Origin of the sequence: Paraburkholderia sp. (assembly GCF_035656215.1) — a bacterium.
In the GTDB taxonomy this organism is placed as follows: Bacteria; Pseudomonadota; Gammaproteobacteria; order Burkholderiales; family Burkholderiaceae; genus Paraburkholderia.
Genome location: NZ_DASRSY010000327.1, coordinates 1 through 42077 on the forward strand (window position 1 = coordinate 1; position 42077 = coordinate 42077).

35 protein-coding genes, 2 tRNA genes and 3 pseudogenes are annotated in these 42077 nt (G+C 60.7%); 18 read left to right on the top strand and 22 right to left on the bottom strand.

The window, feature by feature from the left end; genetic code table 11:
• From VFE81_RS18700 to VFE81_RS18710, 3 genes are all read right to left on the bottom strand, one after another.
• On the bottom strand, positions 1-965 hold a 965-nt coding region (locus VFE81_RS18700; protein WP_325046016.1), incomplete at its 3' end, for an acyl-CoA dehydrogenase family protein.
• 138 nt (positions 966-1103) lie between these two features.
• Positions 1104-2381: an MFS transporter gene (locus VFE81_RS18705; RefSeq protein WP_325046017.1), complete on the bottom strand. Its 1278-nt coding sequence runs from the start codon at positions 2379-2381 to the stop codon at positions 1104-1106.
• An 878-nt stretch (positions 2382-3259) separates the two neighbouring features.
• Positions 3260-4504: a LysR family transcriptional regulator gene (locus VFE81_RS18710; RefSeq protein ID WP_325046018.1), complete on the bottom strand. Its 1245-nt coding sequence runs from the start codon at positions 4502-4504 to the stop codon at positions 3260-3262.
• A gap of 590 nt (positions 4505-5094) precedes the next feature.
• On the opposite strand from VFE81_RS18710, the gene VFE81_RS18715 reads away from it, so the two are divergent.
• The 6 genes and pseudogenes from VFE81_RS18715 to VFE81_RS18740 form a co-directional block, all read left to right on the top strand.
• Entirely contained in the window at positions 5095-5316 is a 222-nt protein-coding gene (locus tag VFE81_RS18715) for a hypothetical protein (RefSeq protein WP_325046019.1), read from the top strand.
• 168 nt (positions 5317-5484) lie between these two features.
• Positions 5485-6786 carry a gallate dioxygenase gene (locus VFE81_RS18720; RefSeq protein ID WP_325046020.1) on the top strand — a complete coding sequence of 434 codons (1302 nt, stop codon included), beginning with the start codon at positions 5485-5487 and terminating at the stop codon, positions 6784-6786.
• 175 nt (positions 6787-6961) lie between these two features.
• Positions 6962-7987 (top strand): amidohydrolase family protein, encoded by a 1026-nt coding sequence (locus tag VFE81_RS18725; RefSeq protein ID WP_325046021.1) that lies wholly within the window; start codon positions 6962-6964, stop codon positions 7985-7987.
• Positions 7988-7989: 2 nt separating this feature from the next.
• Positions 7990-8673 carry a 4-carboxy-4-hydroxy-2-oxoadipate aldolase/oxaloacetate decarboxylase gene (gene ligK / locus VFE81_RS18730; protein WP_325046022.1) on the top strand — a complete coding sequence of 228 codons (684 nt, stop codon included), beginning with the start codon at positions 7990-7992 and terminating at the stop codon, positions 8671-8673.
• A gap of 14 nt (positions 8674-8687) precedes the next feature.
• The gene (locus tag VFE81_RS18735; protein WP_414695621.1) at positions 8688-9407 is read left to right on the top strand and encodes a substrate-binding domain-containing protein; all 720 of its coding nucleotides are present in this window, start codon (positions 8688-8690) and stop codon (positions 9405-9407) included.
• An 88-nt stretch (positions 9408-9495) separates the two neighbouring features.
• Positions 9496-10560: pseudogene (locus VFE81_RS18740) on the top strand (IS630 family transposase); the annotation flags it as partial.
• A 144-nt stretch (positions 10561-10704) separates the two neighbouring features.
• Here the strand turns inward: VFE81_RS18740 and VFE81_RS18745 are convergent.
• The 7 genes from VFE81_RS18745 to fdnG form a co-directional block, all read right to left on the bottom strand.
• Positions 10705-10797 (bottom strand) — tRNA-Sec (locus VFE81_RS18745).
• A 73-nt stretch (positions 10798-10870) separates the two neighbouring features.
• The gene (selB, locus tag VFE81_RS18750) at positions 10871-12784 is read right to left on the bottom strand and encodes a selenocysteine-specific translation elongation factor (RefSeq protein WP_325046024.1); all 1914 of its coding nucleotides are present in this window, start codon (positions 12782-12784) and stop codon (positions 10871-10873) included.
• Complete coding sequence (gene selA / locus VFE81_RS18755) at positions 12781-14211, bottom strand: L-seryl-tRNA(Sec) selenium transferase (protein WP_325046025.1); 1431 nt, start codon at positions 14209-14211, stop codon at positions 12781-12783. Before selA ends, selB begins: the two co-directional genes overlap by 4 nt.
• A 27-nt stretch (positions 14212-14238) precedes the next feature.
• Positions 14239-15234 carry a formate dehydrogenase accessory protein FdhE gene (gene fdhE / locus VFE81_RS18760; RefSeq protein ID WP_325046026.1) on the bottom strand — a complete coding sequence of 332 codons (996 nt, stop codon included), beginning with the start codon at positions 15232-15234 and terminating at the stop codon, positions 14239-14241.
• A gap of 124 nt (positions 15235-15358) precedes the next feature.
• Positions 15359-16024 carry a formate dehydrogenase subunit gamma gene (locus VFE81_RS18765; RefSeq protein ID WP_325046027.1) on the bottom strand — a complete coding sequence of 222 codons (666 nt, stop codon included), beginning with the start codon at positions 16022-16024 and terminating at the stop codon, positions 15359-15361.
• Entirely contained in the window at positions 16011-16943 is a 933-nt protein-coding gene (gene fdxH, locus VFE81_RS18770; RefSeq protein WP_325046028.1) for a formate dehydrogenase subunit beta, read from the bottom strand. The genes VFE81_RS18765 and fdxH overlap by 14 nt, the downstream gene beginning before the upstream one ends.
• A 9-nt stretch (positions 16944-16952) precedes the next feature.
• Positions 16953-20021 carry a formate dehydrogenase-N subunit alpha gene (gene fdnG, locus VFE81_RS18775; RefSeq protein ID WP_325046029.1) on the bottom strand — a complete coding sequence of 1023 codons (3069 nt, stop codon included), beginning with the start codon at positions 20019-20021 and terminating at the stop codon, positions 16953-16955.
• Positions 20022-20224: 203 nt separating this feature from the next.
• Between fdnG and selD the strand changes: the two genes are divergently transcribed.
• From selD to VFE81_RS18790, 3 genes are all read left to right on the top strand, one after another.
• A complete protein-coding gene (gene selD / locus VFE81_RS18780) occupies positions 20225-21289 on the top strand; it encodes a selenide, water dikinase SelD (RefSeq protein WP_325046030.1) in 1065 nt (354 codons plus the stop codon).
• 135 nt (positions 21290-21424) lie between these two features.
• Positions 21425-22492 carry a tRNA 2-selenouridine(34) synthase MnmH gene (gene mnmH / locus VFE81_RS18785; protein ID WP_325046031.1) on the top strand — a complete coding sequence of 356 codons (1068 nt, stop codon included), beginning with the start codon at positions 21425-21427 and terminating at the stop codon, positions 22490-22492.
• A gap of 28 nt (positions 22493-22520) precedes the next feature.
• On the top strand, positions 22521-23576 hold the full coding sequence (locus VFE81_RS18790; protein WP_325046032.1) for a permease: 1056 nt from the start codon (positions 22521-22523) through the stop codon (positions 23574-23576).
• Between the two features lie 156 nt (positions 23577-23732).
• On the opposite strand, the gene VFE81_RS18795 is transcribed toward VFE81_RS18790, so the two are convergent.
• Both VFE81_RS18795 and VFE81_RS18800 read right to left on the bottom strand, forming a co-directional pair.
• Entirely contained in the window at positions 23733-25043 is a 1311-nt protein-coding gene (locus tag VFE81_RS18795) for an MFS transporter (RefSeq protein ID WP_325046033.1), read from the bottom strand.
• A 182-nt stretch (positions 25044-25225) separates the two neighbouring features.
• Positions 25226-25969, bottom strand: a complete 744-nt coding sequence (locus VFE81_RS18800) for a GntR family transcriptional regulator (protein WP_325046050.1) — start codon at positions 25967-25969, stop codon at positions 25226-25228.
• A 155-nt stretch (positions 25970-26124) separates the two neighbouring features.
• Here VFE81_RS18800 and VFE81_RS18805 point away from each other — a divergent pair, with 155 nt between their 5' ends.
• A complete protein-coding gene (locus VFE81_RS18805; protein ID WP_414695622.1) occupies positions 26125-27423 on the top strand; it encodes an MFS transporter in 1299 nt (432 codons plus the stop codon).
• A 2-nt stretch (positions 27424-27425) separates the two neighbouring features.
• Positions 27426-28313, top strand: a complete 888-nt coding sequence (locus tag VFE81_RS18810) for an amidohydrolase family protein (protein ID WP_325046035.1) — start codon at positions 27426-27428, stop codon at positions 28311-28313.
• A gap of 96 nt (positions 28314-28409) precedes the next feature.
• Here VFE81_RS18810 and VFE81_RS18815 read toward each other — a convergent pair whose 3' ends face one another.
• Entirely contained in the window at positions 28410-28601 is a 192-nt protein-coding gene (locus tag VFE81_RS18815) for a hypothetical protein (protein WP_325046051.1), read from the bottom strand.
• Positions 28602-28633: 32 nt separating this feature from the next.
• Positions 28634-28975, bottom strand: a pseudogene (locus VFE81_RS18820) (MFS transporter); the annotation flags it as partial.
• A gap of 243 nt (positions 28976-29218) precedes the next feature.
• Here VFE81_RS18820 and VFE81_RS18825 point away from each other — a divergent pair.
• The 7 genes from VFE81_RS18825 to VFE81_RS18855 all read left to right on the top strand — a co-directional run bounded on the left by VFE81_RS18825 (position 29219) and on the right by VFE81_RS18855 (position 34852).
• Positions 29219-29962, top strand: a complete 744-nt coding sequence (locus tag VFE81_RS18825; RefSeq protein WP_325046036.1) for an IclR family transcriptional regulator — start codon at positions 29219-29221, stop codon at positions 29960-29962.
• 75 nt (positions 29963-30037) lie between these two features.
• Positions 30038-31090, top strand: coding sequence for a cyclase family protein (locus VFE81_RS18830; protein WP_325046037.1), 1053 nt, complete (start codon positions 30038-30040; stop codon positions 31088-31090).
• 33 nt (positions 31091-31123) lie between these two features.
• Positions 31124-31825, top strand: a complete 702-nt coding sequence (locus tag VFE81_RS18835; protein WP_325046038.1) for an SDR family oxidoreductase — start codon at positions 31124-31126, stop codon at positions 31823-31825.
• 2 nt (positions 31826-31827) lie between these two features.
• Positions 31828-32787 carry a 3-hydroxyacyl-CoA dehydrogenase gene (locus tag VFE81_RS18840; RefSeq protein WP_325046039.1) on the top strand — a complete coding sequence of 320 codons (960 nt, stop codon included), beginning with the start codon at positions 31828-31830 and terminating at the stop codon, positions 32785-32787.
• Positions 32788-32878: 91 nt separating this feature from the next.
• The gene (locus VFE81_RS18845; RefSeq protein WP_325046040.1) at positions 32879-34207 is read left to right on the top strand and encodes a short-chain fatty acid transporter; all 1329 of its coding nucleotides are present in this window, start codon (positions 32879-32881) and stop codon (positions 34205-34207) included.
• A 52-nt stretch (positions 34208-34259) separates the two neighbouring features.
• A complete protein-coding gene (gene catC, locus VFE81_RS18850) occupies positions 34260-34544 on the top strand; it encodes a muconolactone Delta-isomerase (RefSeq protein WP_325046041.1) in 285 nt (94 codons plus the stop codon).
• A gap of 11 nt (positions 34545-34555) precedes the next feature.
• On the top strand, positions 34556-34852 hold the full coding sequence (locus VFE81_RS18855) for a YciI family protein (RefSeq protein ID WP_325046042.1): 297 nt from the start codon (positions 34556-34558) through the stop codon (positions 34850-34852).
• 132 nt (positions 34853-34984) lie between these two features.
• Here the strand turns inward: VFE81_RS18855 and dhaK are convergent, their stop codons facing one another.
• The 8 genes and pseudogenes from dhaK to VFE81_RS18895 all read right to left on the bottom strand — a co-directional run.
• Positions 34985-36691: a dihydroxyacetone kinase subunit DhaK gene (dhaK, locus tag VFE81_RS18860; protein ID WP_325046043.1), complete on the bottom strand. Its 1707-nt coding sequence runs from the start codon at positions 36689-36691 to the stop codon at positions 34985-34987.
• Between the two features lie 358 nt (positions 36692-37049).
• Positions 37050-37126 (bottom strand) — tRNA-Val (locus VFE81_RS18865).
• A 124-nt stretch (positions 37127-37250) separates the two neighbouring features.
• Entirely contained in the window at positions 37251-38741 is a 1491-nt protein-coding gene (locus tag VFE81_RS18870) for a M81 family metallopeptidase (protein WP_325046044.1), read from the bottom strand.
• Positions 38738-38989, bottom strand: a pseudogene (locus VFE81_RS18875) (Zn-dependent hydrolase); the annotation flags it as partial. The gene VFE81_RS18870 and the pseudogene VFE81_RS18875, both read right to left, overlap by 4 nt.
• Positions 38990-39037: 48 nt before the next feature.
• Positions 39038-39739, bottom strand: a complete 702-nt coding sequence (locus VFE81_RS18880; protein WP_325046045.1) for an ABC transporter ATP-binding protein — start codon at positions 39737-39739, stop codon at positions 39038-39040.
• Positions 39736-40503, bottom strand: coding sequence for an ABC transporter ATP-binding protein (locus tag VFE81_RS18885; protein ID WP_325046046.1), 768 nt, complete (start codon positions 40501-40503; stop codon positions 39736-39738). The genes VFE81_RS18880 and VFE81_RS18885 overlap by 4 nt, the downstream gene beginning before the upstream one ends.
• On the bottom strand, positions 40500-41567 hold the full coding sequence (locus VFE81_RS18890) for a branched-chain amino acid ABC transporter permease (RefSeq protein WP_325046047.1): 1068 nt from the start codon (positions 41565-41567) through the stop codon (positions 40500-40502). Before VFE81_RS18890 ends, VFE81_RS18885 begins: the two co-directional genes overlap by 4 nt.
• Positions 41564-42077, bottom strand: a 514-nt coding sequence (locus VFE81_RS18895) for a branched-chain amino acid ABC transporter permease (RefSeq protein WP_325046048.1), incomplete at its 5' end; no start/stop codon positions are given. The genes VFE81_RS18895 and VFE81_RS18890, both read right to left, overlap by 4 nt.

Below are 42077 nucleotides of genomic sequence, written 5' to 3' on the forward strand. Positions count from 1 at the left end.
ATATATTCGGGGTTCAATGCCCACGCATCCATATCACTGCATGCCTTGGACATGAGCGCTTTGGCGGCGTCAATTCTTCCGCTTGCTTGCGCCACCTGAACGTGCGTGACAACAGCTTCTCCCTGTTTGGTATAGGGCGTCAGCTTGATGTCTCGCTTCGGCAAACTTGTGAGGAATTCTTCCAACATCTGGGTGCCCATGCCGAGAACGGGAAATGAGAGGATGGATACCATGAGTGGCGCAAATGCAGTGTGATAAAGAGGCTGGTCCTGGAATGCGCCTTGTTGCCGGCCCTCGGTGCTTGCGGCCAACCCCACAATGCGCTCATCGGGAATGAAAACATTCTCCATGCTCACGTTCGAACTGCCGCTGCCGCGAAGTCCGATTGTGTCCCAGTCATTCAAAATTTTCACGTCGCTCATCGGAACGAGAGCGATCCCCGGTCCGATGCTTTCGCCGGCTTCATTAAACATGGGCACGCCCAACAGGTCCCAGTGCGCATGATATACACCGGAATTGAAGAACCACATACCTTTCTCGACCACAATCCCGCCATCCACTCGGTGAGCCTTGACACCCCGCGCCGAAAACACGCCGGAAACCCGCGTGTTTGGCTTCGAAAAGACCTCGTCGGTCACTGACTTGGGAAACAGGCCCGCAGCCATCCAGTTGCAGGCATTGATCAGAGTGACTGCCCATGCGACACCACCATCGCCGCGACCAATTTCGGTTACAGCATCCTTCCACGTCGAAATGCTCGTCTGCAGCCCCCCGTACACGCGGGGCAGGGACATAGAAAACAAGCCGGCGGCCTCGAGCTGTTCCGCGATGTCGGAGGGGACTTTCGCGATGCTGTCGGTCTCAGCGTGCCGGCTCCTGAGGAGAGGAATCAGGGACTGCGCGCGTTGCACGACGCCCGTCGATTCCACGTGCTCTGCGGGATTAATATTTGCAAGGCTATTCATTGTGTACTCCTTCTTAAGGTGCGAATGATATGAGGCAGACCTACGGGGGTTAGGCGTCGCCGTACTACTGGATGGAACAGAAAGGATTCGAACTCGTCGAATGAATTCAGTCTGCGATAGCTTTGAGGTATCGCACCGCTATCGGGATTCACGCGATGCGACTAAGTTTTGTTGCGAAGAATCGGATGAGGGTGCGGCATTCGAACCGTTGTCCACGTTTTCGCAAGGCGCAGGCTGCGGCACGAGCAGAACGATGATTGCAGTGATGATCGATGTGGCGGAGAGGACCGCTACATTAGCGATTAGCCCGGCCCCGCTACCAATCAGCATACCGCCAAGCGTGGGGCCGGCCGCCGCGCCAAGCCGGCCGATCCCCGAAATCAAGCCTAGGGCGGAGGCTCGACATGCAGTGCTGTAATAGGTGGCCGCGAAGCTCGTTAAGACGTTCTGCGCTGCACCAAGCGCAGCACCGATCACTAATACGAGCGCTATATTGGTCGAGGTTGATGTAGGAATGGCAGCAAGCAACCCCATGGATATTGCACAAATGACAAAGGCGAAGATAGCGATTTCTTGAATCCCGGCACGGTCTGCCAACCACGAACCGGATATGCCGCCGACTAACGCACCAACATTGAGAAGCACTAGAAACAGAAGCGCGCTGGAAAGCCTATAGCCCACTCCGTGCATAAGTACCGGCAGCCAGATGCTCAGTCCAAACACCATCAGGAAGGTCAGGAATGTTGCTACCGAAAATAGCGTCGTAGCGGCGCCCGTGCGGCCTCGAAATATGCTGGTCTGGGCGACGGAGTGGTTTTGCCTGAAACGCTTTCTGCCGAATCTGTTCTGAAAATGCGGCGATTCCGGCAATAGGCATACCGCCAGCGGGACGACGGTCAACAACGGAACGGCACCTACAGCGAATAATGCACGGAAGCCAACGCGCGCCAAGAGAGCGGCAGCCAGGCCGCCAGCAAAAATCGCACCGACCGCGAAACCGGCGAGCATGATCGAATTCAGCAGCGCCTTTCGATTTCCAGGCGACAACTCAATAACGAGTGCAACCGAGGTCGGTGGAATGCCACCAAAGCCGAGTCCTGAAAGAAACCGAAATACTCCAAATTGCATCGGCGTTTGCGCAATGGACGCGAAGACCATCGCCAGGGAGAAGAAAGACAACAATCCTATAAAAAGTTTGCGCCTGCCAAATCTGTCTGCAAGCCAGCCAGAGGCCGGCGCCCCGAAAACCATCCCTAATAGCGCAGCGCTGCCGATGGCACCGATTGCAGGTGCGGATAGCGACCATGGCTTATATGCGAGCAAAGCTGGGACGGCCGCACCATACACAATCAGGTCATATCCTTCAAAAAGAACTGCGAAGAAGCCAAAGGTCGTCACCACGAACGCAGGTCGCATTAGTTTCCTGACCAAAATATTCAACTTGCTTAATTTGGCGAATCGCGTTCAAGTCCGCAATGCTTCGTGTTGCCGCGTGCGGCTTCTGCCTGGCTACGTGTCGGGAGCGGCGGATAGATGCACTCAACAAACCACCTCCCTTCGCCGCCGTTGCATTTCCTGGTACCGTCAACGAGCAACACTTGTCCTCGATTCTATTAGAATTAAACTTAATGTCAAGTTGACATGGTGAACAAATAGACTGGGAATTTCCCTGGATGAAGGAAGCCGTGTCGCCCATCTGCAACAAGGTTATGCGCAGCGGCGGCAAGCGGTAGCACGGGCTTGAACCTGACCCGGCAAGGCCTTTGAACGCAACGGTGGTCCCTACGTCGCCGGCGTAAACGCTACGTGGGCTGGCCAGCAGCGTGGCGGGCGATCGGTGCCCGTATCGCGTGTCAGTGCAGATCGAGCCGCAGGATACAGCCGCGAGACATCACTGACCGTGCGCAGCACAGTGGCGAATGGATGTGACTCCGAACCATTAAGGAATGCGAAAGAGAGCAGTAATCGATGTCATCAAGGCGGGTACGACTGCCCGGAGTTTCCTCAAGCAGATAGGCATCTCGAACTTCTTCGACGGAAGCATACATCGCGTATGCGTCTTCAACCGCTGCCACGTGACCGTCCAGATTTCCGGGGCCACCTCTCCCAGCGTAGTTAGCCAGTCCGTACAGACGAACGCAGACCGCGCGGGTGATCGCGTTCAGGCACCGCATCCAGGCAAAGCGATACCGCCGGTCGACCATCGCATCGATTACCGCTCGCTGGGTCGCCCTTCGACCGGTGGGTGTTTTTCGACAGTCTGGCGCAGTCGCCAGTCGGTTCGCACGAGCCCACTAGTGCTTGTGCATGCTGATCGTCCGCGTGACATCGGCGACCGACAGCCTGATCGCGTCGATCAGCTCACGCGCACCAGGCGAGGGCGTGCCTTCCGCGCGTACGATCAGGCCGATGTCGCGGCTCGTGTTGTGCAACGCGACATCGAGCACAACCAGTTGACCGGACTCGCATTCGTAGTGCAACTGCTGCGCCGATAACGCGGCGACCATGTCCGAGTTGAGCAGCAAGCCGCGAATCACGGCAAGGTCGGCGGTTTCGACGGTCGGCGTCGGCGGCTTGAGCTTTATCCGCTTGAACTGGGCTTCGAAAAGCGCGCGCGCGGGCGCATTGCTGCGCGGCAAGACCCATTGCACGTCGCGTAGATCTCCGATGGCGAGGTCGCGCGTACGGGCCAAGGGATGATCGCTTCGCGCCAGCAATACCATGTTTTCCGACATCAGGCGTTCGTTCTTCAGGCCGCTACAAGTATCGTTCGCGCGCAGCGCACCGAGAATGAAGTCAATGTCGCCGGCGCGCAATCCGGCGACGAGCGCCTCGTATGCGCTTTCGTCGGTAGTGACGTGTACGCGTGGGTATGTTCCGCTGATGCGCGCGATGGCTCTCGGCAATATCAACGTGCGGCCTAGCGGCAGCGCACCGACAGTCACGATGCCCTGGATGTTGCCGTGCAGCGCGGCGATGTCGTCCTGCACGTGGCGTAGTTCGTTCAAGGCGCGGCGCACATGCAGCAAGAAGGTTTCGCCCTCGGTCGTCAGGAGAACGCCGCGCGGGCCACGGTGAAAGAGCTGGAGTCCGGAGCCGCTTTCCAGCACACGGATCGCGGTGCTGACGGCGGGCTGACTGATGCCGAACGCTCTCGCCACGCTCGGCATATGACGATGACGCGCAAGCGAAGCAAAGAACTGCAGCCGGCGTGTGTTCAAGAGGTAAGCAGGCAACGTCTCTTCCGCAGAGGGGCGTCGACGGGATTGCCGTAGCGCGCACCACTGCGACAGTTCCTGCAACTCGGAAAATATGCGATCGCAACGCAGCAGCACGGTACGTCCGACGGGAGTTGGCAGCATGCCCGAGGGTTTGCGCTCGAACAGCGGCTCGCCAAGGGCGGCTTCCAGTTCCTGTACGGAACGGGTGACAGCCGATTGCGCGCGAAACAGCAGCTTGGCCGCCCGGGTCGCGGTGCCTGTATCGGCGACCAGCCTGAAGGCGCGCAATTGCGCGATGCTCAGAAGCGTGTTGCTCATGGAATGGAATACTAAGACATGGCGGATTGCCGGCGCGAAAACGCGTTGGCCGTTTTTAGATCCCCGCGATTGAGGCCAGTATAACTGGCGCACCGACGGCCAGCACAAGCAACCGCAAGTTGATTGCGAGTTGATTTTACAGGCATCTGTTTTATTTATTGCCTGGTAACTGGTTGGCGGCAAGATCGGGCGTCGACTGCATCCGTCCGATTCTGCAAATAAACCTGTCCTGCAACGGTTTCGCGAAAAATCCCGCTATGTCAACGGTGCCGGTGGGCCGATGTTCCCAACAATTTTGGGGATTGCATGGTGTTTACCCTAAGTAGCTGGCCGGCCCGCAATTTCACTATTGTCCCGTCGATGCAGGACGGTATTGGCTCAGCGTGGCGCACGGCCTCATTCGAGGGCACAAGAGATGGGCGGCGATTTCAGCATGGCCGGAAGCACTCTCGGCGACACAGCACCATCGGCCTTGCCGAATTGGCCCAATCTCGCAGCGATAGTCCGTGCGGGCGTGGCGGGTGAACTGGTTGGTGCCGTCGTCATCTGGCTGTACGAAGCCGCCGTCTGGATGGAAGGCACAACCTCTCATGCCGTTGGTCGGCATTCCGCGCAACGCAACGGGACTGGTGTTCGGCAAGGCGATACAGGAGTCGATCGGTGTATGGGCCTATGTCGTCGGCACGGGCATTCACTTTCTGTGCGCGATCGCGTGGGGCGTTCTGTTGGCCATGATCTGGCCGTACTTTCGCCGCGGTGGCTATGAAGCAACCCTGGCGGCCTTGTTTTATGCGGTCGTTGCCAAGGGGTGAAGGTGTGACGCAACTGTCATCCAGGTTCTGACCGGCTGTATGCGGCGGCACCGTACAGAGAACTTACTCCGGCGCTGTCGTGTCATCGGATGCGAGCGGTGTGAACGCATCCGATGGTGCAGTAATTTTTCGTCAGGCTTATCAACTTGGTTTTTAAGGAGTACAGGCATGGCAAGGATTATTGGAGGAATCGCGGCCTCACACACGCCCACCATCGGCTTCGCTTTCGACAGGAACAAGCGCGACGATCCCGTCTGGGCACCGATCTTCGAGAACTTTGCTCCCGTGTCCGCGTGGCTCGCCGAGAAAGAGCCCGATGTGATTCTGATCATCTACAACGATCACGTCACCTCGTTCTTTTTCGATCATTACTCTGCGTTCGCCCTAGGTGTCGGACCCGAGTGGCACGTCGCGGACGAGGGCGGTGGCGCGCGCGATCTGCCGCCCATCGAAGGGCATCCTGGTCTGGCCGCGCACATCGGCAACTCGTTGATGACAGACGAGTTCGACATGTCGTTCTTCCAGAACAAGACACTCGATCATGGCTGCTTTTCGCCGCTGTCGATGCTGTGCCCGCACGAGCCGGGATGGCCGGCGAAACTGGTGCCGCTACAAATGGGCGTGCTGCAGTTGCCGATTCCGAGTCCGCGCCGTTTCTACAAGCTCGGGCAGGCGCTGAGACGAGCCATCGAAAGCTATCCGGAGGATCTCAAGGTTGCAATACTCGCCACGGGCGGGCTGTCACACCAGGTGCACGGCGAGCGCGCGGGATTCAATAACACGGAATGGGACCAGCGCTTCCTCGACCTTTTTGAACGCGATCCAGAACAGCTCGCTGAGATGACGATTGCCGAATACGCCGCGCTCGGAGGCTACGAGGGCGCGGAAGTGGTCATGTGGCTGACGATGCGCGGAGCGTTGTCGGCGAACGTCGTCTGCAAGCATCGCAGCTACTACCTGCCGTCGATGGCGGGCATCGCGACCGCAATCTACGAAGGCGAGGGTAGCGAGACGACGCCTGCCATCGTCGAGCGGCACCGTCAGCGGATGGCGACGCAACTGACCGATGTCGAGAAGCTCGAAGGCACCTATCCGTTCTCCATCGAAGTTGCCGTCCGGGCCTATCGGATCAACGACTACCTGCACCGGATGGTCGAGCCGGCACATCGCGAAGCGTTTCTTGCCGGCCCCGAGGCCAGCTTCGAAGCTGCAGGACTGAGCGAGCAGGAGCGCGACCTGATTCGCCGTCGCGACTGGCGTGCGCTGTTGCACTACGGCGTGATCTTTTTCATGCTCGAAAAACTTGGTGCGGTAACGGGCGTTTCGAATCTGCATATCTACGCCGCCATGCGCGGGCAAACGCTTGAAGAGTTTCAGCGCACCCGCAATGCGCCGGGCGCGCTGTACTCGGTTGCTGGCAAAGGGGCCGGCAAGCTCGACTGGGACAGCGGGGAGAAAGACGAGAAATGACAGGCCGATGGCTAGTCGGCGCCCATTCGCTGCTGGAGCGTTGAAGGTCGAAAGAAGCACTGCATAGCTGGCAAGACGGTAACAGTCGCGCTGCAAGCCGGAAACAAGGAGACAGGAGAAACTTGATGGGAAGCGGAAAGACAATTCTGTCATTGAATGAGTTTTGGGAGAGACGATGATCATCGACATTCATGGCCACTACACCACCGCTCCGAAAGCGCTGGAGACGTGGCGAAACCGCCAGATCGCGGCTATCGGTAATCCATCGGAAAAGCCGAAGGCGTCCGAATTGCGGATCAGCGACGATGAGCTACGCGACTCCATCGAAAGCAACCAGCTGCGGCTGATGCGTGAGCGCGGTCTCGACCTGACGATTTTCAGTCCGCGCGCGAGCTTCATGGCGCATCACATTGGCGACTTCGAGGTTTCCAGCACATGGGCGGCGATCTGCAATGAGCTGTGCTTTCGTGTGAGCGAACTCTTCCCGGATCATTTTGTTCCGGCAGCCATGTTGCCGCAAAGCCCCGGTGTCGCGATCGATACCTGCATTCCCGAACTGGTCAAATGCGTCGAGCAATACGGCAATGTCGCGATCAATCTCAATCCTGATCCTTCGGGCGGACACTGGTCCAGCCCGCCGTTGTCCGACCGTTACTGGTACCCCCTCTACAAGAAGATGGTCGAGTATGACATCCCCGCCATGATCCACGTCAGCACCAGTTGCAACGCGTGTTTTCATACCACGGGCGCGCACTATCTGAATGCGGATACGACCGCTTTCATGCAGTGCCTGACATCGGATCTGTTCCACGATTTCCCGTCGCTGCGCTTCGTCATTCCGCACGGCGGCGGTGCGGTTCCCTACCATTGGGGACGTTTCCGCGGACTGGCGCAGGAACTGAAAAAGCCCTTGCTGCAGGATCATCTGCTCAAGAATATTTTCTTCGACACGTGTGTTTATCACCAGCCAGGTATCGACTTGCTCACGCGCGTGATCCCGGTCGACAACATCCTCTTTGCGAGCGAGATGATCGGCGCCGTGCGCGGTATCGATCCCGAGTCGGGCCAGTATTTCGACGATACGAAGCGCTACATCGAGGCAGCGCATATCGAAGCGGAAGAGCGGTACAAGATTTACGAGGGCAATGCGCGGCGTGTCTACCCGCGCCTCAATGCCATGCTTACCAGCAAGGGACAGTGATCATGTATGAACTTGGCGTCGTATATCGCAGCATCCAGCGGGCGGACAAGGAGGTGGCCGCGAAGCTCGGCGCGCTAGGGAGTGCGACGGTGCACGAGGCACTGGGCCGCGTCGGTCTGCTAAAGCCTTATATGCGGCCGATCTACACCGGCGCACATGCCTTTGGAACCGCCGTCACCGTGTTGCTGCAACCCGGCGACAACTGGATGATGCATGTGGCCGCGGAGCAGATTCAGCCAGGCGACATCGTCGTCGCCGCGATTACGGCAGATTGTACCGACGGCTATTTCGGCGACCTGCTGGCGACCAGCTTCAAGGCGCGCGGCGCACGCGGACTCGTCATCGACGGCGGCGTACGCGATGTAAAAGTGCTGGGCGAGATGGAGTTTCCGGTGTGGAGCAAGGCGATCTCCGCGAAAGGGACGATCAAGGCGACGCTGGGTTCGGTGAACATCCCCGTGGTGTGTGCTGGTGCGCTGGTGAAGCCGGGTGACGTCGTGGTGGCGGATGACGATGGTGTGGTGGTCGTGCCCGCCGATCAGGCGTCGACGGTGCTCGATAAGGCCGTCGCGCGAGAAGCCAACGAAGCCGCCAAACGCGCGAAGCTCGCCTCCGGGGTGCTCGGTCTGGACATGTATAGCATGCGCGAACCGTTGCAACAGGCGGGGCTGCGTTATATCGATTGAGATGGACGGTGAACATGAGCATGGAACAAACCCGGGAAATGCGGATCATCGGAATTTCGTCGATGGCGACCCGCAACGTGCTGGCTGAACTGACAGACGACTATGCGCGGCTGACCGGGCAACGGGTGGCGATCGAGTCGGTCGGAGGCGTAGCGGCCGCGCGGCGCGTCGAGGATGGAGAGTCATTCGATATTGCCGTGCTGGCGTCCGACGTAATCGACCGGCTGGCCACGAGCGGCCGTCTTGATGCCGGCAGCCGGGTCGACCTCGTGCGTTCGGGCGTGGCCATGGCGGTGCAGACGGGCGCGCCACGGCCGGATATCGACACAGAGGCGGCTGTTCGCGAGGCCATTCTGAACGCGGCAACCATTGGCTATTCGACGGGGCCGAGCGGGGCGCATCTGGTGCGTCTCTTCGAGCGTTGGGGTATCGCCGACGCCATCGCGTCACGCATCGTCGTGGCGCCGCCTGGCGTTCCCGTGGGGACGCTCGTCGCTCGCGGCAAGGTCCAGTTGGGTTTTCAGCAGCTCAGTGAGTTGATTCACCTGCCGGAAATCGATGTCATCGGTTCTCTGCCTTCGGAGATTCAGGTCTTGACCGTATTTTCGGCAGGCGTATGTACGTCGTCTAGGCAACGTGAAGCCGCGAAAGCGCTGCTGAGCTTTCTGGCATCGCGGGCGGCTGATTTCGCGAAGTTTAAGCATGGCATGGAGCCAGTGTTGCGCGAAGTTTGAAGATGCCGAGTCTGGTGTTATGTCCCGGAAATAACTTTACGTAAATTTGGATTGCTCTATGATTGAGCCGTGATGGACAGGGGCGATCATGGGACGCAAGGGGATTGAGGTTGTGATATCGGAACTGGAGCGAGAACAGTTGCTGTCCATGAGTCGCTCGCGTTCGTTGCCTCATTCTCTGGTGCGTCGGGCAAAAATTGTCCTGATGGCCGCTGATGGTTACTCGACCACGGACATTGCGATGCAGTGCGAAGTGACGCCACCGGCGATCACGCATTGGAAGAAGCGGTTTGTCGCTCAGGGGCTTGCGGGTCTGCATGATGAAGCTCGCCCAGGCCGACCGCGCACACATGACGACGAGGCGGTCGCGGAATTACTGGCCAGGGTGTTGCATGAGAAGCCGGACGGAGCAACGCACTGGAGTGTACGTTCTGCGGCCGCGCAGACAGGGATTTCGAAGAGTTCGGTTGCCCGGTATCTGTCACTGTTCGGTATCCAGCCCCATCGTTCAAAGAGCTTCAGGCTGTCTACTGATGCATTCTTCGTCGAGAAGGTGCGCGATATTGTCGGGCTGTACCTGAGCCCACCCACCAACGCCCTGGTGCTGTGCGTGGACGAGAAGAGCCAGTGTCAGGCGCTGGAGCGCACGCAGCAGATGCTGCCGATGGGGCTGGGCTATCTCGAAGGGGTGACGCATGATTACGTCCGGCATGGCACCACAACCTTGTTCGCTGCGCTCAATGCAGCAACGGGCGAAGTGATTGCTCAATGCAAGCCACGCCACCGGCATCAAGAATTCCTGGCGTTCCTCAGGCTTATTGACCAGGTGGTGCCGACCAATCTCGACGTGCATCTGATCGTCGACAACTACGCGACACACAAGCATCCGAGGGTCAGCGCGTGGCTCGCCAGACATACGCGCTACCACATGCACTTCACGCCGACCTACTCGAGTTGGCTGAATCAGGTCGAACGCTGGTTTGGCTTGATTACGCAGCAGGCGATCCGTCGCGGGTCCTTCAGAAATGTGCGCCAGCTCATTGCCAGTATCGAGCGTTATACCGAGCAGTACAACCAGCACAAGCGGCCGTTCGTATGGACCGCAACAGCCGATTCCATTCTCCAGAAAGTGGCCCGGCTATGCAAAGTTATTTCTGGGACAAAACACGAGCCGATGCAATCGCGAAGATTGGAAACCGGCGGCAGGACGAAAAGCAGGTTTCGGGCAGAAAAACCCACACCGTGGTTGCCCACGTGCGGATTTTTCGAGCCACTCGAATCCCGAAAACCCTTAGGGCGGAAGGCAGCCGGAGTCGAACCGACCTGAGAGCGTCTGACGCCCTCAACTGGGTTTGAAGCCCAGCCGCGCCACCGGACACGAATGCCTTCCTTCGGTAATTGAACTACTTGAACTACCTGAACTACCAGAACCCCGAACTAAACATCGCAACTCGAACGCTGAATCAAAGCAGATCGAGCCAACGACTATCCGCGCGCATCAGATGCAGGCCACGGTGAAAGCGAGTATATCCAACCCGGTCGAAGAATTCCAAAAGCTGAATCGCGCGCTTTCGGCCAAGACCGGTGACATCGCGAAACGGTGCAGCCGCCACCGTCCCCGCGCTCTTTTGCGCTTCCGAGGCCGCGATCGAAGCCAGTTCGCGAACCACCTCCTGGTGATAAAAGAGATCACGAACGACCTGAAAAATCTCGCCCTGCCGCGCGAGCTTGCGCAGCAATTGCCGCACGCGATCTTCGGATACACCATGCACGTTGGCCAGATCGCGCACCCATGGTGGATCGAAACGTCCGTCTTTCAGCGCTGGCAGCAACGCCGCCGCGAGCGCGCGATCGGTGTCGTCGAGTGTCACCGCGTGGTCAGGCAGATGTAACCATGGCCCACGTCTGACGATCTCACCGCGCCCCGCAGCATCGTCGACTAACGCGCGCCACAAAGCATCGTCAACGAGCGGTGCTGCGATCCGCCGCAAGCGCGAACCTTCCGGGCCCAGTTCGTCCGGCGAGCGTTCGTGGTACTGCTTTAGCGTCGTAGTCAGCCGCGTATTCAGCGCACGCCATGACGCATCGGAGATCAACAACGCATCGTTGCCAGAAAGCGCCACGACGCGCGTGTTAGACGGCAACTCGAGCGCGACCGCCTGCATACCCGTCAGTCTTTCCAGCAACGATCGGGACAATCCATGCGGTGCCCTTGCGAGGAGCGGGTCCAGCGTGCCGGTGTCGAGCATGATCTGAATCGCGTCGAGCCACGCCAGCCGCTCGACGGAGCGACGCTTGCGTGAAGGCGCAAACGGATCGAGCACATGACCGCCGCCAACCGTGCGATTGGCCTGCGCATTGCGCACGACAAAGCGGTCGCCGGGAAGCGCACACACCGGCCGCTCGAACACGAGTTGCACGCGCGCCCGCTGACTTGCGCCGAGCGTCTGACCATCGAGCAACGCGACATGCGCCACCTGATGCTGCGTGCCCAGATGCACATGCAGTGGCGCCCAATGCTCCAGCGTCAACGGTGCATCGGCCAGCAGCGTCAGCATGACGTCGATACGTTCCGAGGCTTGCGACAGACGCGGATCGACGATCCAGTCGCCGCGATCGATCGCGCTTTTATCGATACCCGCAAGGTTCAACGCGCAGCGCTCGCCTGCCCGCCCGATCTCGGCCGGACGATTCTGCGCATGAATGCTACGCACGCGCACCGGCTGACTTTTCGGCGCGAGCAGCATCGTATCGCCTACCGCGACGCGTCCCGATACCACGGTCCCTGTCACGATCGTGCCTTGGCCCGAGAGCGTGAAAACCCGGTCGACCGCGAGACGGAACAGGCCGTCGTCGCGCTTCATTCGCCACGCTGCTGCCGCTGCGTGCAGATGCGCGTTCAGCGCGGCCACGCCAGGATCGTCGTCGCGCGTCGCGCAGGTATCGAATACGGGCGCATCTTGCAGCACGCTGCCGCTCAGAAACGCCGCGATCTCGTCGTGGACTTCCTGCAGCCTCTGCGCGTCAACCCGGTCTACCTTGGTCAACGCTATCGCACCACGCTTGATGCCGAGCAGTTCCACTATCGCCAGATGCTCACGCGTTTGCGGCATCACGCCGTCATCCGCAGCGATCACGAGCAACGCGAAATCGATTCCGCTCGCGCCCGCAGTCATGGTGTGGACGAGCTTTTCGTGGCCCGGCACGTCGATCAGGCCGAGCACGTCGCCGTTTTCGAGCGGCACGTACGCATAGCCTAGTTCGATCGAAATGCCGCGCGCTTTTTCTTCCTTAAGACGATCCGTATCGACGCCTGACAGCGCTCTCACCAGACTCGTTTTGCCGTGGTCGATATGTCCGGCCGTACCTACGATCATGCGTGCACGCCCTTAAGTTGCTCGATCAATTGCGCTTCGTCGGCGGCTTCGAGACAACGTAGGTCGAGACGCAACGCGTCGTCCGCGATGCGGCCGATGACCGGTCGCGCCATCTCGCGCAACCGTTTCTCGAGCGCGAGCAATTGACGGCCGCCACGCTTGCCGTCGGCAAGCCTGACGACGAGGCCGTAGCTCGGCAGCACATCGACGGGCAACGCCCCGCTGCCGATCTGGCTGAACATGGGCTCGACCACCACGGCATAGCGCTCTCCGGCTGCACGCTGCAACGCAGGCCGTACCCGCTCCGCGGCGAGCCGGATGTCGTCGCTCGGACGCGTAAGCAGACGCAGCGTAGTCAGCCGCTCAGCGAGCTTCTCCGGCGCACGGTACATCTGGAGCACGGGCTCCAGTGCCGCGAGCGTCAGTTTGCCGACCCGCAGCGCGCGCTTGAGGGGATGCTTCTTGATCTTTGCAATCAAATCACGCCGGCCAACGATCAACCCGGCTTGCGGGCCGCCAAGCAACTTGTCGCCGCTGAACGTGACAAGGTCGGCGCCAGCTTCGATGGTTTCACGCACCGTCGTCTCACGCGGCAAGCCCCATTGCGTCAGATCGACCAGGGTGCCGCTGCCGAGGTCGACAGCAACCGCGATGCCACGCGCGTGGGCCAGCGGCACGATGGCGCCGACACCGACCTCTTTGGTGAATCCGTTGATCGCGTAGTTGCTCGCGTGGACTTTCATCAGCAGCGCGGTTTGCGGACCAATGGCTTCGTCGTAGTCCTTCAGGTGCGTGCGATTCGTGGTGCCGACTTCGCGCAGCTTGGCACCCGCGCGGCTCATGATGTCGGGAATGCGAAACGCGCCGCCGATTTCAACCAGCTCCCCGCGCGACACGATCACTTCTTTCTTCGACGCCAACGCGGACAGCGTAAGCAACACGGCGGCGGCATTGTTGTTAACCACGGTCGCCGCTTCGGCGCCAGTCAGTTCGCAGATGAGTTCATCGATCAGATCGTCGCGATCACCGCGCTTGCCGGTGCCGAGATCGAACTCGATATTGGCCGGCTGCGTGAGGGCTTTCATCACGGCCTGCACCGCTTCGTCCGGCAGCAATGCGCGGCCGAGATTGGTATGCAGCACGGTGCCGGTCAGATTGAAGACACTGCGTAAGCGGGCCGCGTTGCGCCGGCGCAGTGTGGCCTCGACCGATACCTGTAGTTGCGCGACATCGAGCGCGCTCACCAACACGGCGCCCGACTGCGCGCTGGCGCGCCAGGTGTCGAGCGCGTGACGCAAGGCACCCAACACCTGCGTGCGGCCGAACTCGGTCAGCAACGCCGCAAACTCGGCCGACGCCATCACTTTTTCCACCGACGGCACACGCGCCATCAACGCGCGTAATTCAGAGCCGGTTACATCGCTCACAAGGCAGTCCTTTTTTTCAGTCGCGCTTCAGCCCGATACGCCGGAAGACTCAGCCGCGCTGTCGGCCTGCTCCGGCCAGAGCCACGGATGCGGCGACGCGCGCCGGTAACCTTCCGCTCCCATCAGCAGGTCCAGCGTGAGACTGGCGAGATCGTCCGCGAACGGTTCGAAATCGTAGTCCTTCGACTGAATGCCAATCTTCCGGTAAGTATGGCATTCGTCACACGACTCCGCCTTCAAAAACGCATTCCTCGAATCGGCTTCCCGGGTGACCTCGTCGGCGTCCTGCGAGCCGACGGCGTGATAGGCAATGCCCTTGGTCGAGTCGCAGTTCGAACATTTCGAACGGACCATGTGCCACTCTGTCGCGCACAGACCGCATTGCAGGTAGCGGTAATTGTCGTACGTACCGCCCACGCGCACCATGCTCGCCACCGGATGTGATCCGCATACAGGACACAGGCCGAGCGTTTCGATGTACGGCACTTCGCGCTTGTCGATATCGGCAGCGAGGTCGGTCCACACCACTTGCAGCGCGGCCATGATGAGCGGCGCGCTCGCCGGATCGACCTCCCCGAAGCGCTGCGCGAAGATCGCGTCGGCCTGAGTGTCGAGTGTGGCTTGATCGAGTGTTCGCAACTTTTCAATGAGCGCTTCGAGCGGCGGCGTGAGCGGCCCCGCGGCTTCTACCTTGTCGAGCAATTGACGCAGAACGTCGTGCCACGCCGGGTCGCGTACGCCGGAGAGCGCCGGAATCAGCGGCATGGAATGCTGTTGCGCGCTCGCGATCAGTTCGGCGCTGGGTGGCTTCGCCTTGAAGCTGGTGATCACGGCTTGCTGTGCATCCGCCAGCACGGCCATCAGGCGCAAATAGCCGGCAATCGGATTGCTGCGCGCCGCGAGTTGGCGCAGCCGCGCGGCGCGCGCCGAAAAGACCACTAGCCGTTCCGGTGTACGGATGCGGGGAATCGCGGTGTGATCGAGCGACTCGATATCGCCGGCCTCAAGAATGCGTTGAACCAAAGTATCAACCTCTAAAAACTGCACTGAGAACTGAAGAGCCGCCGCAGTTCATCGAACAAGGGCGCCGGCTCGGGTGCGGTGCGCGGCAAGTTGCGCCGCACTTTTTACCTATCCTTTATCGATCCTACTTGCCGATTATTTCCTTGAACCAGTTCGGATGATGCTTTCTCGCCCATCCGTAGGTCACGGTACCACGCGTCATCGCGCCGATCGATCCCTTGATCCACAGCGCCGCATAAATATGCACAACGATGCCAACGATCAGCACGAACGCAGTCGCGGCATGAACCAGCGCGGCGAGGCGGATGATCTCGATCGGGAAATAGAACGAGAAATAGCGCCGCCAGATCACGATGCCGCTTGCCAGCAACAGCAGCAGGCAGATCACCATCGTGAAAAATAGCAGCTTTTGACCGGCGTTGTACTTTCCGATCGCGGGGAGCTTGTCCTCGCGATTGTTGAGCACGTCGTCGATCTGCCTCATCCACTGAATGTCCGCGCGGTCGAGATAATTGTGGTGCCAGAAACGTAACGCAAGAATCAGGAACGACAGGAACATCACGCAGCCGACAAACGGATGCAGAATTCGCGTCCATTGCCCACCGCCGAAGATCGCGTAGAGCCACGACATCGCCGGATGAAACATGGCGAGGCCGGAGAGCGCCAGCAAGACGAACGTGATGGCGGTGATCCAGTGATTCGTCCGTTCATTCGGCGTATAGCGCTGTATCAGACTGTTGCCCTTCACGTCTTTCAGCACAACGTGCTCATGATTTTCAGCGTGTTTCATCGGATGCCTCCCGCGAACGGCGTGCTTCATCGGCTTCGTGCTGTGCTTCGGCTTCATGCGCCTCCGTCACCTCGTTCGGGCCGATGCGCGTGTAGTGGAAGAACCCCGCCAACGCGGCAAACGCGATACCGGCCAGCGCAAGCGGTTTCGCCAGACCCTTCCACAGATAGACCATCGCGCTGATCTTCGGATTCTGCGGCAAGCCGTGATACAGATTGGCTTTATCGGCGTGGTGGAGCACGTACATCACGTGCGTGCCGCCCACGCCGGCAGGATCGTACAGACCAGCGTTCTGGAACCCGCGCTCCTTCAGATCGACGACCCGATCCGCCGCCTGCTGCTTCATGTCCTCCTTGGTGCCGAACATGATCGCGCCGGTCGGACAGGTCTTCACACAAGCCGGTTCCTGACCGACAGCCACGCGGTCCGAACACAGCGTGCACTTGTACGCGCGATTGTCCTTCTTCGAAATGCGCGGCACGTTGAACGGGCAACCGGTCACGCAATAGCCGCAGCCAATGCAGTTTTCCTCGTGAAAATCCACGATGCCGTTCGTGTACTGCACGATCGCGCCCGGCGAAGGACATGCCTTCAGACAGCCCGGATCTTCGCAGTGCATGCAGCCGTCCTTGCGGATCAGCCACTCGAGATCGCCCTCGGTGTTTTCGTACTCCGAGAACCGCATGACGGTCCACGAATGCTCTGACAGATCGCGCGGGTTGTCATAGATGCCGGTCGTCGTGCCGATCTCGTCGCGCAGATCGTTCCACTCCATGCAGGCTGTCTGACACGCCTTGCAGCCAATGCACTTCGATACATCGATGAGCTTGGCGACCGTGCCCGTGACCGGCACACGCACTTGCGGTTCCGGCAAGGTGGTGGCCGAGAGGCGTTTGATGTCCAGTGATTGCAGTGCCATCTCTTTTCCTTATGCCTTTTCGACCTTGACGAGGAACGACTTGAATTCCGGTGTTTGCGAATTCCCGTCGCCTACGGAAGGCGTCAGCGTATTGACAAGATAGCCCGGCTTCGTGAGTCCCTTGAAGCCCCAATGCAACGGCAACCCGACTGTCTGCACCTTTTTCCCTTCGATCATGAGCGGTTTGATCCGTTTGGTGACGAGCGCCACGGCGATGATATGCCCGCGATTGGACGACACCTTCACGCGATCCCCCGCGACCACGCCCACTTCCTTCGCCAGATCCTCACCGATCTCCACGAACTGTTGCGGCTGGATGATCGCGTTCAAACGCGCGTGCTTGGTCCAGTAGTGGAAATGCTCGGTCAAGCGATAGGTGGTGGCCGTATGCGGGAAGTTCTCATGCGTGCCGAAAGCAGCCCGATCGTCCGGGAACACCCGCGCCGCCGGATTGCTGACAACCGCCTTGTTGTCCGGATGCAGCGGGTTGTAGCCGAGCGGCGTTTCGAACGGTTCGTAGTGCTCGGGGAATGGACCTTCCACGAGACCATCACGCGCGAAGAAACGCGCAACACCTTCCGGGTTCATGATGAACGGATTCATACCGTTTTCAGGCGGTTCGTCCACCTTGAAGTCGGGCACATCCGCTCCGGTCCACGCCTTGCCGTTCCACGCGATCAGCTTGCGCGTCGGGTCGAACGGCTTGCCGCTAACGTCGCACGAAGCGCGGTTGTACAGAATCCGCCTGTTTGCGGGCCATGCCCATGCCCAGTTCAGCGTATTGCCGATGCCAGTTGGATCCGAGTTATCGCGGCGGCCCATCTGGTTGCCGGCCTGAGTCCACGCACCGCAGAAGATCCAGCAGCCGCTTGCGGTGCTGCCGTCATCCCGAAGCTGCGCGAAGCCCGCCAACTGTTCGCCCTGTTTGGCGAGCACCTTGGTTTTGTCAATGGGATCCGTCACATCGGCGAGCGCCTTGCCATTGAACTCCATGGCGATTTCTTCAGGCGTCGGGCTTTCCGGGTCCGAATACGGCCAGCTCATGTTGAGAATCGGATCGGGATACTTGCCGCCGTTCTCCTTATAAGCCTTACGAATACGCAGCCAGAGCCCTGACATGATCTCCAGGTCGCTCTTCGATTCGCCCGGGCCATCCGCGCCCTGCCAGTGCCACTGCAGCACCCGGCTGGAGCTGACCAGCGAGCCACGCTCTTCCGCGAAACACGTGGTCGGCAATCGGAACACTTCCGTCTGGATCGTCGCCGGATCGACGTCGTTGAACTCGCCGAAGTTCTTCCAGAACTCGGAGGTTTCGGTGGCGAGCGGATCCATGATGACGAGCCACTTCAGCTTGGCCAGACTCGCGCCGATCTTCGCCTTGTTCGGCGCCGCGGCAAGCGGGTTGAAGCCCTGCGCGATGTAGCCGGTCATCTTGCCTTGATTCATCAGCTCGAAGACCTGCAGCATGTCGTACGACTTATCGAGCTTCGGCAGATAGTCGAAACCGAAGTTGTTCTCGGCGGTCGCGTTATCGCCCCACCACGACTTCATGAAGCTGACGTGGAACGCGCGGTAATTACGCCAGTAGCTGAGCTGGTTCGGGCGCAACGGCTGGGTTGCGCGCTTCTTGATGTACGCGTCGAAGTCCTGCTCGGCTTCCATCGGCAAGGTCATGTAGCCAGGCAACAGGTTCGACATCAGGCCGAGATCGGTCAAGCCCTGGATGTTCGAGTGACCGCGCAGTGCGTTCATGCCGCCGCCCGCAATGCCGATGTTGCCCAGCAGCAATTGCACCATCGCACCGGTTCGGATGATCTGCGAGCCGACCGAGTGATGCGTCCAGCCGAGCGCGTACAGGATCGTGCCGGCGCGCCCAGGGACGGCCGTCGATGCCAGCATCTCGCACACCTTCAAGAATTTTTCCTTCGGCGTGCCACAGACTTTTTCGACCTGCTCGGGCGTATAGCGCGAGTAGTGCTGCTTCATCAACTGGTAGACACAGCGCGGATGTTGCAGCGTCGGATCGACTTTGGCAAAGCCGTCGTCGCCAAGCTCGTAATCCCACGAACTCTTGTCGTAGGTGCGCTGATCCGCGTTATAGCCGGAATACAGGCCATCCGTGAACGAGAAATCCTCGCGCACGATGAAGGGCATATCCGTGTAGTTCTTGACGTACTCGTGCTGAATCTTGTCGTTGGTGAGCAAATAGTTGATCACCCCGCCCAGGAACACGATGTCCGAGCCGGTTCGAATCTGTGCGTAGTAGTCCGCGACCGATGCCGTACGCGTAAAGCGCGGATCGACCACGATCAATCTTGCCTTGCGATGCGCCTTCGCTTCCGTGACCCACTTGAAACCGCACGGGTGCGCCTCGGCCGCATTACCGCCCATCACGAGAATCACATCCGCGTTCTTGATGTCGACCCAATGGTTCGTCATCGCTCCACGGCCAAACGTCGGGGCAAGACCTGCCACCGTCGGGCCATGTCAGACACGTGCCTGATTATCGAATGCGAGCATGCCAAGACTGCGGACAGTCTTGTGCGTCAAATATCCCACTTCATTACTACCTGCCGATGCAGCGAGCATGCCGGTGGTCAGCCAGCGGTTGACCTTCTTGCCGTCTTCCGTCGTTTCGACGAAATTGGCATCGCGGTCTTCCTTCATCAGCTTCGCGATACGGTCGAGCGCGTCTTCCCACGAAATCCGCTTCCACTCATTCGATCCAGCCACGCGGTACTCCGGATACTTCAGGCGGCTCGGACTATGAATGAAGTCGATCAGGCTCGCACCCTTCGGGCACAACGTGCCGCGATTCACCGGATGATCGGGATCGCCTTCGATGTGGATGATGCTGGACTTTGCATTCTTGGCGTTGTCGCCAAGTCCATACATCAGGATGCCGCACCCTACCGAACAGTATGGGCAGGTATTGCGGGTTTCAGTTGTGCGCGACAGTTTGTACTGACGAACCTCGGCTAGCGCGGGTGCCGGAGAGAAGCCCATGAGAGCCAAACTTGATCCGGCGAGCGTGGTAGCGGAGACCTTCAGAAACTGTCGCCGGGACATGTGGGTCATGTAATGGCCTCGGCTTTTTTCGGGATACTAAAATCGATTATAGAGGCCGATATGAAGTCCTGCTGCGAGACTGCACACCTCGTCAACATTGTTAAATATGAAGCACTGCAGCCGATTTCAACGGAGCCGGTGGGCCGCCGCCGTCCCGCGCGCGCGAACAACCGCCATAATGCGGTCATTCGAAGCCCGAAATCCGCGCCATAATGACCGATACCCTCCCCACCACAACCCATTCGCCCCGCCTGACCAGCCTGTCACACGGCGGAGGCTGCGGGTGCAAGATCGCCCCCGGCCTGCTCGCCGATCTGCTCAAGCGAAGCGCGCCGCTGCCGTTCTTTCCCGATCTGCTGGTCGGCAACGATACCGCCGACGACGCCGCCGTCTACAGGCTCAACGACGAGCAGGCGATCGTCGCCACCACCGACTTCTTCATGCCGATCGTCGACGACCCGTTCGACTTCGGCCGCATCGCCGCAACCAATGCGCTGTCCGACGTCTACGCCATGGGCGGCAAGCCACTCATGGCGCTGGCGATTGTCGGCATGCCGATCAATGTGTTGCCGCACGACGTGATCGCAGCGGTGCTGAAGGGCGGCGAGTCTGTCTGCGCCGAAGCCGGCATCCCGCTCGCCGGCGGCCATTCGATCGATTCGGTGGAGCCCATCTACGGTCTGGTTGCGATCGGCGTGGTCGATCCGCGCCGGGTCAAACGCAACGCCGGTGCGCAAGCGGGCGACATGCTGATTCTCGGCAAGCCACTGGGCGTGGGCGTGCTGTCGGCGGCGTTGAAAAAAGACCGGCTCGATTCAAACGGCTATGCCGCGATGATCGCGGCCACGACCAAGCTCAATCGGCCGGGCGCGGCGCTCTCCGCGCTCGACGGCGTGCACGCCCTCACGGACATCACCGGTTTTGGCTTGCTGGGCCACACGCTGGAATTGGCGCGCGGCTCAAATCTGACCGCCCGCGTGCACTATGCGGATTTGCCCTGGCTGCCGGACGTGCTCAGCTTCGCGGAGGCCGGCATTTTTACCGGTGCTTCGGGGCGTAACTGGGACGCTTACGGCAAAGACATCCTGTTGCCGAGCTCATTGCCGTCGATTGCCCGCACCCTGCTCACTGATCCGCAAACCTCGGGCGGTCTGCTGGTTTCGTGCGCGCCGGAAGCGGTCGACGAGGTGCTCGCCCTGTTCCGCGCCGACGGTTTCAACGAGGCGCGCGTGATCGGGGAAATGGTCAGCGGAGAAAAGCGAGTCGAGGTGATCTGAGGAGCAAGCAGGTTTTTGGGCGACGAGAGGCAACGCGCAGGTTCTGGAAGCGGGTTTGAACAGCCTGTCAGCCGGCATTCACTGCGCATGCGATAATTTCGCTCCTCCTCGCCGGTTCGTTTCGTCCGTAGCCCCTTGAAAAACCTACTCGTCAGCCTCGACCAAGCCGGTGATTTCGATGAAATCATCGACGTGCGCACGCCTCTCGAATTCGCCGAAGACCACATTCCCGGCGCGCTCAATGCGCCTGTGCTGAGCAATGAAGAGCGTGTTCTGGTCGGTACGACTTACAAACAGGTCTCGCCGTTCGAAGGCACGCGGATCGGCGCGGCGCTGGTTGCGCGCAACATCGCGCATCACCTGGAAACGACTTTCGCCGACCGGCCACGCAACTGGCGTCCGCTGATCTATTGCTGGCGCGGCGGGAAACGTTCAGGTTCGGTCACGACGCTCTTCAATATGATAGGCTGGCCGGCGCGTCAGCTGGACGGCGGCTATAAAGGCTATCGGCGCGCAACGCTGGACACCCTCGACGCGTTGCCGAAGGCATTCAGGTACATCGCGCTGGTAGGCCCGACCGGCAGCGGCAAGACGCGCCTGCTCGAAGCGCTGAATCAGGCGGGTGCGCAGACGCTGGATCTCGAGGCGCTGGCGGCCCATCGCGGCTCGCTGCTGGGCGCCTGGGCAGGCGTTACGCAACCGTCGCAAAAGCGCTTCGACACGCTGCTGGTGAGCGCCCTGCGCACGTTCGATCCCAAACGGCCGGTATTCGTCGAAGCGGAAAGCCGGCGGATTGGTTCGATTTCGCTGCCGCTCGCGCTCCTCGACACGTTTCATCAGGGCGCCTGCGTCGAAGTGTTATCGAGCCACGAAGACCGCGCAGCGTTCCTGCTGCAAGACTATGCGCATCTGTTCGACGATCCTGAATCGCTGAAAGCGCAACTGCAGAAGATGATCGGTTTGCATAGCCGGGAGCGCGTCACGGGCTGGCAGTACCTCGTCGATGAAAATAGCCGGGCTGAACTGGCCCGCGAGCTGATTGAACGGCACTATGATCCGGCGTATGCGCGCAGCAGCCATCAACATTTCGTCCACCTGCCGGGTGCGTTGCAAATGAATTTTCGGCCCAACGACGCCGATGTCGTCGAGCAGGCAAAAGCACTCCTCGCTCAACTCGATAACAGCACGCTCGCCGTCATCTGATCCAAAACTAAAGTTAAGACCATCCATCATGCAATCAACCCTTCGGCAGCCCCGTGTCGCCCTTGGCTGGATCGTGTTTCTGCTGATCGCCGTCGTCGGCCTCTTCTATGTGAAGTGGTTCCCGTACTACAACCGTGCCTTCGTCGCCGCGAGCCAGCATTCCATCGGCAAGTCGATCCTGATGGGCACGTCGTCGAGCGCGCCTGCGGCGTCGTGGCAGGCAGCCATCGATTACGCGCTGGCCTACGGCAAGGCGATCTGGCAAGCCATGGTGTTGGGCCTTCTGCTGGGCTCGGCGGTGCAGGCGCTGATTCCGCCGCAGTGGGTCGCACGCGCGCTCGGCCGGTCCGACTTCAGCAGCGTGGTGAAGGGCGGCCTGATGTCGTTGCCGGGCATGATGTGCACGTGCTGCGCGGCGCCGGTCGTGGCCGGCTTGCGCGCCCGTCAGGCGGCGCCGGGCGCGGCGATCGCGTTCTGGCTGGGTAACACGGCCCTTAATCCGGCCACATTGATCTTCATAGGCTTCGTGCTCGGCTGGCAATGGATGGGCTTGCGGCTCGCCCTGGGCCTCGTGATGGTGTTCGGCCTCGGCTATCTGGTGAACCGCATGGTCACGCCGAAAGAAGCCGAAGCATCGCGCGACGCCATGGCGCAACTGGTCACCGGCGACGATCCGGGCACTGCGTTCACGCGCTGGGTGAAGATCCTTGGAACCATGACGCTGCGGCTGATTCCTGAATACATCGTACTGGTGCTGATTCTCGGCGCTGCGCGGACATGGCTGTTTCCGCACATCGGACCCAGCATCGATAACAGCCTGCTGTGGATCATTACCTTGTCGATCGCCGGCACGTTGTTCGTGATTCCGACCGCGGGCGAAGTGCCGATCATTCAGGCCATGCTCTCCTTCGGCATGGCCGCCGGGCCGGCTGGTGCATTGCTGATGACGCTGCCGCTTATCAGCGTGCCTTCAATGGCGATGCTTGGCCGCTCCTTTCCCAAGCGCGTGCTGACGGTGGTGACGCTGGCGGTGGTGGCATGCGGGGTGGTCAGCGGGTTTCTGGCTATCGCTTTGGGCTTCTAAACGATGAAACGTATTGCAGCATTCTGTCTAACGAGCTGGTCGGCCGCAGGCCTTCTCTACTTCGGACAGCATTCGGTGGCCCTGATTGTCGTCAGCGGGGTCGTCGCGCTGGCTGGCTTCGATCTGCTCCGCCCTTGAGGGGATAGACGAAGCAACTTAAGTCGGACGAATCGTCGCCGACTCGAGCGCCATCCTGCGACGCGCGCCGATCAGTCCTGCGAGAGCCGTCCCGATCCCCAACACGAACAGACACGCCGTAGGCACCAGCATCGGTGCGACGTGGCTATGCGCCACCTTGCCGACGTAAGGCATCAGGTTCTGCCCGGCAAAGCCGCCGAGATTGCCGATCGCGTTGATCGCAGCCACGCTCGCCGCGGCTCTTGCTCCCGAGAAAAACCGCGGGGGCAGCGACCAGAAACACGGATAGAGCAAGGGAATACACGCCCCGCCCAGACACAGCGCGACAAAGCGCATCGACGCGGTCGGCAGGACGAGGCTCGACGCGAAGCAAACGACGCCGATGCCAGCCACCACGCTCATCGCCTTCAGAACGACGCGCTCACGCTTGAGCTTGCCGGGCAGCCACAGCAGAAGCAGCGTCGCGAGCGCCCACGGAATCATGTTCAACACACCGTTCAGCGACGACGACACGCCGTCGCTTTTCAGCAGCGTCGGCATCCAGTAGGTCACCCCGTACAGCGACGTCGACATCAGCATGTACGTCAGCGCGAACATGAGAACCTTCGGATCGAGCAACGCGCCCCAAGGCCGCGTCGCTTTAGCGTCATCCGACGCTTCCCGCTTGAGCGCGGCGATGACGACGTCTTTCTCCTGCTGGGAAAGGAAAGGTGCATCCTTCACCGAATTCGGCAAATATTTGAGCGCAACGAATGCAATCAGAATGGCCGGAATGCCGGTGGCGATAAACACCCACTGCCAACCCGCGAAACCCCACGTGCCGCCCAGCGTCAGCAGAAGACCGCCGACCAGCGAGCCCAGCATATTGGCGAGCGAACTGCCCAGCGTGAAGAACCCCAGCACCTTGGTGCGATAGCTTTGTGGGAACCACTGCGTGAGGTAGTAGATGACGCCGGGATAAAAGCCGGCTTCGGCAACGCCCAGTGCGAAGCGAAAGGAATAGAAGACGGGCAGCGAACGCGCGAACGCCATCAGCACCGTGACCACGCCCCAGGTCATCATGATGCGTGCGAGCCAGGTCCGCGCACCGAAGCGATGCAGCGCCAGTGTGCTCGGCACCTCGAAGATAAGGTAGCCGATGAAGAACAGCGAGGCCCCCAGCCCGTATGAAGCTTCCGTCATGCCGAGCGCGTGCACCATCTCCAGCTTGGCGAAACCGACGTTCTGGCGGTCGATAAACGAAATCAGAAACATGACGATCAGAAGCGGCATGAGCCGCCACGCCATCTTCCTCATTACCTGCTGCTCAAATCCTGCCTGCATAGACATGTCCGCTCCGGTTGTCTCGCCGGCCGCTATCGACACTCGCCCGGCGGCATGGCAGCCGCTACGTTGAGAAAACGGCCAGATATGATGTAGTCATATATATGTTTATATGAATTAGCATCGGACACCATGAGGTGATACCCGAATAGGCGCGTGCGATCCCAGCGATCCAGGCGGCGCTGTGCTCAGCGAATTTCCACCTGGTACTGAAACGTCGTGGCGGCCCCGCGCGTACTGCGCCATTCGAAGGGCGTACCCGCGAAGTCCGACGCGACACGGTGGACCTGAATGACAGGGCTGCTGAGTTCTACATCGAGAAGCGAGGCGTCGTCGGATGTGGCTTGTTCTACTTTTAAAATTTCCGTAGCGGACGCCACGATCTGCCGGCAAAGACGCTCGTACAACGGATACAGCAAGTCCTCGAAATCGCCGAGCGGCAATGTGGCCAACGGTTCGAAACGCCCACGTGGCAACCAGATTTCTTCAGACAGAACCGCCTGGCCTTCGATCAGGCGCACACGCGACAAATGGATTGCTTTCTCGGAGGCTTTCATCCGCAAAGTCGAGCGAATTTCTTCGCCAGGCTTCACGATTTCACGCTTGAGCACGCGCGCTGTCGGCCGCACCGGCTCGCCGTCGCGTGACTTGAAACGAAAGAAGCGGAACAGCGACGAATCGAAACGAGGCCGACGAATGAAGGTGCCTTTGCCCTGGCTGCGCGTGAGCACGCCGTCGACGACGAGCAGATCAATCGCCTTACGAACCGTTCCAGTGGAGACGTTATAGAACTGCCCCAACTCCGCCTCTGTGGCGATGGCTTCCTCCAGCGCCCATTCGCCTGCGGCAATGCGGCCAACCAGGTCGTCACGCAGTTGCTGATAACGGGGTAACCGACCATCCGGTTTGGTCACGAAAGAGGCCGCTTCCATAGTAATCATATAGTTGTTCAGAGGAGTAACTACTGTACAACATCCCGCGGCGTCGGCGTGAGCAAGGGTTAATACTCAATGACTTTCCACGGTTTTGGGACCACAATTCATGTAGTCATATATATAACTACATGATACGCTTGACGGAGACGGCTATGTTCACGTGGTACAAGCAGAGCACGCCCCTCGAACGCAACACCTTTTGGGGGTGCTTTGCGGGTTGGGGGCTCGACGCGCTCGATGTGCAGATGTTCACCCTTGCCATTCCCGCGATCATTGCCGCGTATGGCATCGACCATACGCAGGCCGGCGCGATCAGCAGCGTGACGTTGATATCGTCGGCACTCGGCGGCTGGATCGCAGGGGCGTTGTCGGACCGCATCGGGCGCGTCCGGACGTTGCAAATGACGATCCTCTGGTTCGCCGGCTTCACCTTTCTCTGCGCGTTCGCGCAAAGCTTCCCGCAACTCCTGATCCTGAAGGCGCTGCAAGGATTCGGATTCGGCGGCGAGTGGGCCGCAGGTGCAGTACTGATGGCGGAAACCATTCGCACCGAACACCGCGGTAAGGCGATGGGTGCCGTGCAAAGCGCCTGGGCGGTTGGCTGGGGCGCAGCCGTGCTGGTGTATGCCGCGGTGTTCTCCTGGTTACCGTCGGACACTGCATGGCGTGTGATGTTCGCTGTCGGCCTGGTGCCCGCCGGCCTTGTTCTGTTCGTACGGCGCAATCTGAAGGAACCGGCACGCGTCGCGCCCACAAGCGCCGCACCCAGGATTCCGGTGCTCATGCAGATAACCCAGGTCTTCCAGCCGCGTGTGCTCCGGACCACCGTGATCGGCGCCGTATTGGGCACCGGCGCTCACGGCGGGTACTACGCGATCATGAGCTGGTTGCCTACCTTCCTTGCCAAAGAACGGCATCTGTCGGTTCTGAACACCGGTGGCTATCTGGCAGTTGTGATCGTGGCTTTCTGGTGCGGCTGCATGGTGAGCGCCTATCTGCTCGACCGCATTGGCCGCCGGCGCAACATCGCCCTCTTCGCGTTCTGCTGCATCGTGACGGTTCTCGCTTATGTGATGCTGCCGCTGACCAACATGCAAATGCTCGTGTTGGGCTTCCCACTCGGCTTGTTCGCCGCGGGCATCCCAGCAAGCCTCGGCCCGCTTTTCAACGAACTGTATCCGGCCGACATGCGCGGCACAGGCGTCGGATTCTGCTACAACTTCGGACGGATCGCCTCGGCGGGCTTTCCTGTCCTCGTCGGCTACATGAGTCATTCGATGTCGCTCGGTATGGCAATCGGCATCGACGCGGCCATTGCTTACGGCCTCGCGATGATCGCAGTGTTGCTGCTTCCCGAGACGCGCGGCAAACGTCTGCGTGGCGTGGTACCTGAATCTGCAGCCGACGCCGTCGACAATGCGCGATTGACCCTGGACCCGCCGCGGAGCTGACCATGAGTGCGCCCGCCTCCCTCGCCCAGTTTCGCTCCTGCCGCGTGGACACTCACGCGCACGTCTTCCAGAGAGGCTTGCCGCTCACGGATAGCCGGCGCTACGCACCTGGCTACGACGCAACGCTCGACACTTATTTGCAACTGCTGAATGCGCATGACATCGGGCACGCGGTGCTGGTACAGCCGAGCTTTCTCGGAACGGACAATCGCTACCTGCTGCAAGCACTGTCCCACGACACGCGCCGTTTAAGGGGCGTAGCGGTCGTCGCGCCCGATGTTTCCGAAGAAGAGCTGGTCGAGCTGCATGGTCAAGGCGTAACCGGCATACGGCTGAACCTGATCGAGCAGGCATTGCCGGATCTGGCAGCGAAATCATGGACGCCGTTGCTCGAACGATTGTCGAGACTGGGTTGGCACGTCGAACTACACCGGAATGCGCAGGACCTGGCGCCGATGCTCGACCGGCTGTTGGAGGCCGGCGTACCCGTGGTCGTCGATCATTTCGGACGACCCGATCCTGAGAAAGGAATTCACGATCCCGGCTTCAAGACATTGCTCGGGTATGGGGGAACAGGCCGCGTGTGGGTCAAGGTCTCGGGAGCCTACCGATGTGCTGCTCCCGGTTCTGGCTTTGTGCATGAGGCGACGAGCCAGCTTGTCGAACACTTCGGTGCTGAGCGGCTGATGTGGGGAAGCGACTGGCCTCATACCCAGTACGAACAGGTAGTGAACTACGGCCAGTCGTTATCGACGCTATTGGACCTCGGCCTGGACGCAGCGGTGATCGACGCAATTTTCTGCACAACGCCTGCCGCGTTCTATGGATTCGAACAGGAATCCGGGAACAGTAGTGCGTCGACAACGACCGCACTGCGGCGCGCTTTCTGAGCAGCACAGCGACGAGGCCAAGGTCCGCCGCGCCTCGTTGGCGACGGCGGACTGCTTCTTCAGGTTAGTGGCAGCATTCTTTCGGCGGGATAGCGATCAGCTCTGCGCCAGCGCAGCCGAACGTGCTGCGTCACGCGCACCCTCCTGATGCATGCGCGTGATCAACCCCAGCGCGCAGAACAGCGTAATCAGCACATGCAAAATCCCCAGCGCCACAACTGAAAGAATCGATCCGGTCGCGCCCAGCAGGTACTGTCCAAGAATCGGCGTGGTACCGGCGAACACCATGCCGCAAATCTGATAGGAAAGCGAAATACCAATAGCCCAACCTGGTTGTAGGTGGGCAGCAGACCCATGCCGGTCGTGCAGCAACCCATCAGCATCAGCGTAATGATCAGCGTCTTCTTGCGGCCAACCTTATCGCCGAGGTGGCCGAAGATGATCCCGCCAATCGGCCGCGCCAGAAAACCGACCCAGAAAGTGGCAAACGCCGCGAGCGTGCCGGCCAGCGCCGAAGTTGTCGGAAAGAAGATCTTGCCAAGCACCAGCGCCGCCGCCGTGCTGTACGCATAGAAGTCATACTATTCGATCGTTGTCCCAACGAATGATGCAATACCCGCTTTGCGGGCATTCCGGTGTTGTGTTTCGAGCGTGAGCGCCATCGTGGTACGTCTCCGTTTTGTGTCGCGAATGCACGAGACGGACTTAGCGTCTGCTCATCGCAATTGTTCGTCTAAAGAACTTGTTTTCCTTTAGCGAACAGAAAGCGCGACTATAGGGATCGCTCGTAACAGACGTCAATTAAGGGATTACCCTGCAAGCACTCCATAACAGGAATTTCGCGGCGTAAGTGTATACCCGAGACCCTATTGCCATCGCATTATCGAAATGCCGATAATGTTCTCATGGATGTGAAAACTGCAGTCCGCGTCTTCGACGTGATAAACCTCTTTGCCGAAGTGCGGCAACCCATGATCTATAGCGAGATCGCGCGTCGAACCGAGATCCCGCTGTCGAGTTGTCACGCGCTTTTGCAAACAATGGTGGCCAAAGGCTATCTCTATGCGCCGGGCGTGAAGGCCGGCTATTACCCTACGCAACGGCTGTTGCATGTCGCTCGCGACATTTGCAGCGAGGACCCGCTGACGCTGCTGTTCCAGCCGCTGCTCACCTCCCTGCGCGACGCCACCGGCGAGACCGCGGCGCTCGCCACGCTGGCCGGCAACCGCGTCGTCTATCTCGACGTGATGGAGTCGCGTCAGAAAATCCGTTATAGCGACGAGCCTGGCGGCTTCATGTACCTGCACGCAAGCGCAGCCGGCAAAGCCTTGCTCGGCGCCCTTTCCGTGGACACGCGCCGCAAGCTACTCGACAGTTGCGAGCCCTTGACGGCATCGACCGATGGTTCGGTGATCGACCGGAACACGCTGGAGGTTGAAGTGGAGCAAGGCGTGAAGAACGGCTGGCATCGCTCGACGGGCGAAAACGTCGAAGACGTGGCCGGACTGGCACGCGGCTTCCTGATTCACGGCGAGGCGTTCGCGCTCGTGATCGGCGGCCCGAAGGCACGGCTGTTGAAAAACGAACCGCGCGCGATCGAAGCGCTGCTTGAAATTTACGGCCAGATCCCGCCTGCACTGCTCGCGTGACGGTGCGCTTCTCTGTTCACTGCCCGCTTATGCGAGCAGTGCAGTACGTAGGCCAGATCAGTAAAGGAAGGTGAAATGCGCTGGAAGAACAAACCTGAAGGATCGAACTGGGGCGACTTCGGGCACGACGATCAACTCGGCAGGCCGAATCTGATCGGTGCGGAGCAGGTCCTCAAAGGCGCGCGTGAAATCCGTGCGGGTTTGAGCTTCTGCCTGTCGTTGCCGCTCGACTTTCCCGGCGACAGCAAGCTGAACGTGCGCCGTCATCCGCCCGTGCTACGGCCGACGTTCAAGGACGGCCTGCCCTACGTCAACTTTCCGTTCGCGCGCAACGAAGCAGGCGCCACCGACGTGGTCAGCGACGACCAGGTACTGCTGAGCCTACAGTACTCGACGCAATGGGATTCGCTCGCGCATGTGGGCGCACGCTTCGACGCGGACGGCGACGGCGTGCCGGAAAGCGTCTATTACAACGGCTATCGCGCCAATACAGATATCGTAGGGCCGATCGAATATCGGGCGGACGAAGGCTTCGCGCCACATGCCTGCGGCGGCGAGCACAGCCACGCCGACGTGCTCGGCATCGAAAATCTCGCGGTAAAGGGCATGCAGGGGCGCGGCGTACTGGTCGACCTGGTGGCGCACTATGCGCGCGAACATCGAACGGTCAGTTACGACGATCTGATGTTTGCGATCGAAGCCGATCGCGTCGAGATCGAACGCGGCGACATGCTGGTGCTGCGTACCGGTTTTGCCGAGATGGTGCTGGAGATGAATCGCCAGCCCGACGAAAGCGTGCTCAACAGCCACTGCTGCGCACTCGACGGCCGCGACGAACGCCTGCTGCAATGGATCACCGACTCAGGCATCGCCGCGCTCGCCGCCGACAACTACGCCGTGGAACGCTATCCTGCACGCGCACCGGCCAAGCCTGGCGAGCACCCGTTGATGCCGCTGCATCACCATTGCCTCTTCAAGCTCGGTTTGCCGCTCGGCGAACTCTGGTACTTGCGCGATCTCGCCGTGTGGTTGCGCGCGAACGGTCGCTCGCATTTCATGCTGACGGCGCCGCCACTCAGGTTGCCAGGTGCGATGGGTTCGCCGGTCACGCCGATCGCCACCGTCTAAACCTTTCCTCTTTTATTACCCTGAATCCGAAACATGGCTAAAGAACGAGTTTTGATTACCGGTGGCGCCGCCGGCATCGGTGCGGCATGCGCTGAGCGTTGCAAGGCGGATGGTTACGACGTGGTCGTGATCGATCGCGTCGGCGATGGACTGCTCGCCGACCTGTCGGACCCGCAGGCAACCGCGACGGCGCTCAAACGCGCACTCGAGGACGGTCCGATCACGCGTCTGGTGAATAACGTCGGCGTCGTGGTGCCGGCGAGTGCGGAACAGCAATCGCTCGAAGAACTCGAACGCGCTTGGGCGCTCAACGTGCGCTGTTCGCTGCAATGCATGCAGGCATTGTTGCCGGGCATGAAGGCCGCGGGTTTCGGCCGGATCGTGAATATGTCGTCGCGTGCGGCGCTCGGCAAGGAATTGCGCACCGCCTATTCGGCCACCAAAGCCGCACTGATCGGCATGACGCGCGTGTGGGCGCTCGAACTCGGCGCGTTCGGCGTCACCGCCAACGCGATCGGTCCGGGCCCGATCCGCACCGAGTTGTTCGATCGCGCGAATCCGCCGGATGCACCGCGCACGCGCGCGATCATCGACAGTGTGCCGGTCCAACGTGTGGGAACGCCGGACGACGTCGCGCATGCCGCGTCCTATCTGCTCGATGCACGCAGCGGTTTCGTCACCGGCCAGGTGTTGTACGTGTGCGGCGGCATGACTGTCGGCGTCGCGGGAGTCTGAGCATGAACGCACAGGCTACGCGGCGTGTGGGAATCATCGGTGGTGGAAGTATCGGCATTGCCTTCGCCGTGGTATTCGCGCGGGCCGGCTGGCAAGTGCGTCTGTTCGATCCAGCGGCCGAGCGACGTGAACTTGCGCCAGCGGAAGTCATGCAACGGCTTGTCGAGTTGTCGCGCTTCGGACTGCTCGACGAATCCGCCCGCGATGTGGCAGCGCGCGTTGAAATCGTTGCGACTTTAGAAGCGGCAGCAGCCGGTGCCGATCTTGTGCAGGAATGCGCACCGGAGCGTGAAGAGATCAAACGTGAGTTGTTCATCGAACTCGATCGCGCTGCGCCGCCGCACGCGATTCTGGCGAGCGCGTCGTCGTTTCTTGCGGCTTCACGCTTTGTCGATGAAACGCTGCCGGGTCGTGGCCGATGCCTCGTCGCTCATCCGGGCAATCCGCCGTATCTGATTCCCGTCGTCGAAATCGTGCCCGCGCCCTTCACCGATGACGACGCCGTTACCCGTGCAATCGGCCTCTTCACCGAGACCGGCCTCAGGCCGGTGCGCGTCGCGAAAGAAGTGGAAGGCTTCATCTTCAACCGGCTGCAAGGTGCATTGTTGCGCGAAGCGTATTGCCTCGTGCGCGACGGCGTTGCTTCAGTGGACGACGTCGATACCGTAGTACGCGAAGGGCTGGGGTTGCGCTGGTCAGTGATCGGACCATTCGAAACCGTCGATCTGAATACGCGCGGCGGTATCGCTTCGCATGCGCAGAAGATGGGACCGTCGTATGCACGCATGGGCGCGGAGCGCGGCCAGAACGATCCGTGGACGCCGGAACTCGTCGCCGGCGTGGAAGCCGCGCGACGCAGCGCGTTGCCGCTTGAACAGTGGGAAGAACGCGTTGCGTGGCGCGACCGCGCATTGATGAGACTGACCCGCTATCGCAAGGACTCCGCTCAAAACGATTCATAAGCCACATCCAGCCTCATCCGCTGTATCCGTCGTATTCGCACCCGCCGCATGACCCGATAAATACTATTCGACCAAAGCTAGAGACAGTCACATGCAGAAAATCACCGCTTTCTTCACGGAGCTGATGCGCAAGTATCTGCCCGATCCGTTCGTCTTCGCCATCGGCCTCACCCTCCTCACGATGATTCTCGCCGTGCTGGTTCAGGGCCAGGCGGTGAGCGCGCTCACGCTGAGTTGGGGCAAGGGCTTCTGGGCGCTGCTCGCGTTCACGACGCAAATGGCTGTGATTCTCGCGATGGGCTATGTGCTCGCCACCGCACCGCTCACCGAACGCTTTCTCGACCGGCTCGTCGCGCGGGTGCACGATCCGCGCATGGCGGTGATCGTCGCGACGCTGGTCGGCGGTATCGGCAGCTACCTGAACTGGGGCTTCGGTCTGGTGATCGGCGGGATCGTGGCGCGCAAGCTGGCGATGAGCATCAAGGGCGTGCATTACCCGCTGATCATCGCGTCGGCATATAGCGGCTTTACGATGTACGGTCTCGGTCTGTCGGCAAGTATTCCGGTGCTGATCTCCACCAAGGGGCACCCGATGGAAGCACAGATGGGTGTGATTCCGTTGTCGGAAACGATTTTCTCGCCTGCGATGCTGATCACGAGCCTCGTCGTCATCATCACGCTGCCGCTGCTGAATGCCTGGCTGCATCCCAAGCCGGGTCAGCCGGTTACGGAAATCGACCGCGCGCTGAACGACACATCCAAAGCCGCGGCACCTGCGGTGGATATCGACGAAAGCAACACGCTTGCCAGTCGCCTGAACAACAGCCGCCTGCTGAGCTACCTGATCGGTGCAATCGGCGTGGTCTACGTGGTGCTGTACTTCCACAGCGGCGGTTCGATGGACCTGAACCTGATCAACTTCATCATTCTGTTCCTCGGCATCATCCTGTTGGGCACGCCGATTCGCTATGTCGAGAAGCTGAACGAAGGCATTCGCACGATCAGCGGCATCATTCTGCAGTATCCGTTTTATGCCGGCATTATGGCGATCATGGCGTCGTCTGGCCTCGTCAACACGTTCTCGCATTTCTTCGTCAAGATTGCGACGCCTGCGACGCTGCCGTTCTGGGGCTTGATCAGTTCGTTTTTCATCAATTTCTTCGCACCTTCGGGCGGCGGCCACTGGGTGATTCAGGGGCCGTTCATGATCGAGGCGGCCAAGTCGATCGGCGCATCGGTGGGACATACCGCGACCGCCGTGATGCTCGGCAATGCATGGAACGATCTGGTGCAGCCGTTCTGGATTCTGCCGGCGCTCGCGCTGTCGAAGCTGAAACTGAAGGACATCATGGGCTATACGGTCATCATGATGTTCTGGATCGGCATCGTGTACACCGTGGCGATTCTCGCCTGGGGTTGAGCAAACAAACGACCGCCGCAGGGCGGTCTATTCATTCGATGGAGATGTTCGAATGCTGTATCTCGTTCATATGCAGGTTCAGATTCCTGCCGATGCTGATAAGGCACTCACCGATCGCCTGAAGGTCGAAGAGAAGGCGTTCTCGCAGAAACTGCAGCATGAGGGCAAGTGGCGTCACCTGTGGCGCGTGGCCGGACAGTACGCGAATTACAGCGTGTTCGACGTCGAATCGAACGACGAGCTGCATACGCTGCTCAGTTCGCTGCCGCTGTTTCCGTATCTGGTTGTCGACGTCACGCCGCTCGCGCAGCATCCGTCCGCTATCGCGTCGAACTGAAAGGAACACGCATGCCCTATATCATCGAAACTTTCGACAAGCCCGGTCACGCCGACGTCCGCACGCGCGAGCGCGAGACGCACCTGGCGTTTCTGGAAAAGAACAAGGCGCTGCTGCTCGCCTGCGGCGCAAAGCTGAACGACGACGGTAGCGGCGCAGGCGGCGGTGTGTATGTCGTCGATCTGGAAACGCGCGAGGAAGCTGAGAAGTTTATTGCTGCCGATCCGTTTTCTCTGGTCGACTTGTTCGAGCGCGTGACGATCACGCGCTGGCGCAAGGCGTACTTTGATGGCGAGTGCTGTCTTTGAGTTAAGCGTGTAAGCGTGGGCCTGGCGTTAGTCGTACGGGCTTCTGCATGTCTTTGTTGCGGTTGTCGTGCTCGTGCTCGGTGCTCGGCTCCTGGTTAGCGGCGCTCGTTACTCGGTGTGCGGCTTTATCGCTCATTCAACCAGCGCCATGCGAATCGCAGCGAGCCACAACGCCACGGCATGTGCGCCAGGGTCCACGTGCCCGAGCGCACGATCCCCAACATAACTCGAACGCCCGCGCCGCGGATGCATCGACGCTGTTTGCGCCGCGCCTTCGGTTGCTGCATCGACCGCGACTTTCAATGCCGCGTCGAGCCCGTCTTCTGATCTGGCGAGCGCGGCTTGCAACGCATCGGCGGCAGGTTTCAGCGCGTCGACCATCGTGCGATCGCCCGGATGCGCACCGCCTAACGCCATCAATCCGGCGACGCCCTCACTGAACGCCGCCGACCACGCTCTCGCAGACAATCCACCCGATTGTTCGAGCCCGACCGCGGCGCGCAACAACATCACTGCGTAAAGCGGGCCTGAGGTTCCCCCGACCACGCGCCGGACCGTTGCGGACATACTGCGTAACACGGCGCCCGGTGCTGTTTCCGCGGGATAGGTATCGAGTTCATGGAGAATGCCACGCGCCCCGCGCGACAGGCTGATGCCGAGGTCGCCATCGCCGACGCGTTGATCCATGTCGGTCAAGGTCGGCTCGGCTTCGAGCAGGCACGCACAAACAGCTTCGATCACGTGGCGCAAAGTCGCCTCGCGCGTGAGCGTCGCGCCGTTTGTACGATCGGGCGTAGCGGGTGCGGGCCGCACAGAAACCTGCGCGACGCGACCGCTCAGCACGGGCCATGCACTGGTGTGCGCGGCGGCGTCGAGCCAGCCAAGCCTCTCATCGTCCACGCGCAGCAGTGTCAACGAGACGCCCGACATCTCGAGCGCGCTCAGGAATGTACCGGCCCACGCACGTTCCACATGAATGCCGCGAGCCCCCAGATAACGAAGCGCGGACCCGGCCACGATGCTCAACTCGCTCGACGGCGTGCCGCCGAGATTGTTCACCAGCAAAGCCACCCGCACACCAGATTGCAACGACAAGTCGCCGGCGATCTTCGCCAGCAGTCTTTCGACGATCGCGTCCGCGGGTTCCATCGCGCCGCGCTCTACACCGGGTTCACCGTGAATGCCGAGGCCCCATTCGATTTCGCCATCGGCCAGCTCGAAGCCCGGCTTGCCGGCCGCGGGCACCGTGCATGGCGTGAGCGCGACGCCCATCGTGCCGAGCGAGGCGGCCACGTCGCGTGCAATCTGTGCAACCTCGGCTAATGGACGTCCCGCTGCGGCAGCCGCGCCGGCAATCTTATGAACCAGCACGGTCCCCGCGAGCCCGCGACGGCCCGCGTGGTCACCGCTCGCCGTCAAGGCGACGTCGTCGGCGACGATCACCATTTCTGTGGGGATGCCCTCGGCGCGTGCGATCTCGGCAGCGAGGCCGAAGTTGAAACGGTCACCCGTGTAGTTCTTCACGATCAGCAGAACACCAGCCGCACCGGCTACCGCGCGAATCGCGTCGAGCACGGCATCCGTGGAGGGCGACGTGAACACCTCGCCCGCTACCGCTGCACTCAGCATGCCATGACCTACGTAGCCGCCATGAGCCGGCTCGTGGCCCGAGCCGCCCCCCGAGATCAGCGCGACTTCTCCGCGCGCGGCAACAGCCTCAGCATCGGCACGCACGACGATCGTGCTGCCTTGCAACAACGAGAGATGGGGATTGAGCGCCGCGAGTCCGGCGAGCATGTCCGGGACGACTGCGGAGACGTCGTTGATGAGCTTCTTCATTGCGTCAGCTTCCTATTAAGCTGCCGGCCCTGTGTCGCGAGCTCACGGCAGTTTATGCAGTTGCGAGACCTGAAAGCTCAACTGTACCAAGCATTAGAAGAATGCGACGTGAAGCGCCGACGGTACTCACGCGAATGGCCGCAGCATGCTGACCATCGCTCGCTAGTGAAAACGTATCGACATGCGACGACCGTGAACACGCGAAGACATCAGCGAATGAGTCAAGCCGTGGGGAAATATGGGCAATACGGAAGGGAGAGACTGACAGAACGGCCGCACGACGACGATGTGCGCCTGGGACACGAGAACATGACAGCAGACGAAAGCGAAGCCGTTTTCGTCTGCGTCACATATGCGTTGGTAGGCTCGATTGGATTCGAACCAACGACCCCCACCATGTCAAGGTGGTGCTCTAACCAACTGAGCTACGAGCCTTTAGAGGCGCGAATTATAGAGACTCCGAACGCGTCGCACAAGTCCCACACGGCAAGTAAATGCATGAGCGCGTTTCCTTCGTTTCGTCGCGCAGTTCGCCGTGCGGTTCCTTAAACAACTCGCGTCAGTCTGTCGACGCCCACTCGGTCTGCGTATCCAGCGGAAAAACCGGTCCCCTCACGTGTTTGAACTTGAACAGCCCGTAATCCGAACTCGTCACGCCGCGGCTATCGCACTCCACCAACGCAGCGGCGATCGGCACAAAGACCGGCCGGCAGTACATGCGTGATTTGAGCAACAGGAAACGCGCACGGCGAGGATCGATGCCGACGCTCTCGAATACGCCGAGGTCCCATGGTTCGTGCGTGCGCTCGGTCATCACTAGCTTGACCGTGCCGGTGTCGAGCACCGCCGCGCGCCCCATGAACGCACGCTGACCTGTATAAGTCGGGCCGCTGATGACGTACTCGCCATCGGTCAGCGCACGCACCACACCGGTCACGGCCACCGGCAGCTGCGGGGTCACCGCGCTGCCTGCGACCTTGTTGCCGATCGTCACCGTCACCGTGCTGCCGACACCTGCCGCCATCAGCGCCGCGACGGCTTGCGGATCGCACAACGGTCCGCTGACGATCCCTTCGAGATTCTGCCTGAGCGCTTCGTCCAGCAGATCCATCGTGTCGCACGTGCCACCCGACATGCAGTTGTCGCCATGATCGAGCAACAGCACCGGTTTGTCCGCGCCCTGCGCGAGCGCTGCGGCCTGCGCCACCGACGCCGCTAGCGGCGCGCTGCGATAAACGAAATCCTCGCGCTCGTTCCAGATCTGCCGCGCGATGCGCTCCGCCACCACTTCCGCCTGTTCACGCTCGCCGTTCGCCACCACCACGACGCTGATACACGGTGCCTCGATATCGGCTAGCGAGAAACCGGATAAAACCGACACCGCGAGCATACCGTCAGCCTCTGCTGCGCGCGCGGCGGTCACGGCACGTTTCATCGCACCTTCGGCTGTCGCGCTGCGCAGCGTGTGTGTGAGCAACGGCGGTTGGCGCCACGCGATCACCGGCTTCGCGTTGCCGTGGACCAGGTCGAACATCAGACGTGCCGCATGCGCGCCGGTCTCATACATATCGACGTGCGGATAGGTTTTGAAACTGACGATCACGTCGGCGTTGTCGATCATCTTTTGCGTGACGTTGCCATGCAAATCGAGTGCAACCGCAATCGGTGCATGGGGCAATGCGGCGCGCACGCGTTCGAGCAGATCGCCTTCGCCGTCGTTCGAATTCTCGGCGACCATCGCGCCGTGCAGGTCGAGCATCACGGCATCGCAGCCGGTTGCGGCCGCAACGATCGCGTCGCAGATCGCGTCATAAGCGGCGGCCTCGACCCGGCCGCTCGGATTCGCCGATGCGGAAATGGGTGTCACGATCGCGGCATGCTCGCGCTCGGCTGCATCGATGAACGCGGCCATTGCCGTCTGCATACCCTTGTTTTCGTTGAACGCGTCTTCGCCGTAGCTCGGACCGTTGCGGCCGAACGCGGCAAGCGGCGTCGCCACCGGCGAAAACGTGTTGGTCTCGTGGTTCATCCTTGCAATCAGGATCTTCATGCTTGCGTGCTCCCTGCCGTTTGCGCGGCGTTCAGCATTGCCTGCAACAGGACGTTGCAGCCGGCCTCCAGGTGATCCGCACGCGCGTCTTCGATTTCGTTATGGCTGATGCCGTCCTTGCACGGTACAAAGATCATGGTGGCCTGCTTAGCCGCGGCGACGCAAGCAGTGCGTAGCGTGGCATCCATCTCGGTGAGCGAGGTATCGTCGGCGGCGCGCAGATCAGCAAGCGTCCCGACGGTTGCTGGTTCATGAACTTGCATCGGTGCTTCCTCGTGGTGAAGACAGCGTGCGCGTCAGACGACGCCGACGCCGAGATAACGGTCCTTGATCGAATCATCGGCGGCGAACGAAGCGTTGTCGCCTTCGTAAACGATCATGCCCTGTTCGATGATGTAATGGCGATCCGCAAGTTGTGTGCAGACTTCCAGATTCTGCTCGACCAGCAGAATCGCGACGCCCGCTTCACGGATCAACTTGAGTTGCGCGACGATCTCTTCGACAATCACCGGCGCGAGACCTTCAACCGGTTCGTCGAGCATCAACAGTCGCGGATGATTCATCAACGCGCGGCCGATCGCGAGCATCTGCTGTTCGCCACCAGAGAGTTGCGCGCCACCGTTGGTGCGCCGTTCTTTCAGGCGCGGGAAAATTCGGTAGATGTCGTCGAGTTGCCACGGCGAATCCTTGCGCGCGCCGAGCCGCAGGTTTTCTTCGACAGTCAGCAGACGAAAGACACCGCGATGTTCGGGCACGAAGCACACGCCGCGCGAAGCGATCTTGTGCGACGGCATACCGTTGATTGCAACGCCGTTGAACGTCACCGTACCGTGCTGCGGCGTGATCACACCGGCAATGGCCTTGAGCGTGGTCGACTTACCCGCACCGTTACGGCCCAACAGCGTGACCGTTTCACCATCGTTGATTTGCAGGAAAACGCCTTGCAGAATGTGGCTCTTGCCGTAGAAGCCGTGAATCTGCTGCACGTCGAGTATCATGCTCGGCCTCCGGTGATCATGTTGCCGAGATAGGCGCTGCGTACACGCTCGTCGCCACGAATATCGTCCGGGCGTCCTTCCACCAGCACGCGTCCTTGCTGCATGACGGTGATCGTGTCCGAAATGTCCATCACGATGCCCATGTTGTGTTCGATCAGCACGACGGTGTAATCGTCGCGCAGGCCGCGAATCAGTTGCTTCATGTCGTCGAGATCGTCGATGCCCATGCCGGAAGTCGGCTCATCCAGAAAGATCGCCTTGGGCCGCGCAGCGAGCGCCATGCCGACTTCGAGCCTACGCTGCTGACCGTGCGACAGCGCGCCCGCAGGCACCTCGCTAAAGCGCTGCAATGCGAGGCGTTCAAGCACACTGTCGACAGTATCCGCATGAGTGAGCACGCCATGTGGCGGCGTCCACGCGTTCAACGCACGCACCGCGTCGACACCTTGCGCGGCGAGCCGCAGATTTTCGCGCACGCTCAGATTGGCGAACAGGCTCGTCACCTGAAACGAACGCGCGATGCCGCGGCGCACGCGTTTGTGATCGGGCTCGCGCGTCACGTCATGGCCGTCGAAGATGATCTTCCCTTCGGTGATGGGCAACGTGCCCGTCAACACGTGAAACAGCGTCGTCTTGCCCGCACCGTTCGGACCGATCACCGAATGCACGGTACGCGGCATGACGCGCAGATTGACGTCGGAGAGCGCCGTAAATTTTCCGTATCGCTTCACCACGGCGCTCGCTTGCAGAATCGCTTCGCTCATACGCGCTCCCTGGTTGCGTGGTTGCCTGCGTCGTTGTCAGCATCGGCGGGCGGCTTGCGCCGCAGTGCTTGCCAGATTCGTTCGCCCAAACCCCATAGCCCGCGCTGCATGAAAAGGCTAACGGCGATCAGCACGATGCCGAGCAGCAACAACCAGCGCGGCCATAGTGTGGAAAGCCAATCGGCGAACAGAACATAGAATGCCGCGCCCAGCACCGACGCGAACAGATTGCCCGTCCCGCCGATCACGGTCATCACCAGGATCATCTCGCTCGTGTGGTAATCGATGTTGGACAGTGGCGCGATACCGGTCATCAGCGCATGCAATGCGCCAGCGAGGCCCGTCACCGCGCCGGAGATCACGAACGCCATGAGTTTGAAGCGTTTGACGTCGTAGCCGACCGCGGCCGCGCGCGCTTCATTGTCCCGAATCGCCAGCAACGTCCGGCCGAATACCGAGTGCGAGACGCGCATCAGCAACCAGAACACCACAAGGAACAGCACGGCGACAAAACCGTAGTACTGCCACGGCGAGGTCAACGGCACGAGCGCTTTGCCGAACAACCCCAGTGCCGGGCGTGGGATGTCGAGCAAGCCGTTGTCGCCACCGGTCAGATCTGGCGTGGAGTAGGCGAGGAAGTAGAAGAGTTGTCCAAATGCGAGCGTCAACATCACGAAGTACGTGCCGCGTTGACGGATCGAAAACCAGCCGACTAGTGCAGCGGCAGCCGCACCGATCACGATCGCGGCGAGGAGCGCCACGGGTATCGGCAGCACCGTTTTAGTGAGGACAAGGCCCGCACAATAGCTGCCGAGTCCGAAGAAAATGCCCTGTCCGAAAGAGAGCAATCCCGTATGGCCGAGCAGCAGATTGCAACCGAGTGCGGCGAGCGCGAACACCAGCACTTCCGTAGCAAGCGATCCGGAGCGCAGCGTGAGGGGCAACACGCACACGACCAGCAACGCAAACAACAGGAAGCGATAGCGATGCAACACGTGCTTCAAGCTACGTTGAGCCGGCTGGGAAGAAGCGGCTTGTACAGCAGGTTTCGAGGTATCGATCATGCCACTCTCCCGAGCAGGCCATTCGGACGTAGTAGCAGCACCGCGGCCATCGCGACATAGATCATCAGCCGCGCACCCTCCGGCCACAACGTGCTCATCACGCTCTGCACGATTCCGACCAGCAACCCGCCGACGAGCGCCCCCAGAAAATTGCCCATCCCGCCGACCACCACCACGACGAACGCGACGCTGAGCGCCTCGATGCCCATGAACGGATCGACGCCACGAATCGGTGCGGCGAGCACACCCGCCAACGCGGCAGTGGCAGCGCCCAGCGCAAACACCAGGCTGAAGACCCGCGTCACGTTGATGCCGAGCAGCGACACCATCTCCGTCGACTCGCTACCAGCGCGCACCGCGCTACCGAGCCGCGTGCCTTCCAGCACCCACCATAAAAGCGCAGCCAACACAGCCGTGAAGCCGATCACGAACAGACGGTACTTCGGGTATACGAAACTGCCCCAGATCACCACGCCGTTCAGCATGTCGGGAACCGGCACGTTGTCGCCG

What these genes read in the sequence shown, in the direction of transcription:
- VFE81_RS18880 (WP_325046045.1), bottom strand. Translation starts at nt 39,739, where the DNA reads ATGATACTCGACGTGCAGCAGATTCACGGCTTCTACGGCAAGAGCCAC.
- VFE81_RS18835 (WP_325046038.1), top strand. Translation starts at nt 31,124, where the DNA reads ATGGCTAAAGAACGAGTTTTGATTACCGGTGGCGCCGCCGGCATCGGT.
- VFE81_RS18805 (WP_414695622.1), top strand. Translation starts at nt 26,125, where the DNA reads ATGTTCACGTGGTACAAGCAGAGCACGCCCCTCGAACGCAACACCTTT.
- selD (WP_325046030.1), top strand. Translation starts at nt 20,225, where the DNA reads ATGACCGATACCCTCCCCACCACAACCCATTCGCCCCGCCTGACCAGC.
- VFE81_RS18885 (WP_325046046.1), bottom strand. Translation starts at nt 40,503, where the DNA reads ATGAGCGAAGCGATTCTGCAAGCGAGCGCCGTGGTGAAGCGATACGGA.
- ligK (WP_325046022.1), top strand. Translation starts at nt 7,990, where the DNA reads ATGTATGAACTTGGCGTCGTATATCGCAGCATCCAGCGGGCGGACAAG.
- selB (WP_325046024.1), bottom strand. Translation starts at nt 12,784, where the DNA reads ATGATCGTAGGTACGGCCGGACATATCGACCACGGCAAAACGAGTCTG.
- VFE81_RS18870 (WP_325046044.1), bottom strand. Translation starts at nt 38,741, where the DNA reads ATGAAGATCCTGATTGCAAGGATGAACCACGAGACCAACACGTTTTCG.
- VFE81_RS18845 (WP_325046040.1), top strand. Translation starts at nt 32,879, where the DNA reads ATGCAGAAAATCACCGCTTTCTTCACGGAGCTGATGCGCAAGTATCTG.
- VFE81_RS18890 (WP_325046047.1), bottom strand. Translation starts at nt 41,567, where the DNA reads ATGATCGATACCTCGAAACCTGCTGTACAAGCCGCTTCTTCCCAGCCG.
- VFE81_RS18765 (WP_325046027.1), bottom strand. Translation starts at nt 16,024, where the DNA reads ATGAAACACGCTGAAAATCATGAGCACGTTGTGCTGAAAGACGTGAAG.
- VFE81_RS18725 (WP_325046021.1), top strand. Translation starts at nt 6,962, where the DNA reads ATGATCATCGACATTCATGGCCACTACACCACCGCTCCGAAAGCGCTG.
- VFE81_RS18840 (WP_325046039.1), top strand. Translation starts at nt 31,828, where the DNA reads ATGAACGCACAGGCTACGCGGCGTGTGGGAATCATCGGTGGTGGAAGT.
- VFE81_RS18825 (WP_325046036.1), top strand. Translation starts at nt 29,219, where the DNA reads ATGGATGTGAAAACTGCAGTCCGCGTCTTCGACGTGATAAACCTCTTT.
- VFE81_RS18790 (WP_325046032.1), top strand. Translation starts at nt 22,521, where the DNA reads ATGCAATCAACCCTTCGGCAGCCCCGTGTCGCCCTTGGCTGGATCGTG.
- VFE81_RS18720 (WP_325046020.1), top strand. Translation starts at nt 5,485, where the DNA reads ATGGCAAGGATTATTGGAGGAATCGCGGCCTCACACACGCCCACCATC.
- VFE81_RS18800 (WP_325046050.1), bottom strand. Translation starts at nt 25,969, where the DNA reads ATGGAAGCGGCCTCTTTCGTGACCAAACCGGATGGTCGGTTACCCCGT.
- VFE81_RS18735 (WP_414695621.1), top strand. Translation starts at nt 8,688, where the DNA reads ATGAGCATGGAACAAACCCGGGAAATGCGGATCATCGGAATTTCGTCG.
- fdxH (WP_325046028.1), bottom strand. Translation starts at nt 16,943, where the DNA reads ATGGCACTGCAATCACTGGACATCAAACGCCTCTCGGCCACCACCTTG.
- VFE81_RS18855 (WP_325046042.1), top strand. Translation starts at nt 34,556, where the DNA reads ATGCCCTATATCATCGAAACTTTCGACAAGCCCGGTCACGCCGACGTC.
- VFE81_RS18830 (WP_325046037.1), top strand. Translation starts at nt 30,038, where the DNA reads ATGCGCTGGAAGAACAAACCTGAAGGATCGAACTGGGGCGACTTCGGG.
- dhaK (WP_325046043.1), bottom strand. Translation starts at nt 36,691, where the DNA reads ATGAAGAAGCTCATCAACGACGTCTCCGCAGTCGTCCCGGACATGCTC.
- catC (WP_325046041.1), top strand. Translation starts at nt 34,260, where the DNA reads ATGCTGTATCTCGTTCATATGCAGGTTCAGATTCCTGCCGATGCTGAT.
- VFE81_RS18795 (WP_325046033.1), bottom strand. Translation starts at nt 25,043, where the DNA reads ATGTCTATGCAGGCAGGATTTGAGCAGCAGGTAATGAGGAAGATGGCG.
- VFE81_RS18810 (WP_325046035.1), top strand. Translation starts at nt 27,426, where the DNA reads ATGAGTGCGCCCGCCTCCCTCGCCCAGTTTCGCTCCTGCCGCGTGGAC.
- VFE81_RS18705 (WP_325046017.1), bottom strand. Translation starts at nt 2,381, where the DNA reads ATGCGACCTGCGTTCGTGGTGACGACCTTTGGCTTCTTCGCAGTTCTT.
- VFE81_RS18715 (WP_325046019.1), top strand. Translation starts at nt 5,095, where the DNA reads ATGCCGTTGGTCGGCATTCCGCGCAACGCAACGGGACTGGTGTTCGGC.
- VFE81_RS18710 (WP_325046018.1), bottom strand. Translation starts at nt 4,504, where the DNA reads ATGAGCAACACGCTTCTGAGCATCGCGCAATTGCGCGCCTTCAGGCTG.
- VFE81_RS18815 (WP_325046051.1), bottom strand. Translation starts at nt 28,601, where the DNA reads ATGGTGTTCGCCGGTACCACGCCGATTCTTGGACAGTACCTGCTGGGC.